General features: G+C 33.5%; 61 protein-coding genes and 1 tRNA gene (2 of these 62 running past the window's edge). 24 read left to right on the forward strand and 38 right to left on the reverse strand.

The window, feature by feature from the left end; translation table 11 throughout:
• Positions 1-1,146: the 3' portion of a multidrug effflux MFS transporter gene (locus tag ABS764_RS15225; protein WP_408082651.1), read on the forward strand. Its footprint begins 84 nt before the window's first position; 1,146 of the gene's 1,230 nt are visible here — the last part of the coding sequence; its start codon lies off the left edge, out of view; its stop codon occupies positions 1,144-1,146.
• A gap of 262 nt (positions 1,147-1,408) precedes the next feature.
• Here the strand turns inward: ABS764_RS15225 and ABS764_RS15230 are convergent, their stop codons facing one another.
• The 7 genes from ABS764_RS15230 to ABS764_RS15260 form a co-directional block, all read right to left on the reverse strand.
• Entirely contained in the window at positions 1,409-2,149 is a 741-nt protein-coding gene (locus ABS764_RS15230; RefSeq protein ID WP_408082652.1) for an SDR family oxidoreductase, read from the reverse strand.
• A gap of 125 nt (positions 2,150-2,274) precedes the next feature.
• Positions 2,275-3,171: an AraC family transcriptional regulator gene (locus ABS764_RS15235; RefSeq protein WP_408082653.1), complete on the reverse strand. Its 897-nt coding sequence runs from the start codon at positions 3,169-3,171 to the stop codon at positions 2,275-2,277.
• Between the two features lie 971 nt (positions 3,172-4,142).
• On the reverse strand, positions 4,143-4,847 hold the full coding sequence (locus ABS764_RS15240) for a hypothetical protein (protein WP_408082654.1): 705 nt from the start codon (positions 4,845-4,847) through the stop codon (positions 4,143-4,145).
• Positions 4,848-5,073: 226 nt separating this feature from the next.
• Positions 5,074-5,454 carry a nuclear transport factor 2 family protein gene (locus tag ABS764_RS15245; RefSeq protein ID WP_408082655.1) on the reverse strand — a complete coding sequence of 127 codons (381 nt, stop codon included), beginning with the start codon at positions 5,452-5,454 and terminating at the stop codon, positions 5,074-5,076.
• 16 nt (positions 5,455-5,470) lie between these two features.
• Positions 5,471-6,052 (reverse strand): O-methyltransferase, encoded by a 582-nt coding sequence (locus ABS764_RS15250; RefSeq protein WP_408082656.1) that lies wholly within the window; start codon positions 6,050-6,052, stop codon positions 5,471-5,473.
• An 83-nt stretch (positions 6,053-6,135) separates the two neighbouring features.
• Positions 6,136-6,957: a hypothetical protein gene (locus tag ABS764_RS15255; protein ID WP_408082657.1), complete on the reverse strand. Its 822-nt coding sequence runs from the start codon at positions 6,955-6,957 to the stop codon at positions 6,136-6,138.
• Between the two features lie 54 nt (positions 6,958-7,011).
• The gene (locus tag ABS764_RS15260; protein WP_408082658.1) at positions 7,012-7,680 is read right to left on the reverse strand and encodes a M23 family metallopeptidase; all 669 of its coding nucleotides are present in this window, start codon (positions 7,678-7,680) and stop codon (positions 7,012-7,014) included.
• Positions 7,681-8,200: 520 nt separating this feature from the next.
• Here ABS764_RS15260 and ABS764_RS15265 point away from each other — a divergent pair.
• A complete protein-coding gene (locus ABS764_RS15265) occupies positions 8,201-9,019 on the forward strand; it encodes an SDR family oxidoreductase (protein ID WP_408082659.1) in 819 nt (272 codons plus the stop codon).
• A gap of 165 nt (positions 9,020-9,184) precedes the next feature.
• Here the strand turns inward: ABS764_RS15265 and ABS764_RS15270 are convergent, their stop codons facing one another.
• From ABS764_RS15270 to prfB, 3 genes are all read right to left on the reverse strand, one after another.
• Positions 9,185-9,754 carry a pentapeptide repeat-containing protein gene (locus tag ABS764_RS15270; RefSeq protein WP_408082660.1) on the reverse strand — a complete coding sequence of 190 codons (570 nt, stop codon included), beginning with the start codon at positions 9,752-9,754 and terminating at the stop codon, positions 9,185-9,187.
• Positions 9,755-9,882: 128 nt separating this feature from the next.
• Positions 9,883-11,508, reverse strand: a complete 1,626-nt coding sequence (locus ABS764_RS15275) for a DUF4139 domain-containing protein (RefSeq protein ID WP_408082661.1) — start codon at positions 11,506-11,508, stop codon at positions 9,883-9,885.
• 190 nt (positions 11,509-11,698) lie between these two features.
• A protein-coding gene (gene prfB, locus ABS764_RS15280; RefSeq protein ID WP_408082662.1) for a peptide chain release factor 2 occupies positions 11,699-12,797 on the reverse strand; the annotation gives its coding sequence in 2 pieces (ribosomal slippage) (positions 11,699-12,733 and positions 12,735-12,797; 1,098 coding nt in all).
• Between the two features lie 84 nt (positions 12,798-12,881).
• Here prfB and ABS764_RS15285 point away from each other — a divergent pair.
• A complete protein-coding gene (locus tag ABS764_RS15285) occupies positions 12,882-13,901 on the forward strand; it encodes a threonine aldolase family protein (RefSeq protein WP_408082663.1) in 1,020 nt (339 codons plus the stop codon).
• A gap of 212 nt (positions 13,902-14,113) precedes the next feature.
• On the opposite strand, the gene ABS764_RS15290 is transcribed toward ABS764_RS15285, so the two are convergent.
• Both ABS764_RS15290 and ABS764_RS15295 read right to left on the reverse strand, forming a co-directional pair.
• On the reverse strand, positions 14,114-14,599 hold the full coding sequence (locus ABS764_RS15290) for a hypothetical protein (RefSeq protein WP_408082664.1): 486 nt from the start codon (positions 14,597-14,599) through the stop codon (positions 14,114-14,116).
• A gap of 23 nt (positions 14,600-14,622) precedes the next feature.
• Positions 14,623-14,943, reverse strand: coding sequence for a YbaB/EbfC family nucleoid-associated protein (locus ABS764_RS15295; protein ID WP_408082665.1), 321 nt, complete (start codon positions 14,941-14,943; stop codon positions 14,623-14,625).
• Between the two features lie 144 nt (positions 14,944-15,087).
• Between ABS764_RS15295 and ABS764_RS15300 the strand changes: the two genes are divergently transcribed.
• From ABS764_RS15300 to ABS764_RS15310, 3 genes are all read left to right on the forward strand, one after another.
• Positions 15,088-17,148, forward strand: coding sequence for a S9 family peptidase (locus ABS764_RS15300; RefSeq protein ID WP_408082666.1), 2,061 nt, complete (start codon positions 15,088-15,090; stop codon positions 17,146-17,148).
• 71 nt (positions 17,149-17,219) lie between these two features.
• The gene (locus ABS764_RS15305) at positions 17,220-18,260 is read left to right on the forward strand and encodes a PLP-dependent cysteine synthase family protein (RefSeq protein ID WP_408082667.1); all 1,041 of its coding nucleotides are present in this window, start codon (positions 17,220-17,222) and stop codon (positions 18,258-18,260) included.
• 341 nt (positions 18,261-18,601) lie between these two features.
• On the forward strand, positions 18,602-20,575 hold the full coding sequence (locus tag ABS764_RS15310; RefSeq protein WP_408082668.1) for a TonB-dependent receptor family protein: 1,974 nt from the start codon (positions 18,602-18,604) through the stop codon (positions 20,573-20,575).
• A 125-nt stretch (positions 20,576-20,700) separates the two neighbouring features.
• On the opposite strand, the gene ABS764_RS15315 is transcribed toward ABS764_RS15310, so the two are convergent.
• Positions 20,701-21,567, reverse strand: a complete 867-nt coding sequence (locus tag ABS764_RS15315; RefSeq protein ID WP_408082669.1) for an AraC family transcriptional regulator — start codon at positions 21,565-21,567, stop codon at positions 20,701-20,703.
• A 284-nt stretch (positions 21,568-21,851) separates the two neighbouring features.
• Between ABS764_RS15315 and ABS764_RS15320 the strand changes: the two genes are divergently transcribed.
• Both ABS764_RS15320 and ABS764_RS15325 read left to right on the forward strand, forming a co-directional pair.
• Complete coding sequence (locus ABS764_RS15320; protein WP_408082670.1) at positions 21,852-22,616, forward strand: SDR family NAD(P)-dependent oxidoreductase; 765 nt, start codon at positions 21,852-21,854, stop codon at positions 22,614-22,616.
• Positions 22,617-22,764: 148 nt separating this feature from the next.
• Complete coding sequence (locus ABS764_RS15325) at positions 22,765-23,619, forward strand: fumarylacetoacetate hydrolase family protein (RefSeq protein ID WP_408082671.1); 855 nt, start codon at positions 22,765-22,767, stop codon at positions 23,617-23,619.
• Between the two features lie 63 nt (positions 23,620-23,682).
• On the opposite strand, the gene ABS764_RS15330 is transcribed toward ABS764_RS15325, so the two are convergent.
• A complete protein-coding gene (locus ABS764_RS15330) occupies positions 23,683-23,994 on the reverse strand; it encodes a DUF3861 domain-containing protein (RefSeq protein ID WP_408082672.1) in 312 nt (103 codons plus the stop codon).
• Positions 23,995-24,111: 117 nt separating this feature from the next.
• On the opposite strand from ABS764_RS15330, the gene ABS764_RS15335 reads away from it, so the two are divergent.
• Together ABS764_RS15335 and ABS764_RS15340 are read left to right on the forward strand one after the other, a co-directional pair.
• Positions 24,112-24,390 (forward strand): putative quinol monooxygenase, encoded by a 279-nt coding sequence (locus ABS764_RS15335; protein WP_408082673.1) that lies wholly within the window; start codon positions 24,112-24,114, stop codon positions 24,388-24,390.
• 141 nt (positions 24,391-24,531) lie between these two features.
• Positions 24,532-25,113: a DUF4142 domain-containing protein gene (locus ABS764_RS15340; RefSeq protein WP_408082674.1), complete on the forward strand. Its 582-nt coding sequence runs from the start codon at positions 24,532-24,534 to the stop codon at positions 25,111-25,113.
• Positions 25,114-25,426: 313 nt separating this feature from the next.
• Here ABS764_RS15340 and ABS764_RS15345 read toward each other — a convergent pair whose 3' ends face one another.
• From ABS764_RS15345 to ABS764_RS15355, 3 genes are read right to left on the reverse strand one after another with little or no spacing between them, the layout of a single operon-like run.
• Entirely contained in the window at positions 25,427-26,110 is a 684-nt protein-coding gene (locus tag ABS764_RS15345) for an SRPBCC family protein (RefSeq protein WP_408082675.1), read from the reverse strand.
• Positions 26,111-26,166: 56 nt separating this feature from the next.
• Entirely contained in the window at positions 26,167-26,382 is a 216-nt protein-coding gene (locus ABS764_RS15350) for a hypothetical protein (RefSeq protein ID WP_408082676.1), read from the reverse strand.
• A 48-nt stretch (positions 26,383-26,430) separates the two neighbouring features.
• Positions 26,431-26,820, reverse strand: a complete 390-nt coding sequence (locus ABS764_RS15355; protein WP_408082677.1) for a hypothetical protein — start codon at positions 26,818-26,820, stop codon at positions 26,431-26,433.
• Between the two features lie 319 nt (positions 26,821-27,139).
• Between ABS764_RS15355 and ABS764_RS15360 the strand changes: the two genes are divergently transcribed.
• Positions 27,140-27,643 carry a CinA family protein gene (locus ABS764_RS15360; protein ID WP_408082678.1) on the forward strand — a complete coding sequence of 168 codons (504 nt, stop codon included), beginning with the start codon at positions 27,140-27,142 and terminating at the stop codon, positions 27,641-27,643.
• 18 nt (positions 27,644-27,661) lie between these two features.
• On the opposite strand, the gene ABS764_RS15365 is transcribed toward ABS764_RS15360, so the two are convergent.
• Both ABS764_RS15365 and ABS764_RS15370 read right to left on the reverse strand, forming a co-directional pair.
• Positions 27,662-28,042: a SpoIIAA family protein gene (locus ABS764_RS15365; protein WP_408082679.1), complete on the reverse strand. Its 381-nt coding sequence runs from the start codon at positions 28,040-28,042 to the stop codon at positions 27,662-27,664.
• A 157-nt stretch (positions 28,043-28,199) separates the two neighbouring features.
• Positions 28,200-28,273: transfer RNA gene (locus ABS764_RS15370), tRNA-Arg, on the reverse strand.
• Between the two features lie 92 nt (positions 28,274-28,365).
• On the opposite strand from ABS764_RS15370, the gene ABS764_RS15375 reads away from it, so the two are divergent.
• Entirely contained in the window at positions 28,366-28,878 is a 513-nt protein-coding gene (locus ABS764_RS15375; RefSeq protein WP_408082680.1) for an adenine phosphoribosyltransferase, read from the forward strand.
• On the opposite strand, the gene ABS764_RS15380 is transcribed toward ABS764_RS15375, so the two are convergent.
• The 3 genes from ABS764_RS15380 to ABS764_RS15390 form a co-directional block, all read right to left on the reverse strand.
• The gene (locus ABS764_RS15380; RefSeq protein WP_408082681.1) at positions 28,875-29,015 is read right to left on the reverse strand and encodes an SsrA-binding protein; all 141 of its coding nucleotides are present in this window, start codon (positions 29,013-29,015) and stop codon (positions 28,875-28,877) included. The genes ABS764_RS15375 and ABS764_RS15380 overlap by 4 nt on opposite strands.
• Before the next feature lie 132 nt (positions 29,016-29,147).
• Positions 29,148-30,953, reverse strand: coding sequence for a M56 family metallopeptidase (locus tag ABS764_RS15385; RefSeq protein WP_408082682.1), 1,806 nt, complete (start codon positions 30,951-30,953; stop codon positions 29,148-29,150).
• Between the two features lie 2 nt (positions 30,954-30,955).
• Entirely contained in the window at positions 30,956-31,315 is a 360-nt protein-coding gene (locus tag ABS764_RS15390; protein ID WP_408082683.1) for a BlaI/MecI/CopY family transcriptional regulator, read from the reverse strand.
• A gap of 169 nt (positions 31,316-31,484) precedes the next feature.
• Between ABS764_RS15390 and ABS764_RS15395 the strand changes: the two genes are divergently transcribed.
• The 5 genes from ABS764_RS15395 to ABS764_RS15415 are packed head-to-tail and all read left to right on the forward strand — an operon-like array spanning position 31,485 to position 35,093.
• On the forward strand, positions 31,485-32,087 hold the full coding sequence (locus tag ABS764_RS15395; RefSeq protein WP_408082684.1) for a DUF1684 domain-containing protein: 603 nt from the start codon (positions 31,485-31,487) through the stop codon (positions 32,085-32,087).
• The gene (locus tag ABS764_RS15400; protein WP_408082685.1) at positions 32,087-32,749 is read left to right on the forward strand and encodes a TatD family hydrolase; all 663 of its coding nucleotides are present in this window, start codon (positions 32,087-32,089) and stop codon (positions 32,747-32,749) included. The genes ABS764_RS15395 and ABS764_RS15400 overlap by 1 nt, the downstream gene beginning before the upstream one ends.
• An 18-nt stretch (positions 32,750-32,767) precedes the next feature.
• Positions 32,768-33,484, forward strand: a complete 717-nt coding sequence (locus ABS764_RS15405) for a tRNA threonylcarbamoyladenosine dehydratase (protein ID WP_408082686.1) — start codon at positions 32,768-32,770, stop codon at positions 33,482-33,484.
• A gap of 39 nt (positions 33,485-33,523) precedes the next feature.
• Positions 33,524-34,198 (forward strand): HAD family hydrolase, encoded by a 675-nt coding sequence (locus tag ABS764_RS15410; protein ID WP_408082687.1) that lies wholly within the window; start codon positions 33,524-33,526, stop codon positions 34,196-34,198.
• 52 nt (positions 34,199-34,250) lie between these two features.
• A complete protein-coding gene (locus tag ABS764_RS15415; RefSeq protein ID WP_408082688.1) occupies positions 34,251-35,093 on the forward strand; it encodes a DUF2911 domain-containing protein in 843 nt (280 codons plus the stop codon).
• Between the two features lie 62 nt (positions 35,094-35,155).
• Here ABS764_RS15415 and ABS764_RS15420 read toward each other — a convergent pair whose 3' ends face one another.
• The 12 genes from ABS764_RS15420 to ABS764_RS15475 form a co-directional block, all read right to left on the reverse strand.
• Complete coding sequence (locus tag ABS764_RS15420; RefSeq protein WP_408082689.1) at positions 35,156-36,877, reverse strand: sodium:solute symporter family transporter; 1,722 nt, start codon at positions 36,875-36,877, stop codon at positions 35,156-35,158.
• A 157-nt stretch (positions 36,878-37,034) separates the two neighbouring features.
• Positions 37,035-39,560, reverse strand: coding sequence for a PIG-L family deacetylase (locus ABS764_RS15425; protein WP_408082690.1), 2,526 nt, complete (start codon positions 39,558-39,560; stop codon positions 37,035-37,037).
• 134 nt (positions 39,561-39,694) lie between these two features.
• Complete coding sequence (locus ABS764_RS15430; RefSeq protein WP_408082691.1) at positions 39,695-40,159, reverse strand: hypothetical protein; 465 nt, start codon at positions 40,157-40,159, stop codon at positions 39,695-39,697.
• 356 nt (positions 40,160-40,515) lie between these two features.
• The gene (locus ABS764_RS15435; protein WP_408082692.1) at positions 40,516-40,989 is read right to left on the reverse strand and encodes a hypothetical protein; all 474 of its coding nucleotides are present in this window, start codon (positions 40,987-40,989) and stop codon (positions 40,516-40,518) included.
• A gap of 155 nt (positions 40,990-41,144) precedes the next feature.
• On the reverse strand, positions 41,145-41,453 hold the full coding sequence (locus ABS764_RS15440; RefSeq protein ID WP_408082693.1) for a hypothetical protein: 309 nt from the start codon (positions 41,451-41,453) through the stop codon (positions 41,145-41,147).
• Positions 41,454-41,530: 77 nt separating this feature from the next.
• Positions 41,531-43,342, reverse strand: coding sequence for a BamA/TamA family outer membrane protein (locus ABS764_RS15445; RefSeq protein ID WP_408082694.1), 1,812 nt, complete (start codon positions 43,340-43,342; stop codon positions 41,531-41,533).
• 84 nt (positions 43,343-43,426) lie between these two features.
• Positions 43,427-43,957, reverse strand: coding sequence for a mechanosensitive ion channel domain-containing protein (locus ABS764_RS15450; protein ID WP_408082695.1), 531 nt, complete (start codon positions 43,955-43,957; stop codon positions 43,427-43,429).
• Positions 43,958-43,967: 10 nt separating this feature from the next.
• On the reverse strand, positions 43,968-44,552 hold the full coding sequence (locus ABS764_RS15455; protein WP_408082696.1) for a Maf-like protein: 585 nt from the start codon (positions 44,550-44,552) through the stop codon (positions 43,968-43,970).
• The gene (locus tag ABS764_RS15460; protein ID WP_408082697.1) at positions 44,539-45,471 is read right to left on the reverse strand and encodes a geranylgeranylglycerol-phosphate geranylgeranyltransferase; all 933 of its coding nucleotides are present in this window, start codon (positions 45,469-45,471) and stop codon (positions 44,539-44,541) included. The genes ABS764_RS15455 and ABS764_RS15460 overlap by 14 nt, the downstream gene beginning before the upstream one ends.
• Before the next feature lie 62 nt (positions 45,472-45,533).
• Positions 45,534-46,061, reverse strand: a complete 528-nt coding sequence (locus tag ABS764_RS15465; protein WP_408082698.1) for a KdsC family phosphatase — start codon at positions 46,059-46,061, stop codon at positions 45,534-45,536.
• The gene (locus ABS764_RS15470; RefSeq protein WP_408082699.1) at positions 46,045-46,821 is read right to left on the reverse strand and encodes a Rossmann-like and DUF2520 domain-containing protein; all 777 of its coding nucleotides are present in this window, start codon (positions 46,819-46,821) and stop codon (positions 46,045-46,047) included. Before ABS764_RS15470 ends, ABS764_RS15465 begins: the two co-directional genes overlap by 17 nt.
• Positions 46,822-46,906: 85 nt before the next feature.
• Entirely contained in the window at positions 46,907-47,125 is a 219-nt protein-coding gene (locus ABS764_RS15475; RefSeq protein ID WP_408082700.1) for a DUF6500 family protein, read from the reverse strand.
• Between the two features lie 218 nt (positions 47,126-47,343).
• On the opposite strand from ABS764_RS15475, the gene ABS764_RS15480 reads away from it, so the two are divergent.
• The 7 genes from ABS764_RS15480 (at position 47,344) to ABS764_RS15510 (ending at position 53,672) form a co-directional block, all read left to right on the forward strand.
• Entirely contained in the window at positions 47,344-48,963 is a 1,620-nt protein-coding gene (locus tag ABS764_RS15480) for an ABC-F family ATP-binding cassette domain-containing protein (protein ID WP_408082701.1), read from the forward strand.
• 479 nt (positions 48,964-49,442) lie between these two features.
• Positions 49,443-49,982 carry a bifunctional pyr operon transcriptional regulator/uracil phosphoribosyltransferase PyrR gene (pyrR, locus tag ABS764_RS15485; protein ID WP_408082702.1) on the forward strand — a complete coding sequence of 180 codons (540 nt, stop codon included), beginning with the start codon at positions 49,443-49,445 and terminating at the stop codon, positions 49,980-49,982.
• Between the two features lie 51 nt (positions 49,983-50,033).
• Positions 50,034-50,960 (forward strand): aspartate carbamoyltransferase catalytic subunit, encoded by a 927-nt coding sequence (locus tag ABS764_RS15490; protein WP_408082703.1) that lies wholly within the window; start codon positions 50,034-50,036, stop codon positions 50,958-50,960.
• A 49-nt stretch (positions 50,961-51,009) separates the two neighbouring features.
• Complete coding sequence (locus ABS764_RS15495) at positions 51,010-51,345, forward strand: ribonuclease Z (RefSeq protein ID WP_408082704.1); 336 nt, start codon at positions 51,010-51,012, stop codon at positions 51,343-51,345.
• An 80-nt stretch (positions 51,346-51,425) separates the two neighbouring features.
• A complete protein-coding gene (locus ABS764_RS15500) occupies positions 51,426-52,331 on the forward strand; it encodes a ribonuclease Z (RefSeq protein WP_408082705.1) in 906 nt (301 codons plus the stop codon).
• 17 nt (positions 52,332-52,348) lie between these two features.
• Complete coding sequence (gene pdxH / locus ABS764_RS15505; RefSeq protein WP_408082706.1) at positions 52,349-53,005, forward strand: pyridoxamine 5'-phosphate oxidase; 657 nt, start codon at positions 52,349-52,351, stop codon at positions 53,003-53,005.
• 160 nt (positions 53,006-53,165) lie between these two features.
• Positions 53,166-53,672, forward strand: a complete 507-nt coding sequence (locus ABS764_RS15510; protein WP_408082707.1) for a CAP domain-containing protein — start codon at positions 53,166-53,168, stop codon at positions 53,670-53,672.
• Positions 53,673-53,795: 123 nt separating this feature from the next.
• Here ABS764_RS15510 and ABS764_RS15515 read toward each other — a convergent pair whose 3' ends face one another.
• The 4 genes from ABS764_RS15515 to ABS764_RS15530 form a co-directional block, all read right to left on the reverse strand.
• A complete protein-coding gene (locus ABS764_RS15515) occupies positions 53,796-54,170 on the reverse strand; it encodes a flagellar motor protein MotB (RefSeq protein WP_408082708.1) in 375 nt (124 codons plus the stop codon).
• Between the two features lie 348 nt (positions 54,171-54,518).
• Positions 54,519-55,547 (reverse strand): glycoside hydrolase family 43 protein, encoded by a 1,029-nt coding sequence (locus ABS764_RS15520; RefSeq protein WP_408082709.1) that lies wholly within the window; start codon positions 55,545-55,547, stop codon positions 54,519-54,521.
• Positions 55,548-55,577: 30 nt separating this feature from the next.
• The gene (locus ABS764_RS15525) at positions 55,578-57,011 is read right to left on the reverse strand and encodes an MFS transporter (protein WP_408082710.1); all 1,434 of its coding nucleotides are present in this window, start codon (positions 57,009-57,011) and stop codon (positions 55,578-55,580) included.
• A 19-nt stretch (positions 57,012-57,030) separates the two neighbouring features.
• Positions 57,031-57,042, reverse strand: the final stretch of a protein-coding gene (locus ABS764_RS15530; protein ID WP_408082711.1) for an endo-1,4-beta-xylanase. Its footprint extends 1,104 nt past the window's final position; only the last 12 of its 1,116 coding nucleotides appear in the window; its start codon lies beyond the right edge, outside the window; its stop codon occupies positions 57,031-57,033.

A 57,042-nucleotide genomic window follows, 5' to 3' on the forward strand; every position in this document is an offset into this window, starting at 1 on the left:
CCTGGATTTTCAGGGATTGCCTCCGATTTAAACACGACAGTCGCTAAAGTTTCGATGAGTTTGTCGAGTTATTTTATAGGGATATCTGCTGGACAGTTGTTGTATGGTCCTTTATTAGATCGTTTTGGACGAAAAAAACCTTTGTTTATAGGCTTACTGGTTTATATTCTGGCTTCATTGGGCTGTGTTTTTGTGACGGATATTAATACTTTTATCGGTTTGCGTTTTGTGCAGGCTGTGGGTAGTTGTGCCGCAACAGTAGCTTCATTAGCGATGGTCCGTGATTTGTTTCCTGCCAAAGAAACGCCTAATGTTTTGTCTAAATTAATGCTGGTAGTAGGGCTTTCGCCAATGCTGGCTCCTACAGCCGGTGGTTATGTAACGACTTATTACGGCTGGCATACCGTTTTTTTAATTCTGGCTGCTATGGGAGCTTTTGTACTGCTGGCTACTCAGTTGGGATTGCCTGATATACACAAACCAGATGCATCTATTTCACTGAAACCCAAACCGATTATTACTAATTTTATATCTATTTTGAAGATACCTCAGTTTCATACTTATGCCTTTACCGGTGCTATTGCTTTCTCGGGTTTGTTTACGTATGTGGCGGCATCGCCCATTATTTTTATGGATATTTTAAAAGTCAATGCTGAAACCTACGGTTGGATTTTTGCCATTATGTCTGTCAGTTTTATCGGTTCGAGTCAGTTGAATTCGGTTTTATTGAGACGTTTTACCAGTGAGCAAATGATTTTCACCGCTTTAATTTCACAGTCAGTGATTAGTTTTATCTTTTTACTTTTAGCCGTAAACAACCTTTTAGGCTTGTATGAAACGATTGGGATGTTGTTTTTATTTCTGGCCTGTCTGGGGATTTCTAATCCCAATACGGCAGGATTGTCTCTGGCACCTTTTACCAGAAATACCGGAAGTGCATCGGCATTGATGGGAGCCACACAATTAGGACTTGGGGCACTGGCTTCTTTTGGAGTAGGGCTTTTTGTAAAAGATTCCATTGCTCCTATGGTAATGATTATGACTTCAACTACTCTTATTGCGTTGTTTGTTTTGCTGATAGGCAAGCGTAAAATCAAAAAAATGGTTGTTAATAATGGAGATGATGCTGTAACGATGGTTCATTAACTATGCGGAAAGTATTCAAAACAAAAGCTCATTACAATAAAGTTTATGTGCGAATGATAGAAATTTTTGAAGCTAACCGAAGTATTTTTCACTATTCAGGTTAATGCTCCGGAATACTAACTTTGTAACAGCTATAAGATATAAAACTCCGCAATTTTGCGGAGTTTTTTTTGATTGCTTCTTATCTCTGATGGATGTTGTTTTAGTCAGGATATCAGTATTCCGGTGCTGTTAGAGAATAACCGAATCCTTTGTCAGTTTTTTAAACTTTTATCCAATCTTTAAAATAAATGTTACCTTTTGTATGAGCTCCTTCGGGTACTAAACCGCTTTTAGGAAAATCAAAAAACATATATTTATTATCATTGTCTGAAATCACAGTTTTATGCTGTCCTGTCAGTTTTATGTATCGGGAAACAAATTCATCCATTGGAGTAAGTTCAGGACCTGCGATTTCAACAGTACTATTTTTAGCTGATTCTAAAGCAAATTTTATAACCAACTGAGCAACATCTTCAGCGGCTATGGGCTGATAATCCAGTGTAGAAACATGCACTTTATCATCTGTTGACTGTATTGAGATAATAGTATTGGTGTGCTCATAAAACTGGGTAGCACGAATGATTGTATAAGGAATTCCAGAATTTTTGATAGTATCTTCCTGGATTTTCTTAGCCCGCATGTATCCTATATTCAGGACTTTGTCGATACCTACAATGGATAAAATGATATGATGTTTCACTCCTGCCTGTTTTTCTGCTTCAGCGAGGTTTTGTCCGGCTGTTTTAAAAAAACGGATGGCATTTTCTTCCTCCGGAGATGATGAATTAGAAAGATCGATTACAATTTCAGTGCCTTTTAAAGCTTCAGAAAGTCCTTCTCCCGTTATAATATTAATACCGTTTTTAGATGAGCCTATAACGACTTCATACCCTTCTTTTTTTAATTTTTCTGCGACATTTGCCCCAATCAGACCTGTTCCTCCAACTACTAGTATTTTCATGTTTTAAGTCTTTGCGTTAATAAAAAATTACTATACGTGCAAAGTTCTGTATTTTGTTACTAGCCAAAGATATACAAACCACTGTGTAAGGTGGACAAATCGCATTTGCTAAAAAAAATACAACTTTAAAATAGGTAATCCTCCGGAGGAGCATTGTGTTTTCGATATTCGGTGGGGGAAAATCCGGTTTTTTTTCTAAAAAGACGCATAAAGTATTTTTCATCTTCGTAGCCCAGCACATCTGATATTTCTTTTATGCTGGAATCGGTATAATAAAGCATTCGCTGGGCTTCTCTCAAAATTTCTTTCTGAATAATTAAAGAGGCTGATAAGCTGGTTATTTTTTTTACAGTATCGTTTAAATAACTAACGCTGATATGTAATTTTTCAGCGTAGTCAGCAGGTTTTTTCAGCTGATGGTAATTATGCCTGACGAGATTTATAAATTTCTTTGTAATTACAATAGGGCGGGATGCAAAGTTGGCGGTATTGACTTGTGGTTTGCTTTGATAGCTAAGTCCTGCCTGTGCAACAAATGCAGACAGCAACGGATGAGAAACTTCCTTGTAGGGTATCTGATTCAAATCATCCAGCGCTGTGATGGACAGCAATACCGATTTAAACCAATTGTATTCGGTGTCTGTGAGTTCTACAGAGATAATTTCCTCTAAGGACTTATCCAGAGTTGCTCTGACAGATTCTTCGATAAGATCATTTTCAAAAGAAAAATACCATCCGCTGGCTTGTGATGCTTTGTGAACCTGATGAATCTGCCATGGTGGCGAAATAAAAAGGGTTTTTGCAGGCATACGGAATGGTTCAAAATCTAAAAGGACTTCGACTTCTCCGTTTTCTATCAGCATACCGGTATAATGATCATGTCTGTGCGGATAAAGAGCGTCTTGAAAATCATCTGAAAATTCATCCCATGATTTTACGATAAACCCTTTGCTGCTTTCGAGTTTACGCAGTACGACCGGAGTACTTTTATTCATTTTTGCAGCTGTTTCAGGAGAAATCATCGTTTAAAAGTATTTAGAAGTAAGAAGCTTAAAAGTAAGAAATATTTTTTTAGTTTTTTAGCCGCCTTTCTTTAGTCAAACTATTGCTTTTTTTAAGCAGCCTACAGCATTTTTTTAAGTGTTGCCTGATTTTTTTCTTTTCGAATACTACTTTTTAGAAGCAGCGTCTCCTTTGTTGTTTCATCAAAAAAAAGTTGTTACAGCCGTATAGCTATAACAACTTTTAGCACTAGTTTTTTAATCCTGTATGAGGCATTTGTAATATGCTCAACGGTATTTGCAACTTTGCCAGAGGAATCTTACTAGTTGCTCAGGTTATTTGATTTCTCCTTCGTCGAAATGACACAAAATATGTTTAACTTAAAGACATTGCGTTTGTGTTAGCTGGGGATTACTCACTGTTATGGGCACGGAAAACATTTCCGCGCTATCCGTTGCGTTGATATATTAGCGCGGTCGGGGGATAAGGCTTTTTGTCATCTTCAAATTCACTATTATACGATCCAAAATTCATAAATTTATAGTAAATTGTCATTGCCTCAAAATGACTTTCTGCATAAAAAGTATATATCAATTTGCTTTTAGGTTCCATTAATTCTCGACAATTATTTCCACGAGTATCGGCCAAACATAAAGTTGTTAAGCCATTTTCATCAGCCCAAACTTCATGTAATATTTTTTTAATTCCATATACGTTTTTTGTTGTCAACACATAGCCTATAACGTCAGGCTGTGAAAAAACTAAAATCTGCCTCTTGAGAATCTCATATTTGAGATTTTTCTTTGGTAGCCCTCTGAATACTTTCTAAATTTGAAGAGGTTTTTTCACAGCCTGACGTCCCCTTGGTACAAGAGGTTTGGGGTTAAATTAAGCCTTGTTTTCGGATTTGCCTAAACTTCCTAAGTTCAAGATCATTTTTAAATTAAGCCAAAATGTCCAAATCTATTTTAGCAAGTGTTATACGGTGTTTTTATTTCACGATTTCGTTTGTTCTATCTTGTAATTCTTTTAATAATTCATTAAAAAAAGATTCAATTTTCAGAAATAAATTTTCAATAAATATTTCTTCAATATTTTCCAAATAGTACATTTTTTCAAATTCTTTAAATTTTAAACCTTCAATATGCAATAATTTATCATATTGTTCTTTTGTCGCAATTCCGTCTTGATGGTTGAAAATATTTCTAACTTCCATTTGATTAAAAATTGGAGTAAAATACTTTTCACTTTTGACATTTTTATCATTTAAAAAAAGTCTTAAGAATTTCCAATGACCTAAAAAAACGGAATTAGTTTTATTTAATTCAAAGTTTGGTTTAAAATCGTTTTGTATTTTGTCACGAATTACTTTTAATTTACTTTCCAAAACAGCAAAAATCGAAATTACTTTTGAAATATTTTGTATTCTTTTTAGTTCAGAAATTATCTCTTCATCAATGCCATATAAATGAGTTATATATTGGTCAAAATCTTGCTCATCCATTTGTGTATTTAGACTTCTAACTTCGGAAGTTTTACTATTTAAATCTTTATGAACTATTTCAAAGCCCTCGTTTTGAAGAATTACTAATTTCTTTAAAGCATCGATTGAAGTATAAATTTCAAATTTAATCCAATTGATTTCTGCCCATTTTATAATGTTATTTAAATCAAATGAAAGTTTTTTCTTTGTCATAATTTTTCGGTTCTGCAGTAAAATGCCGTATAACTTTTATATTGGTGCCACAAAACGGCTCTAATCTACTCAAAATCGGGTAGCTTTTGTAACATAAAAGGAGCTGTTGTTTATTTTTTAAATATATTAAAATATTCTTACAAAAAGTGTTTTAAAAATTAAACTAATAGAAAGCCCGGATATTATCGGTGTTAGTAGAATAAAATTCAAATGTGACTTATAAAATTTAAGGTAGTTGCATAAAACTTGCACCAATAATTTTTAAGGAGTTGTCAAAGCGTTTCCATACCCTGAAATAGCGAAATTTTCCTTCGAGCGGTGTGCCCATCATGGTGCCACGGGCAGTCATGGTTACAATAGCAAGTGCTGTATTGCCTGTTATTTTAATTTCGTTAATTTCGGTTGAGGCTTCTTCGATAATCATTGCTTTGGCTCTGTGAGCGTTCAGGTCCATTTCCTTAGTGAGCAGTTGTCCGTTAGGGGCAACAGCAATTAAGTCGTCGTGCAATAATTCATCAAGCACAGCTACATTGCTTGCCAGCTGTGCGGAGAAAAGCTGGTCTTCTGCTGCTATGATTTCTTCTCTGCTAATTGTTGTTGTATTCATAGTGGTATGTTTTTGCCTATTGTTTTTTGGTTGCTATAATGATACCGGTAGACCAATTCATTTTAGTCAAATTAAAATCGTTTCGGTTTTCTAAATAGTCGATTAGTTTTTCAACATTCTCCTGATGTCCCTGTGGCCAATTGGGCTGTGGTAACATATCATCAATAATGTACATTCCACCTACTTTTATCAAATCAAGAATTTCATTGATTTCACTATATTTTCCCGGCCAGGCATCAGCAAAGACTAAGTCAAAATTCTCTCCTTTGTAATTTTTAATCCATTCCGTTGCGTCAGCGTTTATGATGTTTACTCTTTTGTCATGACCAAAATAATTCTTCGCTATCTCAATAAGTTTAGGATCATTGTCAATACTGCTAAGTTTAGATGCAGTATCCATGCCGTCAATCATCCACGAAAGCGATAAACCTATTCCGGTTCCTAATTCTAATAGATTTGATTTTGGTTTTGATGTGATTAATGTTTTCAATAAAGTCCCGATATAAAGGTCAGAAGGCATTGTAAATCCAATTTCTTTGGATTTGTTTTCTATTTGAGAATGAATCTCAGGTTTGTCAAGGATATTTGAATCGTTCATGTTTTTATTACTTTTACTTATTTAAGGCGAGACAGTTTTTTTAGCAGGTATAACCGGAAAGTCTGCGCTGGCGGAGGTATGTTTTATTTCTCTGTTTTTTCAAACATTTTAGTGAATGCTTCTGCGGGCATTACGTTAAGTTCCTCCGTTTTACAATTCCATACAGACGCATAATTTTTAGAAAGTACAATATGGTTTTTCCAATTGGTGAATTTTCCGTAAAGCATTAATGTGCAGATATCTGTAGCAGTAATAAAATCTCCTGTTTCTGCCTGGTGGTTGTGTACAGTTTGTACTTCGGTCTCGTCTTTTTTGTATTGTATCGGAATTAAATTTTTATGTAATGCTTTCCGGCTGATGAAGTTATTGTTTTTGTCAAAGTTGAGTAAATAATCATTTCCCAGCAGCACAACTCCGTTAACATTAGGACCTGTGAGAATATATACTTTCTTCTCGTTATTAGAGATCAACGGAATCAGATTTAGTTTACTGTTGTTGTAACTCTTGATAAGTGTATCGTTTTCCAGTGCTTTTTTTGCATTTTCTCTTAAGGTATAATAATCCAGTTCATTTGGGGTAAATGTTCTTTCTTCTACCAGTGCTATTGCTTTACTGACTTCAAAAGTTCCATTAAAAATAATAGTTCCAATGACTTTAGGGTTTTCTTCTTTTGAAAAGAAAATACATTTTGATTTATCGTTTTCTGAATACGAAAAATACCCGCCAATTTTTTCGTGATCTTTATATTTTGCCAGAAAAATATCGGTTCCGTACCAGGACGCCATTTCTGATTGGTATAATTTTTTTCCTTCTTCAATAATAGGTTTGGTTAGCTTATCAGTTTTTGATTGGGCAATACAATGGATTGCAGTAAAAAGTAAAGCTAAGAGTGATAGTTTTTTCATGGTTTTATTTGAGTTGGTTAAAAAAAGATACAATTGAGACGGACATTAAAGATTTTAGTAATTTCTGTTATAGATACATTTCTCCTCTAAATATTCTGAGCATTCTCCATCTCCTGTTTTAAATTTTGTTTTCAGCGTTTTCCTGTTTTCTAATTTTTGTAAAAAGATCACAAGATGAAGATGGGGTCCCGTACTCCAGCCCACATTGCCGCTATAACCTATGATGTCTCCTTTTTTTACATTGCTGCCAATGTTTACAATTGAACCGTCTTTTTTAATATGAGTATATTCAGCAAAGGTTCCGTCGGGATGATAGATAATTATTTCGTTGTTGTACTTTTTGCAGTCTTCTTCGCCACAGTTTATTGAATTTGTATCTGTAACTTTTACAACAATGCCCTCTCTTACAGCTTTAATTTCTGTTCCTTCGGGCATATTAAAATCTAATGCGTTTTGATTTTGATGTGAACGATTACCATTATACCCCTGATTAATTTTAAATGTTTTTGCAGAAGAAAATGGTAAGTCATAAATGAATTCAGAATCATATTCATCCAGATTATGATTGCCTAAATTGGTTCTGTAGGTATAATTAAATTTATACGCCATTCTTTTATTCTTTACTGAAAGATTAGTTAATAATTGTCTTTCTTGTAAAGGATCAATTATGTAGAGTTGATCATTTTCACCTTGAATTTCAAGGTTGTTTAATTCAAAATGCATTTTTACAGTTATGGGGCAGTATTCTTTATTGTCAACAAATACGCTGTAGCCATTCTTGTTTTTCTCGTAGTAAATTTTAATATTATGGTTAGCAAAGCTAAAACAAGTATTCAGTAAGAATACGAAAAGAAAGTAACAACTCCGTTTTTTCATAATTAGATTTGATTAAAGTACTGATAAATATATATAAAATATTCTTACAAAAAAGTATTGTTAAAAAATAAACGGAATAACTAGCCCTGATAGCGCCGATATCCTCGTGTAGCGCAGCGAAACGAGATAAAGGCAATAGCAGGAGGGAAAGTAGTTGTAGAAAAGAGAGTTTGTGCTCCATAAAAGAAAAAAACGACTATTCATTTACCGATAGTTTAACGACAGCTTAACACAAATTATAATCAAAAGGCTGTTACTTTATAACTGGCTCATTAATAGCGGTTCACTAAAATGTTTTTTTATAAGTTTGGGAGTTTTAGTGCTTTGCCGGAAGCGAGCTTATTATTAATTTTAAAATGGAAGTAGTATGCAAAATCCAAATAACAGACTGGCGGGACAAACCGCGATAGTAACCGGAGCGAGTTCCGGAATAGGAGAAGCGGTGGCCACGGGATTAGGCCGTGATGGTGCTAATGTAGTGGTGAATTATGTTTCGCATCCTGAGGCTGCAGAAGAAATAGCGCATCGAATTTCGCTGGACAATTTATGTGGGGATGCGATAGCGATACGCTGTGATGTGAGCAAGGAAGATCAGGTTCAGGCGATGTTTAAGCAAACGGTTAACCATTTTGGGACGGTTGATATTTGTGTGCCTAATGCGGGACTGCAAAAGGATGCCGCCTTGCATGAAATGTCCCTTGCCGACTGGCAGTTAGTGATTGATGTGAACCTGACCGGGCAGTTTTTATGTGCCAGAGAAGCGATTAGGGAATTCCTGCGCCGTGGGATGCGTCCTGAGGTTTCAAAATCTATAGGAAAAATTATCCACATGAGTTCTGTTCATCAGATTATTCCGTGGGCAGGGCATGCCAATTATGCTGCTTCCAAAGGGGCTATTGTGATGCTGATGGAGAGTATTTGTCAGGAATATGCCCATTATAAAGTGCGCTGCAACAGTATTGCTCCCGGAGCGATCCAAACAGAGATTAACAGAGCGGCATGGGATACCGAGGATTCACTAAAGAAACTCAACGAACTGATTCCTTATAAGCGTATTGGGATTCCGGAGGATATAGGGAGCGCTGCGGTGTGGCTGGCTTCGGACGAGTCAGAATATATCAACGGGACTACTATTTTTGTTGATGGCGGAATGACCTGTTATCCGGGTTTTACGACTAATGGATAAAGAGTATTGTAAATGCTACGATTTGTTTTCTAATTTACTTTGGTGCCCGTTGCAAGCAGACAGCAGATTTGGGGCTTCGACAAGATCAGCCTGACAGAATAAAAAGGGAGAGTGGAAATTCGCAGGAAAATATTCTGAGAACAAAATGATCGTGCTCTAAAAAAATTACTCCACAATAATCCCATGTTTGTATAGCAATCCTTTTACGCCTTCGAGAGCAAATTGTGCTTTTTTGAGTTTGGTTTTTTCAGGGTCGATGGTATAGTTATAACTCGTTCTAAAATCGACTTTGTTGGCTATGGCTTTTTCAAATTCGGCGCGGTATAAATCGCAGTTGTAGAATTGTGCTCTGGTTAAATCGGCAGCCATAAAATCAACCGCAATGAGGCTGGAATTATTGAAACTAATGCCTTTTAGTTTCAGAGCGTAGAATTTAGAGAAATCTAAGCTGCAATAGTCAAAATGCATTTCGAAGATGAGTTTGTCGCTCATGGCAAAATTGACTTCTTTGATTTGGCAATCGTTAAAAAACACGGTTCTGAAAGCAGTATGGTTGATTTTAGCATGATTGAAAATACAATCGTTGAATTGGCAATCAATAAACGTAACTCCCATTAGATTGCAATCGGAAAAAACGCAATTGGTAAATGTGCAGGATTCAAATTCTTTAAGGTTCAGCGCTTCCTGACCATAGCGGATGTCGTTGTAATGTTGGTCAAAGAAATACTCGGTCATTTATAAGTTAGGAGTTAGGGGTTGTGAGTTGTGAGAAAAAAAGAAGAAAGAAAGACTGGCTGGCTGGCAAATTTAATAATTATGTTTTCAAAATAAAACCCGACAATAATAAAACTGTCGGGCTTAGCTTAATACAAATTGCTTATGTTTTTGTCTTTTGGATATTTGACTTTATAACTTATTCTGATTTTTTTGGTTTCATTGGGCGAAAGTTTTAAATCCCAGCTTAGTTTCCCGGTTTCTTCATTTACTCTGGCTCTTCCGTTATCGGTAAGTTCAACTGTAATTTCTTTGTCTGTGCTTAATGGATACTGGTCTTCCAGCGCTATAGCCACTTCTTCTTTTTTGTTGTTTTTGACTGTTATATCATAGGTAAAAGTTTGTTCTTTGTAAGCAGAGAGGAATTTTGTACCGGATTTATCCGCTATCTTTTCGCGTGTAATAGCTATTTTTTTATCTCTACCCATACTTAATTTTAAAGTATCGGCAGTCTGATTTGGGTTTACATTTGTTTTTCCAACATACATGCCTTCAAAAATAATATTGGCTTCTCCCTCTAATAAATTATAATTGGAGTAATCACTTATTTCGGCTAGTAAAAAGGCTTCTTTGTCTGCTTTTGGAGCCGCATAATAGGTGTAGGCAGCCGGTAGTTTTATTTCTTTTAATGAAACACTGTGTGCTTTCCAGTTGGATAATATGTCGTAAGGAATGTCAATATCAAAGGAAACATTCAGTTGGTTTTCATTAATGCTGGTGTATTGCGAAATATCGGATTTATTCAGTTTTTTGTCTGCTGTAACAACGACTTCTTTTAACCCTTCTTTAGGAGCTACTTGGATTCCAGAAACTTTTCCTTGTAAAGCATTTGAAATATATTCTGGTTGTGAATATCTTAAAAACCATGGCTGTAATTGTGGTGCCTGATTATTCTGGTTGGGGTTACCGCTTGATAAAGTCAGTTTTACTTTTTTCCAGTCCATTCCGGAATTTTGGAAAACCTGTGCTTTATACATCATGTTAATTGGATTTTTGATGTTTTCGGCACGCAGTTCGTAAAAGGGTTTCCAGGTTGCTGAATTAGTGATGTAACTAATATCGAAAGGGATGTTTCCGGCTATAGTATTCATCACCTGCAGAATGAGTTTTCCGCTTGCAGATTTTTCTTCATTTTTTGTGTTGAATGCTAACTTATTATTTAATTCGGTTAGTCTTTTATTCCAAAATTCTTCTTTTTCCTGTAAGTCAGTTATTGTATTGTCGAGTTCCGTTCTTTTGGCTTTTGAATAATCGACGAGTTTGATTAATTCGGCAACATTCAGTCCTGTATTCACTCCTGTAACCGACTGGTTATTGTCTAAAAGAGCAATGGTTTGTTTGTTAGCATTATTTAAAATCTGAATTCGTTTGATTTCTTTTTTTACCCAGCTGACACTGTCTCTCACTTTTTTTATCAGAGGATTACTTTCGTCAGGTTCAAATTCTGAAATATAATTATTAGTAAACTGTACCGACATAACAGTTACAGAAGCAGGAGCGGCAATTTGAATGGTGTTTTGATTGAGATGATTAGCAATATTTTTAATAACGACTTCAGTTGTTCCTGCCGGAAGATTTACCGAAGTATTTTGAGTGAGTTCTGCGGCATTCAAATAAACAGTAACGGCTTTAATTTTAGCAGTTGCAAAAACCGGTTTCTGGGCAAATGTCAGCATTGAACCGAATAATATAAGAAGGAGTAAAGTATTTTTCATCTAAAAACTAATTTTCTGGATTTTGTTAAACGTAAATGTAATTAAAAAACTACAACATTTACTAACGTACAAGATTTTATTTTTATAAAATAATAAACCCGACCAATCTGTTGACTGTCGGGTTTGATTATTTTAAGAATTTTAAATTTTGTCTAAAAAAGCAGTAGAACAGAAGATTTCGATTAAAAATCTATTCTTCTTCTTTTTGTCCCATCATCATCAGATAGGCTTTGAGGAATTCGTCGATTTCACCGTTCATTACGCCGTCAACGTTACTGGTTTCATAGCCTGTACGAACATCTTTAACCAGTTTATAAGGCTGCATCACGTAGTTTCGGATTTGCGAACCCCATTCGATTTTCATTTTCCCGGCTTCAATATCGGCGCGTTGTGCCTGTTTCTTTTTCAGTTCGATTTCATATAACTGAGAACGAAGCATTTGCATGGCACGCTGCCTGTTGTCCTGTTGGGAGCGGGTCTCCGAACACTGAATCTGGATTCCGGTAGGCTTGTGATACAACTGTACTTTAGTCTCTACCTTATTTACGTTTTGTCCTCCGGCACCACTGGAACGGGATGTGGTAATTTCAATATCGGCAGGATTAATATCAATTTCGATACTGTCATCTACTAACGGATAAACATAAACGGAAGCAAATGAAGTATGACGTTTGGCATTACTGTCAAACGGAGAAATACGCACCAGTCGGTGTACGCCGTTTTCACCTTTTAGGTAGCCAAAAGAATAATCGCCTTCAAATTCTAAAGTTACAGTTTTGATTCCCGCTACATCGCCTTCCTGATAGTTGAGTTCTTTTATTTTGAAACCGTATTTTTCGCCCCACATCATGTACATACGCATCAGCATGGAAGCCCAGTCGCAACTTTCGGTTCCACCGGCTCCGGCTGTAATTTGCAAAACAGCACTTAAAGTGTCTCCTTCATCTGAAAGCATGTTTTTGAATTCGATGCCTTCAATATGATTTTGAGTCAGTTGATATTGTTCGTCAAGCTCTTCGGCTGTGAGTTCACCTTCTTTGTAGAATTCATAAGCCAGTTGTAGCTCGTCCGTTAGCGCAACAGCTTTATCATAGTCTTCGATCCACTTTTTTTTGTTTCGGAGATTTTTTACAATAAGTTCCGCTTCCTTTGCGTTGTTCCAAAAATCGGGAGCAAAAGTTTTCTCTTCTTCGTTAGCAATTTCGATAAGTTTAGCATCGACGTCAAAGATACCTCCTCAACGCACCAAGGCGCTCCACAATACCTTTAATTTGTTCGGTAGTTGTCATAAATTATGTAATTTTGTTGCACAAAAATAATAAAAAAAATCACGTAGGGACTACAGTCCATGTATCTCTATAAAAAATATAAAAATGCAGATAAATTTAGTTAGTGACACAGTAACAAAACCTTCCTACGAAATGTTACAGTATATGTTTAATGCTGATGTAGGGGATGATGTTTACAAAGAAGATCCTACAGTTACAGAATTAGAGGACAGAGTAGCAGCGATTTTCGGGATGGAGGCAGGTTTGTTTTTTCCCACGGGTACAATGGCAAACCAAACGGCCATTAAACTGCATACTCAGCCCGGCGAACAGTTAATAGCTGATAAATATTCGCATATTTTTCATTTTGAGGGTGGTGGTGTTTCTTTCAATAGTGGTGTTTCCTGCTGTTTGCTGGAAGGAAACCGCGGGATGATTACTGCAAAACAAGTGGCGGGAGCTATTAATAAACCTGATTTTTATCACAGTCCGTTAACGAGTCTGGTGTGTATTGAGAATACTACTAATGTAGGTGGCGGAGCTTGCTACGAAATGGAAGAACTGCAAAAAATAAAAGCGGTTTGTGATGCCAATAATTTAAAGCTGCATTTAGACGGTGCCCGAATCTGGAATGCTTTGGTTGCTAAAAGGCAGAACCCAAAAGATTTCGGGAAAGTATTTGATACGATTTCGGTTTGTTTTTCTAAAGGACTGGGAGCGCCTGTAGGATCTGTTTTATTGGGTGATAAAAAGACTATTCAGCGTGCTTTGCGTATTAGAAAAATATTAGGAGGAGCAATGCGTCAGTCAGGTTATTTGGCTGCGGGAGCTATTTATGCTTTAGAAAATAACATTAAATTATTGACAGAAGATCACAGACGTGCAAAGGAACTTGCGAATGTTCTGAAGAAGAAACCATGGGTTGCTACAGTGGAGCATGTAGAAACGAATATTTTGATTTTTTCACTGGTTCCGGAATTTCAGGATGAGCTTTTAATAGAAAAACTGAAACAAAAAAATATTTCCATAAGTTCAGTAGGAAATAGAAAATTGCGCATCGTCACTCATTTAGATTATAGGGAAGTGATGCATACGTATGTGATTGAAACGTTGTCTAAATTATGAGTTATAAGTTGTGAGTTATGAGTTGTGAGTTATGAGTTAAGGTTCTTTGTGAAGTGCAAAACTTCTACTCCATAACTCATAACGTTTTCGGGCTTTGCGTTTGGGCGGGTTTCGGAGCACAAAACTGTCAACCTGCACTGAACTCGAATAGAAGCACAAAGCTCCAAGTTTGTACGTCACCCCGCCTGACGCAAAACCCGTGTTAGCGGTAGTTATTTTTCTCTTGTTGCTTTTGTTCCTGTATATTGTTCAAGTTTAGAAATGATTTCTTTGTCAAATCTTGCTTCTATTCTTTTCTTGTCTGATGAAGAAGTGTTGTCCTCAAGTGTCCAACCAGATGTAGCATTTTCAACTGCTCGGATAGAAATTCCAGTTTTTGTCGTGTCAAGCTGAATCGAGTCATTAGCGTCACCATAAAAAGTTACATAATACATTTCTTCTGGGTCAGATGGGAAATAAAATATTCTACTGTCTAAAAAGTCATAACCTCTCTCTTTCCAATCGTCACGAGATTTCCATTTGTCAGGAATTTTATAGTTGGGATATTTGGAAAATAATGTGTCAATTCCTTGAACAAGTTTTCGCTTTGAAGTCGGAAACATCCTTGTGTCAAAACCGCCAAGTGTTCCAGCACCCATAAAACAACTTGTCAAAAAGCAAGATGTCAAAAAAGCTATAATCAGTTTGGTCGTTTTCATAATTACCGCTAACACCTAACTTTTTACTTAAAAAGATTATCCATTCCCGGAATCATTGGCATATCCATTTTGGCCACAGCATCCAGTTCCGCTTCGTTTACTTTAGTTGCTTTTTCGATGGCTTTATTCATTACCAGAATCATATAATCTTCCAGTTGTTCTTTGTCTTCCAGTAATTCATCGGCAATCGTGATGGATTTTATTTTTCTGTTGGCAGTCATGGTAACTTTCAGTAAGCCATCTGTGCTTTGTTCATCAACAAGTACCGTATCCAGACGTTTTTTAGTCTCTTCAATTTTATTTTGGGTTTCTTTTAACTTACCCATCATTCCCATTAAATCCATTTTTATTTTTTTTAATTAAATTAGTTCACGAATTTACTATTTTTACGGGTATTACAATGTTAAAATTGATGAAAAAGGAGGGCGGATTAGTATTTGTTTCCCCTACTTTTGTGCCAACTATTATAAAAATGTCAATAAATACTAATGATAGAAAAATTACAACCTCCAGTTGCTAAAATTATACCTACTGAATTAGAAAAGTTTGGAGACCTTAGAATCGATAATTATTTCTGGCTGAAAGACCGGGAGAATCCGGAAGTTATTGATTATCTGAACAAAGAGAATGAATATTACCAGCAGATGACGGCTCATACGCAGGATTTTCAGAACATATTGTTTGAAGAAATGAAAGCGCGTATAAAAGAAGACGATCAGTCAGTTCCTTATTTATACAATGGCTATTATTATATTACCCGATATGAAACAGGTCAAAATTACCCTATATATTCCCGAAAAAAAGGCAGCCTTTCGGCAAAAGAAGAAATCCTTTTTGACTGTAACGTGATGGCACAAGGGCAGCCCTATTTTAAATTGGGAGGAATGAGTATAAGCCCTGATAATAAACTGGCTATTTTTAGTACGGATATTATTGGGAGACGTATTTACACTATTCAGGTAAAGAATTTAGTGACTAACGAAATTCTTGAAGATAAAATAGAAAGAGTAACGGGATCTGCAGTTTGGGCAAATGATAACAAAACCATTTTTTATTCCAGCCAGGACGAGGTGACTTTGCGTTCCGATAAAATTTTTAAACATAAATTGGGAACAACCCAAGTGGAAGATGTCTTAGTTTATTTTGAAAAAGACGACACTTTTAGTGTGGATATATCCAAATCAAAATCCAGAAAATATTTAGCAATAGAGTCGGGAAGTACCCTGACTACAGAGTATCGTATTTTGAATGCTGATAATCCCGATGGAAAATTTAAGATTTTTCAAAAGCGAAAAAGAGGGGTAGAATACAGTATCAATCATTATCAGGATAGTTTTTATATCTTAACCAATAAAGATGATGCTGAGAATTTTAAACTGATGAAAACTCATGAAGAAGCGACTTCGGCAGAAAACTGGGTTGAAATTATTGCACATCGTGAGGATGTTTTATTAGAAGATATTGAGATTTTTTCCAATTATTTAGTGCTTGAAGAGCGTACCGGAGGTTTGAATAAAATCAGAATTAGGAGTTGGGATGGCAGTGAAGAATATTATTTGCCTTTTGGCAGTGAAACATACACTGCATATACCTCGACCAATGTGGATTTTGAAACTGAAATTCTGCGTTATAGTTATCAGTCAATGGCAACTCCTTCATCAGTGATTGATTTTAATATGCGCACAAAAGAAAAGGAAATTAAAAAAGAGCAAGAGGTTTTAGGAGGTAAATTTGACAAGAATAATTACAAAGAAGAGCGTGTCTGGGCTACTGCTAAGGACGGAACCAAAGTTCCTGTTTCGATGGTTTATCGCAAAGGATTAAAAAAGGATGGTAAAAATCCTTTATTGCTTTATGCTTACGGTTCTTATGGGCATTCTATGGACGCCTATTTTTCATCTACGCGTTTATCCTTATTAGACAGAGGGTTTATTTATGCTATTGCACACATTCGTGGCGGAGAAGATTTAGGAAGGCAGTGGTATGAAGATGGAAAATTGCTTCAAAAGAAAAATACTTTCACCGACTTTATTGACTGTTCGAAATATTTGATTGAGCGAAAATACACATCACCGGAACATTTATATGCAGAAGGAGGATCTGCCGGCGGATTGTTAATGGGGGTGATTGTTAATGAAGCCCCTGAATTGTATAACGGGGTAATTGCTCAGGTTCCATTTGTAGATGTAATGACCACAATGTTAGACGATACTATTCCGTTAACTACAGGAGAGTATGACGAATGGGGGAATCCAAATGTTAAAAAATATTATCAGTACATGAGATCTTATTCTCCTTATGATAATATAAGAGAACAATATTACCCTAATATGTATGTTTCTACGGGTTTACATGATTCTCAGGTACAATATTGGGAGCCAGCGAAGTGGGTTGCAAAGCTGAGAGTAAATAAAAAAGAGGATACTGTTTTGTATCTGGATACCAACATGGATGCAGGGCATGGAGGGGCTTCAGGAAGGTTTGAAGCACTAAAAGAATTAGCAAAAGAATTTAGTTTTTTATTAGATTTGGAAAAAATTAAAAAGTAATTAGTTTTTTTTTGTTAAATTTGCTGCGTATCCAGGTTAAATAAAACTTAATCTTGATTAACTATTTTTTTATGAAAGAAGAAATAAATGCTTATAATAATGTTTTAGAACTGATAGGAAATACACCTCTTATCAAGATAAACAAAGTCACCGAAAATTTAGAAGGTAATTTCTATGCTAAGGTAGAAGCTTTTAATCCGGGACATTCCTCAAAAGATAGGATTGCTTTATACATTATTGAAGAAGCAGAAAAAAAAGGTATATTATCTCCGGGGGATACTATCATTGAGACTACATCAGGTAATACTGGTTTTAGTTTAGCAATGGTGAGTATTATAAAAGGATATAATTGCATATTAGCTGTAAGTTCTAAATCATCTAAAGATAAAATAGACATGCTCCGCAGTTTAGGTGCAAAAGTCTATGTTTGTCCGGCACACGTATCTGCCGATGACGAACGCTCCTATTACAGCGTAGCAAAAAGACTGCATGAAGAAACCAAAGGATCGGTTTATATTAATCAGTATTTCAATCAGCTAAACATTGATGCCCATTATAATACAACCGGACCTGAAATCTGGAAACAGACTAATGGTAAAATAACCCATTTAGTTGCCTGTAGCGGAACGGGAGGAACTATCTCCGGAACTGCTAAATATTTGAAAGAACAAAACCCGAATATTAAAGTTCTTGGTGTGGATGCTTTTGGTTCAGTATTGAAAAAATACCATGAAACCAGAGAGTTTCATACTGACGAAATTTACCCTTACCGAATTGAAGGTTTAGGTAAAAACCTGATTCCATCAGCTACCGATTTTGACATGATTGATAAATTCATGAAAGTAACTGATGAAGAGAGCGCCCATTCAGCCAGAGAAATTACCCGAAAAGAAGGATTATTTGTAGGGTATACTTCAGGAGCTGTTTTACAGGCGATAAAGCAATATGCAGATGAAGGTGAATTTGATAAAAATAGTAACGTAATTGCTATTTTTCCTGATCACGGTTCTCGTTATATGAGTAAAGTTTTCAGTGATGACTGGATGAATGAACAAGGATTCTTCGACAGTATAAATGAAGAAGAAGTACAAAAAATTGAAATGATAAAATAGATTTTTCTATTTTCGATATATTAAACTCCGGAGCAATCCGGAGTTTTTTTTTAGAACATAATTTTTAACATTGAGATTAAGAAATATAAAAATAAGGTTTTGAAATTTAACTTCTTATAGTTTTTAAATTTTATATAAAAATCAATTTTTTATTAAATATGATTGGGAATAAAACAATAAATTTGAAATCTTCTATCCAAATGATTAGAATTATCAATATACTAATGACACTAAACAGAAATACATTTTTTAAGCTTCTTTTTTTTCTAATGTTGTTTTTTTGTACAACCGTTTTTGGACAAGTAAAAAAAGATACTGTTTCTTTATCAGAATTGAAGGTAATGAATGCTCCTATACGGAATTCAATTCAGCATTCAGCAGCAGCTGTTTCCATTATTACTGAGAAAGAAATCAATCAGGCTGACGGTGTAATCCTGACTCCTGTTCTTAATAAAGTTCCGGGAGTTTTTATGCAGCAAGGAGCTTTGAATACCAACAGAATTACCATTAGAGGAATAGGAGCGAGAACACAATACGGAACAGCTAAAATTAAAGCTTATTTTGAAGGAATTCCTCTTTCTAATGCTGAAGGTGAAACTGCTTTAGAAGATATAGATTTAGAGGTTTTAGGCGGAGTTGAAATTATAAAAGGACCTAATTCAAGCAGTTTTGGCGCGGGATTAGGAGGGGTTATCAGTTTGAGGGCAAAGCCATTGGATACAGAAACTTCTTTTGCAAAAACAGCTACTACTTTTGGAAGTTTTGGTTTGGTAAAACAAATTGTATCCGCCGGTTACAGTGATTCACAATCCGGTATTTTTGCTAATTACAGTAATTTACAACAAAACGGTTATCGTGATAATAGTGATTATAACCGCCAATCTGTAAATCTATTTGGAAAACAAAAATTATCTGAAAAATCTATACTTTCATTTTTTGGAATTGCCACCCGCTTAAAAGCGTATATCCCGAGTTCGATAAGTGAAACCGCTTTTAATACCAAACCTGAGTCGGCTGCGTCCACCTGGCTGGCTGCACGGGGATTTGAATCTTATGATAAAGTGCTGGCAGGAGTTGGATTTGAACATCAGTTTTCAAAAAACTGGTCGGCTGACGTGAGTCTTTTTTCTAATTTTAAAGAAGCTTATGAGCCTCGTCCTTTTGATATATTGAAAGAAAAAACAAAAATGCTCGGCTTTAGAGCTAAAGTAAATTATGAAGCTTCTTTATTTTCTTTGCCTAACACCATAAGTCTGGGGACAGAATTGATGACCGAAAATTATGCTTTCTCCCTTTTTAGAAATTTATATCAGTCTTATCCGGGACAAGGCAGTATTCAGGGGGATCAATTTAGTGAAATGGAACAAAAAAGAGGATATTGGAATGGATTTATCCAAATGGAAACGAAACTTTCTGATAAGTTGAATTTAGAATCCGGTTTGGCTTTTAATACTACAAATTACAGTCAGCAGGATGTGTTTTTAAGCGGTGAAAATCCGAAAGAACAATACACTTTTGGTTCGGTTTGGTCTCCAAGATTGGCACTTTCATATAAAATTGGGGAAGCTAAAAATGTGTATGTTTCCTTTAGCAAAGGATTCTCAGTTCCTTCTGTGGCTGAAACATTAACTCCCGATGGGAATCTTAATACAGATTTACAATCGGAAAAAGGGGTTAATTATGAAGTGGGTTTTAAAGCAAATTTTTTAGAGAAAAAGCTTTATACGGAATTGGTTTTTTATTCCACTCAAATCAATGATTTATTAGTAGCACGCCGTATTGCGGAAGATCAGTACGTGGGGATTAATGCAGGAGAGAGTTCGCATAAAGGAATAGAGTTTTTACTGAACTATAAATTCAGGCCTTGTTCAGATATTCAATTGAATCCTTATTTTTCGGCAACTATCAACCGTTTTGAGTTTAAAGATTTTGTAGATAATGATATTGATTATTCGGGTAATTTATTGCCGGCCGTGCCTGATACGCAATTTAATTTCGGATTTGATTTTGTTAGTGACAAAGGATTCAATTTTAATGCTTCATACCGCCTAACAGGGAAGATGTATCTTGATGATGCCAATTCGAAAGAAACTACGGGATATGAACTTTTAGACATCAAAGCCGGATATGCTTTTTATATTCTTAAAAACGTAAAAATGGAACTCAATATGGGAATTCAAAATGCGCTGAATGAAAAATATGCAGCCAGTATTTTGCCAAATGCAGTAGGTTTTGGTACTGTTCCGGCCCGTTTCTATTATCCCGGAAATCCGGTTAATTATTATGGTGGTTTTAATGTAGTGTATGCGTTTTAAGTAAGAGGCTTTTTGAATTTTCTTCCCCAACCCTAAAGGGTGGAAAATTTCTTGAAAATTTATCAAAATTACATACTTTAGGGTTGGGGAAATTAATTTTGATAAATTTAAAACGGGATTTAAATTTAACGCGCTATTTTATTTTTGTATTCCTTAGGTGTATTTCCGGTGTTTTTTTTGAATAATTTATTGAAATTAGAAACGGTTTTATAACCGCATTCATAAGCGATTTCCGAAACGCTCATGTCACTTTCTATAAGATGTTTGCAGGCGTTAGAAATGCGTATTTCGTTGAGGTATTCAATGAAATTTTTCTTAGTCTTAGACTTAAACATTCTGCAGAATGAGGTAGGAGTTAAGCTGGCAATCTGAGCAACTTCATCTAATGAAATTTCTTTTTTGTAATTTTCTTTAATATATTGATAAACTTCACTAAGACGGTCTTTTTTAAAAGATTCATTAGCAGGAAAATAGCTTTCCGGATTTATAAATTCAATATCAGCAGATTCGGAAAGAACAGATAAAATTTCAAAAAGACCTATAATAACTTCGAAATCTTTTTTAAGTACTAATTGTTCTAACTTCTGAGCAATCAGCTGATTTGTTTTTCCTGTAACCGATAAGCCTTTTTTAGCTTTTTCAAACAGGGAATTGATTTTTTTAGCTTCATTCAGTTCATAAAAAGCAGGTCCAAAAATATCTTTGTTGAAATAAACTACAATAGATTTGGCTTTTAATTTGTTGAGATTATGATAGTAAATTTCATCATTCAGCCATACATGAGGTATGTCAGAACCCAGAAAAACCATATCTCCTGCTTCAAAATTGCTGACTGAATTTCCTATAATCCGTTTGCCAAAACTTTCTTTGACATAGACTAATTCCAATTCCGGATGAGAATGGAAAGGTGCCTGGAAAAAAGCTTCCTCTCTTGAGAGTACTGAAATGGCACTATTAAGATAAGATGATATTTTAGTTTTTTCAAGTTTCATAAGTGGTCAAAGATAAATAATAATTAGATAAGGATAAAATCGAATTATTATGTGGTAATATAGGATAGTACCTTTATTTCCTGAATTTTAAAACCTATTTTAAGGTGTAATCTGTTGATTAGCAAATTGTAATATTTGTTTCTTTGCAAAAAAGAAATTGTTTTTTATGTACAACAGAAAATAAAATTAATGCAATTTTATCTCTTAAAACGAGCGGTTTATTCATAAATTTGTCCTTTTGAAAATAAGATATTCATTTTTAATAATTAAATACTACAATTAAAATGTTCTCATTAAAAAATAAAAAAGCAGTCATTACCGGAGGAGGTAGTGGAATAGGGAAAGCAATCTCTGTTTTATTTGCAAAACAAGGCGCAGAAGTTCATATTTTAGAATTAACCGCCGAAAGTGCCCAATCTACTGTTGAAGAAATTGCGGCCGAAGGTGGAAAAGTTTTTGCTCACGCCTGTAATGTTGCTCAACACGATGAGGTGGTTGCTGCTTTTGAAAAAATTGGAAACATTCATATTTTAGTAAATAATGCAGGAATTGCGCATGTAGGTAAAGTAGATACGACTCCTGAAGCTGATTTTGACCGGATTATGGATGTGAATGTAAAAGGAGTTTACAACTGTTTGTTTGCGTCTATTCCACAGTTTCGTAAATCCGGCGGAGGATCAATTGTTAATTTAGCTTCGATTGCTTCGTGGGTTGGTATTCCTGACCGTTTTGCTTATTCAACTGCTAAAGGCGCGGTAATGTCGATGACTTTATCTGTTGCTAAGGATTATATTAATGAAAACATTCGTTGCAATTCTATTTCTCCTGCTCGTGTGCATACCCCATTTGTAGATGGATTTATTGCTAAAAATTATCCGGGCAAAGAAGCTGAAATATTTGATAAATTATCAAAATCACAGCCTATCGGGAGAATGGGAAAACCGGAAGAAATTGCTACTTTAGCCTTGTTTTTAGCCAGTGATGAAGCCGGATTTATTACCGGATCAGATTATCCGATTGATGGGGGATTTATCAAATTAAATAATTAAAAAAAGAGTTGCTAAGATTCTAAGCTGATCAGTTTCTAAGCTGGAAACTAAGAAAAGGCTAAGAATCTAAGCTATTAAGTAATAAGATAAAAGAACTTAGAAACTGAAAAACTCAATAACTTAGTAACTTTTAAAAAAATATAAAGAAATGAAATTAATACGTTTTGGAGCCGAGGGCAGCGAGAAACCAGGAATTTTAATTGGAGAAAAAAGATATGATGTTTCTTCTATTGTGAGTGATTATAACGAATCATTTTTTGAAAATAATGGTTTAGAAAAATTAAAAACAGCTATTGAAAGCGGAACTTCTTTTCCGGAAGTAGCTGCTGATATTCGTTTAGGTTCTCCGGTTGCAAGACCTTCAAAAATTATTTGTATTGGTTTAAATTATGTAGATCACTGCCATGAAACGGGTGCTCCAATTCCCACAGAGCCTATCATTTTCTTCAAATCAACGACTTCTTTGTGTGGACCAAATGACAATGTAATCATTCCTAAAGGAAGCGAAAAAACGGATTGGGAAGTAGAATTAGCTTTTGTAGTAGGTAAAAAAGCAAGTTATGTAGAAGAAGCGGAAGCTTTAGATTATGTAGCCGGATATGCTTTATTAAATGATTACAGCGAAAGAGCATTTCAAATTGAGATGGGCGGACAATGGGCTAAAGGAAAAGGTTGTGATACGTTTGCACCTCTCGGGCCTGTTTTGGCTACTCAGGATGAAATTGCCGATGTGAATAATTTATCGATGTGGCTAACTGTAAATGGTAAAAAATTCCAAGACAGTAACACTTCTAATCTGGTGTTTAAAATTCCATTTTTAGTACATTATTTAAGTCAGTTTATGACATTACTTCCTGGTGATATCATCAGTACAGGAACACCTCCGGGAGTTGGTTTAGGGATTAAACCGGAACCTGTTTATGTAAAAGGAGGGGATGTTATAGAATTAGGTATTGAAGGTTTAGGTTCAAGTAAACAAGTTGCGGTGGCTTATTCTAAATAAAATAATCATTCTCAAAATTTTAAAAAGAGTATTGAATCTTCGGGATTTAATACTCTTTTTTATTTATTCTGATTCGCTTTGAGGAATGCCTTTAAGTTTTTTCATAAATACGCTGAAAGCAGGACCTAATTCTTCAAACAAAGGATCTTTTCGGTTTTTAAGCATAACTTCGCTAAAGAGTTTTAATCCAATGGTAAATTCGGTAGCCTGTTGTTTATTTCCAAATAAATTTTTGTCTTTCTGTCTTTCGATAATAGAAAAAATATTATCGTGATTTTCAAATAAAAGTTCGATAGGGGTTTCTGAAACAGCTTCTCCTTTTGCATCTTTCAAATATTCCAGCGTAAGTTTGTATTGATGGGCTCTTTTTTCCATGAGTTTTTATTTTTAAATAATTAAAGCGATATTTATGGTAAAAATAAGGTTTAACTTCTGTTATTAGGAGTGTTAAATCAACTAAATTAGTTATTAGAATATTAAAATTATAACACTATGATTTCAATTACAGCTATTATAAAAAGCAAAATAGAAACTACAGAAACAGTTAAAGAAATGGTTCATAATCTTGTTGCCAATACAAGAAAAGAAGCAGCGTGTATCCGTTATGATTTGCATTATACCGATACTGTATTTATCATTTGGGAAGAATGGAAAGATCAGGCAGGACTGGATATACATAATGAGCAGTCCTATTTAAAAGATTTTATCACAGCTAGCGAAAATTTATTGGCTGCGCCTATACAAGTCTATAAAACTACTCAGGTTTTATAAGAATCCAAAATGTATATATCTTGTTTTTCATTCGCAAAATCTAGCTCAATCTACAAATAGTATAAAATTTATAAAAAATATTGTAAAATGTTATAGCGCATAAAAAAGTAGTTTTGAATTAAACTTTAAAAACATAATATTATGAAAAAGATTATATTAAGTAAAATTATTTTAGGTGCAGCCTTAGCATTATTTACATTGAATTCTTGTAAAAATGAATCAAAACAAGAAGATCCAAAAGAAGTGGCAGAAGAACAAAATGAAGCCAACATACAAAATGAAAATGTTGAAGATGATGCTGATCATTTAGTAGATGCAGCGGCTATAAATTTATGCGAAATTGAAATTGGAAAGCTGGCTCAGGAAAAAGGTATGAGTCAGGACGTTAAAAAATTTGGAAAAATGCTGGTTACTGACCATGAAAAAGCTTTGGAAGAAACAAAAACATTAGCGGATAAAAAAGCAATTATTTTACCTTCGTCAATTACTGAAGATGGTCGCGATAAATACAATAAACTGAAAGATGAATCAGCTGAAGATTTTGATAAAAAGTTTGCTGATATGATGGTAGACGGTCATCAGGATGCAATTGATAAAATGGAAAAAATTGCTGAAAAAGCTAATGATGCTGATATTAAAACCTGGGCTGCTAATCAGATTAGTCCTTTAACTGCTCATCTTACTGAAGCTAAAAGAATTCAAGAAATGCAGAAAAATAAATAGAAATTATTTTTTATGAAAATGAAAGCTGTTGAGATATTCAACAGCTTTTTCTTTTTTATTCAATATTTATTTGCTCAAACAGAAGTATTGGACATGACTTCTTCAGAATACTTGCTGATAATCCGTTTAAGATTTCTAAAAAAAAGAGGGTTTGATAAAATTTTATGGTTTTGAGGAATATTTAAATTATTAAACATGATTTAATTTAGGGTATAGTTTTTTTTGTTATTGCCCTGTAAATGATAATTATTTATAATAAAAAAAACCTGCTCATGGCAGGTTTTCTGTTTACAATTGAAAAAGTATATGCTAATTAATTATGTCCGGATTCCAAATAACATTTTAAATTCTGAACATCATCACGTACCATTTTCTCAAAAAACGGATTTAAAAGTCTGGCTGCTTTTTCGCCTGCTATGCCAAGAGGAGCATGATAAGAAATAGTAATATCCAGTTCTGTTCCTTTGCCTTTAGGCTTAAAAACCACTTTTCCCGCATTCTCAATTGAGGCGTCATGTAAGGAATGCCAACTTAAAAGCTTTTCTTTTTCATCTTTGATTATTTCGGCTTTCCAGCTTAGCGAACCAATTCCTGCCGGACCTTTAGCAGTCCATTCAGAAATAGTGGAATTAATAGTTTTAACAGATTCTAAATGATTCATGAATTTAGGCAGATTCTCTAAATTTCTCCAAAACGCATATACTTCACTAACGGGTTTATTGATAGTGCTGCTCAATCGGATATTAACATTATGAGCTTTGTCATTTTTTAAATGATCTACTGCATCATAAACCGGACAGTAGCCACTAATTCCTCTTAGCAACATACTGCCTCCAAGGCTGCTTTTCGTCAGGTTTTTTTCTTTTTGTGCAAGACCGTTATATAGGAGGTAAGCACCGCTGGTAACCATTATTATACGTTCCAGAGTTGAAACATTATTTTTAATCATTGGTTTATGCGCTTTCATTGACGCTGAAGATTGTGTTCTTGTTTCCATAATTTTAATTTTTTTTGCAAATAATTTATTTACAATGTCTGTGTATGTGAAAAAATTTATAAAGGAGGATTAGATGTGTGTGATGTATCTGAATCAGAAACATTTCCTGTAAATTCACTGATGAGATCTTTTATGGTGTTAAAGCCATCCGATTCCAGTTCTACAATTTTTTTTATTAAATCTTTTCCTTTTTCAGAAGTTAGTAAAGCTCCTAAAACTGCGCCTACAGCTACTCCTGTTAGTAATGCACCTACTACTTTGCCTGATTCCATAATTATTACTTTTTAGTTTTTATATTATTTGTTGTCTTTTTTTTAATTTTATTTTAATCTTGAATCATCACGCTTTTGAACTCCAAGATCAGCATCATATCCTGATTCGCTTAAATTATCTGTGTCTTCTTCTTCATTAAAATCAGGATCCGCTATGTCGTCTTCTTTTTCATCGCCAAATTCTTCAAATTCATCAATCTTTTCAGGGTTTATTTCTTCGTCCAATTCAGTATTATCAGGATTGAAAGTATGGTTTGTTTCGTTAAATTCAGAATTCTCAAGCATTTTGTTATCTCTGTTGGCGAGTGTATTTGGATTGCTGTCCGCATTGAAATTTGGCTGATTTTTGCTAAATTCTTCAAATTGCTGTTTGTTAGAATTTAAGTCGCTGTCGGTATAGTTGGCAGGTTTGTCTTCCCGTTTTTTATCATCTTCCATGGTATTGATTTTAAGTATTGTTAATTGTTTATTTGGGGAATTTTCTGTGTCAATTACTAAATGTATAATTGATTATCTTCAAAATTACAATTTCACCTTGCTTACAACTTATACAATTAAAGTCAATCATTATATAATTCTAAGATGCTAATTATTGGATTATAAGTGAATTAAAGAAATACAACTTGAGTATTTATAAGTGTTAGCTATAATTATATAAAACAGCAGTACTTATAGCGTCTTATTTTTGTATAAGACATTTAATAAAAAATGACATCAAATAGGTTTCAGTTGTTATTCACAAATAATTCTAAAAAAAATGATATCTCAAAAAGTTATAGAATGCAGTAATGCACTTGTAAAAAGAAATTGGAGCATAGCATTTGTAGAAAGTATGTCGGCAGGGAAGATGTGCTATGAGTTCTCCAGAGTTCCACAATCAGGTAAGATACTTATTGGTGGATTGGTTTGTTATGATGGGGGAATGAAAGAAGATTTACTGGCTGTTCCGCACTATTTGTTAGAGAAATTTACTCCTGAATCGGCCGAAGTAACAGAAGCAATGGCACAGAACTTTTGCAGAACAGTACCTTCTGATATTTGTGTTGCTATAACCGGGCTTAGTACTTCCGGTGGTAGTGAGACCCCGGAGAAACCTGTGGGAACTATTTTTTTGTATTTTATTTTTCCTCATAAACAAATATCGAAACGATGTCAGTTTAAAGGAAATGCAGAAGATATTGTAAATCAGACGATAGATATGGCTGCTTCGGTGATTATTGAAGAATTGGACCAGTTTGACAAACAAAAAAAAGATAATTAATAAATAATAGGATTATTTTCACTCGTTTAAGAGTAATTCTTCTGAAACCCAAAGTACTGCATGATCATATTCTTCCTTTTTAAAGCCTTTAAATTCACCGGAAACCAGATTACAGAATCCGTTTGTGAAAGTAATTATGGTTTCTGAGTTAGTAACAATAGCACCTCTATTCCATCTGCCCATATTTTGTAAACCCAGCATTGCATCCTGTGCCCAGGCACATGTTGCGAAATTCTCTAAGTCGGTCTCTAAAACCAATAGCAAATTAATGTAATTAATCTGTTTGATTAGGTTTTCTACTTCCGGTATAACGATAGCCTTATAGTCTTCCTGACAAACTTCTCCGGTGATTCTAAATGCAGCAATAGTGTTTGGTACCGTTTTTATCAATTCTATCATGATGCAGTTATTTTATTAAGAAATAAATATAAGGATAAGAACTGATTTTATTTTTACAACTAATTTATAAAATCTTATAGAATTTTAATATGGTATTAAAGGGGTAAAAGTCACAATCAGGCATAAAAAACCCCTGATAAAAATATCAGGGGTTTTGTGACCTCGACTGGATTCAAACCAGTAACCTTCTGAGCCGTAATCAGATGCGCTATTCAGTTGCGCCACGAGGCCTTTTGCAGACGTTTTGTATACGTGATTGCGGGTGCAAATATAGGGATAAATGTGTAACTTGCAAGCATAAATTTCAATAAATACTAAAAAAAATGCAGTTAGAAAATTATATCCGTGATATTCAAGGTTTTCCAAAAGAAGGAATTCTTTTCAAAGATATTACTCCGCTATTGAATGATGCTCAGGCAACTCAGGAATGTTTAAAAACTTTAGCAGCATCCTTAAAAGGACAGAAAATTAATAAAGTGGTTGGTGCTGAAAGTAGGGGATTTTTATTTGGAATATTGCTGGCACAGGAACTAAATGCCGGTTTTGTTCCTGTACGTAAACCTGGGAAACTGCCTTATGATACGGTTTCGGTATCTTATGATTTAGAATACGGAACGGATATTTTAGAAATTCATAAAGATGCTATTCAAAAAGGGGATAAAGTATTGATTCACGATGATGTGCTGGCAACCGGAGGAACGGCTAAAGCAGTTTGCGAACTGGTTGAAAAACTAGGTGGTGAAATTGTACAGCTCAATTTCCTCATGGAATTGACTTTTTTAAATGGTCGCGAAAAATTAAATGGTTACGATATTTTTGCGGCTGTAACGTATTAGTCTACTGCTCTTGAAGTAACATAATAGCGATATCCAATAATAGCCAGCTGCCATTTTTTGGCTTTTGATAAATCTAGTCCCTGTTTTGTAAAACTGGGTAAAAGTAGTTTGTTGATTTTGGCTAAAATTTTAAACATAATTTCAGGGTTTTTCTCAAAGATACAAAAAAGACGGTTTCGTGATGAACCGTCTTTTTTTAATTTTTTAAAATGTTTTTGGAGATAGACTGTCTTTAGATAATTTTCGTTTTATAGTAGTGAAACAAGACCTTAAAACCTAATTGATATATCTGTCAAATAATTTTTAGTTTCTACTGCTATTAGAATTCCATATAAAGCTTTCTCTCCATATAGTTCAAAATATTTTTTGTTTTCTGGCCATCTACTATTAATGTCTTTTGTGATTACCTGTTTAACATCTTTTGGATTTAATTTTTCTAAAGTTTGATAATCGCTCTGTTCTCCATCAATTAAAATAACTGCTTTTTTGTAATCAATTCGTTTGTCATCTATTATACGACTTATAGAATTACTGAGTGTTTCGTATCCTGATGTAAATCCTCCGTTGGTCTTTTTCTCATAAAAGAATTTAAATGTTTCGATAGGGTTGTTAGATTGTTTATAGGATCTAGGAAAAACATCATTCGTACTTTCTATATTTGTGATTTCTCCAATGCTGTTTCTTTTTATATTAAAAAAAGTTAAATTAATGTCATGTAAGTTTTTTATCTGTTCGCGTTTTTCCTTAATTTCTTCGTTAGAAGTATTTTTGGTAATTATAAATTCAAACTTATGATTCTCTATTTTTTGTGAAGAATTAGTGGTGGTAATGTAATAGGTTTTGTTTTTCTTACCCTCAACAATTTTTACATCTTTTACATTTCTAAATACAAAGTTGTTTTCTAATTCTGATTGACTAATTTTTTCTCCATCTATATAAACTACATCATAAGGTTTTGGAGAGATGTCTTTATTTTCTTTTTTTGTTTTTGTAGTAACCAGAATCGTCTTTTTACCCGAAATCGTAGCAACATCAATTTTCTCAATTTCGTTAGGATCTAATTTACCTAGTTCTTCTTGGGTTGATTTTTCGCCATTGATATAAATTTCTTTGTTTTTTGATATATTGCTTAAATCTTTTTCAATTTTGAATGATTTCAAATCAACAGATTCAGATTTGGTTTCGTTTTCTTGTTTCGGAACTTCTTTCTCCTGTGCAACTATTTCAATTTGAAATAAAAATACAAAGGCAACTAATACGGGAAATACTAAAGCATACTTCCACGAATTTGATTTTTTAGATTGGTTTTGGTTCAACATAATAATTCGTTTTTTGATTAAGGATTGATAGAAATGATTGGTAATGGAAACACAATTTTCCTGTGTGGTTATTTTTAAAAGAGTTAATTGATAGGCTTTTTTGTCAGATATGTTTTTAGAAGCTTCACTATCAGCAATAAACTCTAAGTTTTGAACCATGACTTTTTTATACAACCAAATCAACGGATTAAACCAAAAAGCAATACAAAACATTCGTGCTACTAATACGTCAACGCTGTGATTCTGGCTGCTGTGTACTTTTTCGTGTTCTAAAATATTTTCCAATTCGGTTGGTGTATATAAAGCCGAATTGTAGACAATAGCTTTAAAAAAGGAAAAAGGAGCAATGTTTTCATTTATATCAATTAGTTTAAAGTTTCCTTGTTGTTTGCTATTTTGACCTTTAAATACTTTGGTTAAACTATAAAAATCAAAGAGGAGTTTGAGTAGAAAAATTACTGTCCCTATTAGATAAATGTAACTAGCAATTAAGTACCAATCGATTTGAGGTTCCGGATTAATGTTCATGGTCGTTGTTGGAATATTAGACCAATCAAATGAATCTGTAGTTGGTTCTACCCAAATTATTTTAGTGATAAAGTAAAGTGGAAGTAGTGCTGAGATAAATAATCCCGAAAGTAAAAACCATCTGTTGGCGGTAAAGAAAGTTTCTTTTCTTAAAAGTAGCATGTAGGCTAAATAAAATAGCCCAATTAAGCCACTTACTTTGATGAAGTAAAGGAATAAATTTTCCATAGTTATTCTTTTCTCTCAATCATGGCTAAAATTTCTCTTAATTCATCAGCTGATATTTTTTCTTCTTTCGCAAAAAATGAAACCATGTTTTTATACGAATTATTAAAATAAGTTTCGATAGCAGTGTTCATAAACTTTTTGCGATAGTCTTCCATTTTCACAATAGGGAAGTACTGATGCGTTTTGCCAAAAGCATTATACGACACATATCCTTTTTCTTCCAGATTTCTAATAATAGTAGAAAGCGTGTTATAGTGCGGCTTTTCGTCTTTAATTTCGGCCATGACTTCTTTTACAAAAGCTTTTTCCAGCTTCCATAATATTTGCATGATTTCTTCTTCTTTGTTAGTTAGCTTTTCCATAGTGATTTAATTTGAATACAATTATATAACTATATTTTTAGTTTGACAACTATTTTTGTAGTTGTTTAACTAAAATTTTAGTTTTAAAGCTTGTTGTATATTTCATTTTATCTGTTTCAGACTTTGTGGCTTTCTAACTTTTAAGCTATTTTTGCATAAAAATTTGAAGATGAGGTGTATTCTAATGGCATTTATTTTGTTGCAAAGTATTTTTGGCTTTAGCCAGAAGCAATTTGATAGGACTGAGGCCAAAAAATATCAGGAAGAATTAAATAAAGAATATGCTGATTCAAAAACAAGTCCGTTAGAAGCGGAAGATTTAGCAGTTTTTAAATCTCTGGATTTTTATCCTTTAAACGAAAAGTATTTTGTAGTGGCTAAATTGGTGAGAACGCCTAAAGAGAAGCCTTTTAAAATGGTAACTTCAACCAGCAGACTCCCGCTTTTTAAGAAATACGGAGAACTATATTTTGAAATTGATGGGAAAAAATGCAAGTTGAATGTGTATCAGAGTCTGGAAACTATTAAAAATCCTAAGTATAAAAACGATTTATTTTTGCCTTTCTTTGATGAAACTTCGGGTAAAGAAAGTTATGTAGGAGGTAAATATATAGATTTAAAAATTCCCAAAGGAAATACAATAGCTATCGATTTTAACAGGTCATACAATCCGTATTGTGCTTATAGTTATCGATATTCCTGCCCGCGAGTGCCATTAGAAAATGATTTAAAAGTGGCTATTCGTGCCGGTGTTAAAAAATTTCATGACTAATGCAGTACTTTAATTTACATACCCACGTTTATACCCATCAGGAAGATATATTGGAATTAGTCAATCAGTATCCACAGGAATTTGAAGCTGATTTACCCCAATATTCCATTGGGATTCATCCGTTGTTTATTGATGAAAACCGATTAGAAAGTGATTTTGAAATTATCAGACAAAAAATAAGTTTGCCTGAATGTTTAGCAATAGGCGAATGTGGTTTAGACAAACGCAGCGAAACTCCTTTTGAAATTCAATTAGAAGTTTTAGAAAGACAATTTGTATTGGCAGAAAAACATCAGAAAGCAATTGTAATTCATTGTGTGCATGCTTTTCAGGAATTGGTAGAATTAAAAAAGAAATTAAAACTTACAGTTCCCGTTGTGATTCATGGTTTTTCTAAAAAAGAACAATTGGCAAAACAACTTTTAGATAATGGTTTTTATCTTTCTTTTGGTAAAAATTTATTGCAAAATCCCGAATTAGAATCTGTTTTTATACTTACCCCGGATAGTAGATTTTTTTTAGAAACCGATATGATTGAAGAGGGAATTCAGGAAATCTATGCTTTGGCAGCAAAATATAAAAAGATAACAGTAGCAGAATTACAACAAATTATTTCGAATAATTTTGATGCTGTTTTTACCAACAAACAAATTACCAAATAAACGAATACATTTTTAATTATGGCTGAATGGACTGAAAGAGCTGAATTGTTATTTAGAAAAGAAGGATTAGAAAAACTGCAAAATGCCCATGTACTTGTAGTAGGTTTGGGTGGTGTAGGTTCTTTTGCAGCAGAATTTCTTGCAAGAGCAGGAGTAGGAAAAATGACAATTGTAGATGGTGATGTGGTGGATATAACTAATATTAACAGACAATTACCGGCATTGCATTCTACCGTGGGGCAGCCCAAAATTACCGTTGTAGGTGACAGATTGATGGATATTAACCCGGAATTAAAATTAACCCGTGTACAGGAATTTCTTTCTCCGGAACGTGCTTTCGAAATTGTCGATTCTCAATTTGATTATGTTTTGGATTGTATTGACAGCATTACACCTAAAATTAATCTGATTGTTGCTGCTAAACGCAAAAGAGTGAAAATCATTTCCAGTATGGGAGCAGGTGGAAAGATGGAAGCTTCGAAAGTAAAAGTAGCCGACATTGGAAAAACCATCAACTGTTATTTTTCAAAAGCAATTAGAAAGCGACTGAAAAAGATGAAAATAAATAAATTGAAAGTAGTTTTTTCTTCAGAAATTCAGGATGAAGGCAGTTTAAAATTAACGGATGGTTCTAACTTTAAAAAATCGTTTTACGGTACCAATAGTTATATGCCGGGATTATTTGGTTTATACGCTGCCGAAACGGTGATTCGTTATATTATTAAAAAAGAGTAAAAAAAGATACTAAGAATCTTAGCAACTAAAAAAAACAAAATGATACAAACAGTAATTTTTGACATGGACGGAGTAATCGTAGATACGGAACCCGTACATCGTTATTCCTATTATAAACAATTTGAAGAACTAAATATTGAAGTAAGCGAAGAATTATACACTTCTTTTACAGGGAATTCTACCCGGAATACTTTTCAAAAAATAAAAGATATTTTTAATTTAGATCAGGAAGTTGAAGATTTGATTCAAAGAAAACGCAGCATTTTTAATGATGCTTTTGATACTAAAAAAGATTTAGAATTACTGGATGGTGTTCGAAATTTAATAGTTGAGCTGTATCAAAATAAAGTACAGTTAATTTTAGCTTCTTCGGCATCCAAAGTTACTATTGAACGTGTCTTTGACCGCTTTGAATTACACCAGTATTTTACACATAAAGTAAGCGGGGAAGATTTTCCACAATCAAAACCACATCCGGCAATTTTTGAGCATGCTGCCAGTTTATCCGTTGCACCAAAAGAGGAATGCGTTGTAATAGAAGACAGCACAAATGGACTTATAGCTTCAAAAGCGGCAGGGATTTTGTGTATAGGATACAACAGTGCGCATTCAAAGAATCAGGATTTATCAATTGCAGACCATGTGATAAATCATTTTGATGAATTGAATTATGTTTTAATTAAAGATATGGATTCTAAATTATGCAATTATTAACAGCATAATACAGAAGAAATTGTAAATTTAAATGCTTAAAAATATTCAGATTATGAAAAAGATAGTTATTGTTTTATCACTCATTATATCTCATTTTGCCGTTGAAGCTCAGGTCAGAATTCCTGAGACAAGTCCAAAAGCTATTGTAAAGCAGGTTGTAGGTCTGACTGATGTTGAAATTGTGTATTCCCGTCCATCTGCAAGAGGAAGAGCTGTTTATGGAAATTTAGTACCTTTTGGTCAGCTATGGAGAACGGGCGCCAATGATAATTCTACAATTTCTTTTAGTGATGATGTTGTCATTAACGGTAAAACGCTGAAAAAAGGAAAATATGCTTTGTATACCATTCCGAATATTCAAAGTTGGGAAGTTCTTTTTTATACAAAGACTGATAACTGGGGAACCCCAAAAGAGTTTGACGAATCTAAAGTGGCATTGAAAACAACCGTAAAGGAAGAAGCTTTACCAAAACCGGTAGAAACTTTTACATTAGCAATTAATAACTTAGAGAGTAGTGCAGCTACTTTAGATATTTCATGGGAGAACTCTTATGTGTCTTTAAAATTTGAAGTTCCTACAAAGAAATTAGCTATAGCCAGTATCGAAAAAACATTGGCCGGACCAGCACCGGAAGAATTTTATACTGCAGCTCAATATTACTATCAGTCCAATAGTGATATCGATAAAGGAAGAGAATATATTGACAAAGCTGTAGAAATGTCTAAAAATGTTCCGTTTTACTACTTGAGATTAAAATCTTTAATTCAGGCGAAACAAGGAGATAAAAAAGGCGCAATAGAAACAGCAAAATGGTCCATTTCTGCCTCGGAAGCAGCCGGAAATAAAGAATATGTAGAGATGAATAAAGCCAGTATTGAAGAATGGAGCAGATAAAAAATCTGTTTTTGTATAAATTTGAAAAATCCGTTTGCATTTCTTATACAAACGGATTTTTTTTATTCTAATGTTTTTACTTTCTTAAATATAGTAACTTCTAATAGCGAAGACAGTAAAATTGTCATCATTGCTCCAATAAAATTCAGCCATAGATAACCCAGTTTTTCTTCGCCACTAGGATAGATGAAAATGGCGAAATAGTAAATAATCAAAATAGTCAACTGAGTAATAAATGCACTATAGAAAATGGCTTTGGCTTTGACAAACTTAAAATAAAAGCCTACCAGAAATATTCCTAAAACAGTACCGTAAAAGATAGAGCCGATAATGTTTACCAATTGGATTAAATTTTCAAAAAGCGTGCCTATACAAGCAAAAAGGATAGCTATAATTCCCCAAAAAAGAGTAAAGAATTTAGTAGCATTCAAATAATGTTTTTCGGTTTTCGGCTCTTTTAAATTTCGCTTGTAAATATCGATAGCTGTTGTAGAAGCAAGGGCATTAAGTCCGGAAGCGGTAGAAGACATCGCTGCAGAAATAATTACAGCCAGCAATAGTCCTATTAATCCTTTTGGTAAATAATGGAGAATAAAATGGAAGAATACATAATCTTTATCGTTTGTTTCACTGCCACTATCTGCCTGATGGATGAGTTCTTTAGCGTGATCTCTTAAGTCTTTTTCTTTGGTCGAAATGGCAACTAATTCTTTTCTCAGGATAGGATTGTCATAATCCTGATTCAATTGATCGATGTATAAAAGATTGATTACCTTTTTGTCTTCGGAAAGGGTTTCCAAATCTTTTTCTAAAGTGTGGTATTCCTCTTTGTATTGCGATTTTTCAACGGTTATTTTATTGTTAGGATTAAAATTTAAAGGCACAGGATTGAATTGGAAAAAAACGAAAACCATAACTCCTGTTAGTAAAATAAAAAACTGCATAGGGACTTTTAATAAACCATTCATGATTAATCCCATTTGACTTTCCCGTACTGATTTTCCGGATAAGTACCTTCCTACCTGTGACTGATCAGTTCCAAAATAGGCTAGCGCTAAAAAAAAACCACCGGTGATGCCACTCCAAAAAGTATATTTCTCTTCCGGGTCAGTAGAAAAATCTACAATATTCATTTTGCCATTTGCCCCGGCAATGTGTAAGGCATTACTAAAAGTCATGTCATTGGGTAAGAAACGAAGAATAAGAAAGAAAGTGATAAACATTCCGGACATAATCACAAACATCTGCTGTTTCTGAGTTACATTTACCGCTTTAGTTCCTCCGGTAACAGTGTAAATAATTACCAGAATCCCTATTACAATATTCATATAAGTCAGATTCCAACCCAGTAATGCCGACAAAATAATGGCGGGAGCATAAATAGTTAATCCTGTTCCCAAACCTCTTTGAAATAAAAAAAGAATCGCCGCCAGCGAACGTGTTTTTATGTCAAAACGTTTTTCTAAATATTCATAAGCGGTAAAAACTTTGTATTTATGGTAGATAGGGATGAAAGTCAGACAAATTACAATCATTGCTATAGGCAGTCCAAAATAAAATTGAACAAAACCCATTCCGTCATGATAAGCCTGACCCGGTGTAGAAAGAAACGTAATAGCACTTGCCTGTGTAGCCATAACCGAAAGTCCTACCATATGCCAGGGGGTTTCATTGCTTCCCAGTATGAAATCCTCTACATTTTTGCTTCCTTTAGTTTTCCAGGCACCATAAATTACAATAAATAATAAGGTGATAACAAGTACAATCCAGTCGAATAATTGCATGGCTTTAAGAGTATAATTTCATTATTAAGTAAAAAAACAGAATATAAATAGCGTTTGCAATTAATACCCAGGTATAATTTGTTTTCCAGTTTTTTTCTTTTTTTAATCCCATTTTATTGTTTTAGATTGATTCAAAATATACAGTTATTCTCGCTTCTTATTCTGGTGTTTCTGTTATGTCTTCATTTGTTTTTAATGAAATCATATTAGCCAGCAGACGGTACGCACCCGAAACTCCCATTGGTAGCTCTCTGAACAAACTTAAACCAGTATAAATATAGTGTCCTTTTCCATAGTTGGCTATTAATAAAGCTCCCTTTTTGTCGGTTTCTCCTTGGTCATGCGAAGACAATATAGGAGTAAAAGCAGCATCAAATTCATTGGGATAATACAAACCCTGCTCCTGAGTCCAGCCTTGAAAATCTTTTGCTGTTATTTTATTCGGATAATTCAGAACAGGATGATCTGGTACTAAAAATTGGATAGCTGCATTCTCATCCGTAACTCTGTCATTAGAAATAGACAGGGGATAGGGGGCTATATTGCCAGGTATATTTTTATCAGGTGTATTGTATTGTACGATTAGAGTTTTTCCTTTTTTTACAAATTCAAGTAATAAATGTTGTCTGTTTTTTATCGAAGGAAGTACATTGTAAGTCCGGATTCCGGTAATAATGACATCAAAATTGTTTAAATTTCTGGAGTTAATATCATCAATACTTAACAATGTAACGGAGTATCCCATTTGACTAAGACATTTTGCAACGTCATCACCGGCACCCATTATGTATCCAATTCGTTCATTATTGATTTTTAAATCCAGTTTTTTAAATTTAGATTCGGCTGTCAATAAAACCTGCTGTTTTGAGATGTGATCATAATCAATGATGATTTGTTCCTGATCCGTTTTTTTAGAATCAAGAATAACAACACTTCGGGCTATGATTTCGGAAGGGATTTCCGGAGGTGTAACATCAAAATGAAAGGTTTTTTCAAAGCCTTTTTTTTCCAGATTAAAAGAAAAAGACTGGGGTTCCACATTCCAGTCCGGAGCTGCTTCTAATTGAACATTTCCATCAATATTATCTTTTCCTGCTTTTATATGAACTGCTATTTTTTTTGTTTTTCCATCATTAAAAAATGAAACCTGATCTGCAATACGGGTACTTACTTCCGGAATGATATCAAGATAATTGTACATTTCGCCTTTTACTTTATCATTATATTTATAAACAACAGTACGTTCAACGGGAATCTTGATTTCGTTTATTTTTAAAGTAAAAAGTAATTTTACTTCTCTGATGATATCAGGAATACCAATATTTTTTTGTTCGGAAACCTGATACATTCCTGTTGTTCCTTTTTCTTTCAGCCAGTAAGGCTGTGTGTATTCAATATTTTCAGGAAGTTCTAAATCGATATAGAAGTTTTCTAAATCATTATTATACAGAATCTTATTGAGAATAGTGTTTTTCTGAAAGGGTAATGTGGTAATACTACTCAGTTCTATTGGAGTAGTACTTCTGTTAATGGCTTCGATTTTTAATTTAACAGTGCTTCCGGGAGTTGTTTGCTGTACATTAGAAACTGCTTCAAGGTACAATCCGGAACAGGCAGTAATAATGTTTGTTATTTCAGTCAGTTTTATTGGCTTCCAGTGATTGTCATCTAAATTATAAATCAGTGTATAAACCTTAACCAAATCAGGAACGGAAGCGGCAGGTTCTGAAAAATTGAAACCGGCTTCAATTTTATCCAGTAATTCGCCAATTTCTTTTCCGTTTTTCACACGATTCCAACTGGTATCAATGCCGTCAAAAAGATTCGTTTTATCGTTTACTTTTTTTCCTTTAATAAGTTCTAAATATTCCGGTTCTTTTCCTCTTGAGCCTGTGCTTCCAAAACCCTGTGATCTATGGCTGCTTCTGCTTAATGCAGCAATTTCCTGATTTGATTTTCCTAATCCTGCATAGTAAACTCCTGTTTCAATAGCCATAAAATTAGATTTATCGGCGGCATCAAATTTTTCCTGATTGCCATAAAACCAAACGGAAGGATTGAAAAAAAGACGCTTGGCCTGCCATGGATCATAATACTTTAACTGATCAGGAAAACTTTTAGGATTGTTGCTGAGATCAAAACTCTCCACACTTAAAATTGCTGATGCCGTATGATGTCCATGTGTTGTTCCAGGTGAGCGGTGGTCAAAACGGTTGATGATGACATCAGGGCGAAATTTTCGGATAGTCCAGACAACATCAGCCAATACTTTTTCTCTGTCCCAGATTCCAAATGTTTCATCAGGATTTTTTGAAAAACCAAAATCATTGGCACGGGAAAAAAACTGTTCTCCACCATCAGTTTTTCGCGCTTCGATGAGCTCCTGAGTTCTAATTACACCCAGTAATTCTCTTAATTCAGAACCAATTAAGTTCTGGCCTCCATCACCACGGGTTAGCGACAAATAGGCGGTTCTTGCTTTTTTTTCATTTGACAAATAGGAAATAAGCCGGGTATTTTCATCGTCAGGATGTGCAGCAATATAAAGCACACTTCCCAGAAAATTTAATTTTTGGATTTGGTTGTAAATTTCGACAGCATTCCATTTTTGCGGTTTTTGTGCTGATGAAAATTGAAATATAAAAAAGGATATAAAAATAAATAGCTGCTTGTTATTGAGCATTTTGGTTCGATTTAATTGCAATAAGTTCAAATGTAGTAATTATTTTTATGGAATGAAATGCCTTTTGTACATAAATAAATACAAAGTAAAAAGGCGAATTCCATTAGAAATTCGCCTTTTTTATATACAGAACTTTAGTGTTTTCTATGTCCGTGATTATTGTTTTTATAATGTTTGCTGTTTGATTTACGGTTATCAGCGTAGTAATGATTCTTACTGTAACGGCGTCCATCAGTATATCTGGTATTATAATGTTTTACTTTGTGATTAGTGAAATGCGAATAAGGACGGATTCCGTGGTATCCTCTTAAAGCAACTCTGTGTGCACGACTTAAATCATAATTTCTGTAAGCTACCGGAACATATCTTGTACGTACCCAGTTTCCCCGGTTTAAATAAACGTACATTGAAGCGTTTACATCATAGTAAGACTGAATCTCTGGGATGTAGTAATAATCAATACCCACATGATTGTGAGGAACCCAAGCTGGTCTTACTACTACTGGTGTGCCTACATTTACATTAATGGAAACTTGTGCCTGGGATGTACTTGCGGCAAATAAAAACATAGCTGCTGTAATTAATTTTAATGTTTTCATGATTTCTATATTTTAAAGTTATTTTGGGGTTTATATTTTTTTTTCTTCTGTTTAACTAAATCCAATTAGCGTGCCAAAAGCTGTTTTATTAACTTTTTATTAACTCTTTTTGCAGGTTAAAAAAAGGAATACTTCGAATTTTAAATATAGCTTCTAAACGGTTCTGATAGGTAATATGCTTTATTTAGGTCAGGGAAAATCAGGGAAAGTACTCTTTATCTAAAAAAATGTTATTTATCTTTTAATTTAAATTTCAGGTCAATGTTAGCTTGTATTAACTTATTTTTAATATTTGGGAATTATAAAAAAAAAGAAACGCAAATCGCGTTTCTTTAGTATTTAGATTTTTGAAAAAATTAATGTTTTCCGTTACCATTTCCTTTTCCATTCCCACGATTGGACTTGTGTTTTCCCGGATTGTGTTTATAGTCACGTTTATCATTGGTTTTATAACCAATTGTTTTTTGTGGTTTGCCTTTATATCCTTTGTAATATTTTGTTTTATGAGTTTGATAATAAACATAAGGAGATTTTCCATGATAATCATGCAATACAACTTTGTAACCATTGTATAAGTCATAATTACGATATTGTTTAGGCAGGTTTCTTGAACGTATCCATTTTCCATTTCCAAAATAAATAAACTGAGAAAGGCGAATGTCATAATAACTTTGGATATCAGGAAGATAGTAATAATCAATATTTGAATATCCGGCTGGTCCCCAGGCAGGTGGCGTACCTATGTTTACATTTACGGATACCTGAGCCTGAGTTGTTGTTGTAGCTGTTAATAATACAATAGCTGCAACTAATAATTTTAATGTTCTCATGATTTCTATTCTTTTAATGTGTTTTTAAAATTCGCTGTTATTTGTCCAAAGCCAATTATTGTGCCAAAAAAAGAATTTAAAATTTAATTGTTACTAAAAAAAGCGGCTCATTTAAAAAAAAAATGAGCCGCTTTTTCAAGCTATTTTATTGATTTTTAAAGCAATAAAATCAATAAAAGAATAATTATAATAATTGCACCCACAGACAAATAAATACCATGTCCTGTAGCTTTTAAATTTTTCTTAATCGTTTTAACTTCGGTGCGCAGCTCTTTTTTTTCAGAAGAAGATAAGTCTGATTTATCCATTTCTTTGATTTCTTCGAGTCGGTTAAGCATTGTCTGGACTTCGGCAGGAATTTCTTTAGGAGTTTCTGTTGGATTTTTTTCTGCCGCATAAGTGCCCGTTGGCAGCACTGCTAATGATAGTATCATGACCATCAAATAAAAGCTTAGTTTTTTCATACGTAAAAAGGTTTAATTAAAAATCAGATTCTTTGTATAAATATACTTAATATTTTTTAGAAAGCATGGAATACTTTTTATTTAAATGGAATAATTTCAGGCTGCTCTAATTCAAAATTCTGGAATCCAAAATCTGTAGTTTCAAAAGCATTCGTTTTAAAAATACTATTGCCCTGAAACGGAATTTTTGGATAATAAGACAAGGAAAGCTGAAAGGAACTAAAGACTAAATAATCATTGCTAATAAGAATTCCAATTCCAATTTTAGAATAGGTCTGATTCTTTTGCATTGGATTGTTTTTATTGCCTATCATCGCTAAACTGTAGTTGATGTAAGGATTGAGTCTGAAACCCCATATTTCTCTGGGAGCATACGATTGAGTCTGGAGCGTTAACAGCATTTTCTGCGTACCGTATACCGGACTATTGAATCCCTGAATTCCATAACTTTCATTAATTGTTAGTAAATCACCTAAGCTATTTTGTCGGTTGACACCGATGATTACCTGAGGTTTTATAAATTGTCTGATTTTCCATTTGCCAATTTCTAAAAGATTGGTAAAATAATTGGCCTGAAACGCTATAGTCGTTTGTTCAGTTTTGGATTTTTCAAAATAACTGCCTATTTCAAAATTTGTACTTAAAAAACCCCATGAATGGTAGTTTCCAAAAGAAATCTGTGCCCCAAGATATCTTCGCCACTGCTTGTTTTTATATTGATAACCACCGGTTATACCGTAAATCCGTCCTACAGGTACATCTTCTATCTGCCCATTTTTAAAAATATAACGATCCTGTATAAATTGACGGGTATTAATTCCTATTCCGCTAAGCAGTAGTTTTTCAGAGGTATAAAAATTAATGGGGTCTAAGGCTGCTGATGGATCAATAGTGTAATCTGTGTTTGAAAACCGGGCACTTACAATCAAATTTGTCGTTCGGTCAGTAACCGAATCGGCTTTAAAGATGTTAAAAGCTTTTCCTGCCCATACATTTTGATTATTATATTTAAAATCCTGAGAAATATAACTGTTATTGATATCCTGAATACTGTCTTTTAAATAATTTTGGCTAATTGAAATTCCGCCTGCCCATTTTGTCAGAGGAGAGTAAAAAGGGCGTTCTATGATAATTCCTTTAGAATAGTAATTTTCAAAATCATTATTGTATTTTATTTCTGTACTTACAAAGGAGTTTTTGATATTGGGTATTAGGTAACTCACATTATTAGCATCTTTTTTGTCTCCGGTACGATGTGAGTAATAATAATCTAACTGATGCCCTATACCAAAAAAATTACGTTCCTTGAGCCCAATTTTCATTTTGGAACTTGAAACAGAAAACCGGGGAATTGAACTCCAGGAATCTAAAACCCGTACGTAGACATCTACGGAATCTGATTGTGGTGTGGCTAATTTTTCAGTAATTTTTACTCTGTTTATAAATTTCTGACTTCTTAATAAACGTTCTGATTCCTCAATTTCCAGTAAATTGTAAGCATCATTTTTTGAAAAAAGTAAGATGTTTTTAATGGCGATTTGTTTTGATTTTAAATGCAGAAAATTTCCTGTTTTTTCCCAATAATTAGGAGTTTTTGTAGAGTCAATTTCTGAATATCCAAAAGGATCTAATGTAACAATGTGTATGTTTCGTATAATTTTACCCTCGACATTTAAATGTTTGGAAGCAACTGTTTTTTCTTTTGCTTTTTTAGATTTTGTAGGTTTAAATACTAAGCGATGGAAGAATTTAGCAGTTTTATTTTTAGGCTGTACTAAAATAGCAGGAAGCTTTATACTGTCTTTGTGCTTTGTTTTATTTTGCGAATGCAAAACCTGAAAACAAAAGAACAGTATACAAACAGCTGTTATCTTAGAATAGATGGACATGAAAAAATCGATTTATAGATTTTAATAAATAAAATTCTTTTATAAAGTTATTATAAAATAGCAAAAATGTGATTTTTTTTACAATTAATCCATGAATTCTTTGTCTTCATAATGATTATTAATTATTGAAATGCCTTTTTGAAACAATAGATTATTAGGGTAAATCACCTGTTCTCCTTCCTCTGTGTTTAAAACAATGTGAAAAGCTGTAATATCTTCTATTTCGCCTACAATTGGGAAATCTTTATCATGAATTCTGATGCTGTCACCTATTTTAAAGGGAAAAGAAAAAAACAAAATAACTCCTGAAGTAATATTACTCAGTATCGACCATTGTGCTACCATAGCAACACCTACAACTGTAGCAGCACCTGAAACGGCTAAAACTATATCTTTAGCCTGTACTCCCCAAATTATAATTAACGCAATAAATGATAAAATATTGATTAATAAATGAAGGTATTTAATAACCAGATTAGTACGGTACTCAATTTTGTGTGATCTTTTGGCATAACTATGTACCACTTTTGTCGAAATCACACGCAATATCATGAGTACAATAAGCACTATACCACTTATAATTATTTCGTTTGTATAATCTTTAAAAAAAGTCATTTTTTCTGTTTTAAGCTAAATTATTCAAATATTGGTACACTTTATCCACTGGAAGCCCAATAACATTGGCATAAGAACCTTCAATTTTTGATACACCAATAAACCCAATCCATTCCTGAATTCCATAAGCTCCCGCTTTGTCAAAAGGTTTATAATTTTCAATGTAATAATGGATGACTTCGTCACTCAATTCGTTAAAAGTAACTTTAGTAATTTCAAACAACACTTCAGTTTTTAGTTTGCTTTTAAAACAAACAGAAGTAATTACTTCATGAGTAGCATTAGACAAGGATTTTAAAATAGCAAAAGCATCCTGAGCATCTTTTGGTTTTCCCAATGCTTTCTGATTGTGCCAGACTAAGGTGTCGCTGGTTACCAGAATTTCATTGCTGTTTAATTCTCCCTCAAAAGCAGCTGCTTTTAATTCGGCCAGATAATTAGTGATTTCTTCTCTTCTTAGTTCCGGCGGAAAGACTTCTTCAATTTCTTTTAAGCGGATTTCAAAATCCAAATCCAAGTCTTTAAAGAACTGCTGTCTTCTGGGAGATCCCGAAGCTAATATGATTTTGTGATTTTTTAATTTATTTCGAAGCATTCCATTTTATATTTAAAGTGATAATTAATACAGATACAATTCCGAAAAAAAGGATCCATTTCAGGACTTTACTCAAATGAATAAATTCCGTTTTTGATTGTGCAGTTGCTATTTTAATACTAAAATAAAGCATTGGGCCTAAAATAAAAAGCAAGCTGTAAATAACGGCAGTAATCAGATTATTCACAATCAGATAGGTGTTCATGTAATTCAGTAAACACAGTATTGGGATGATACTTAAAACACAAACTAGTTTTGATGTTTTTTTTATTCCTAAATAAATAGCTAATGTTTTCATTTCCTGCTTGTAATCTCCATCAAAATCTTCTAAATCCTTTACAATTTCACGCAGCAGATTAATCATAAAAGCAAAAATAGCATAGTCTAAAAGAATGGAAAACAGGTTGGCCATAATTTGCTGATTGCTCAAATCAGTTGCCGGAAAAACGTCAAAAATACCAATAATAAGAACACTTACGGATAACAATAAAGCAATAATAATATTGCCTATGAGGAGCATTTGTTTCAAACTCGAAGCATAGATGTAAAGGGTTGCGGCAACTAAAACAAAAATAGCAGCAAAATTAGGACGCAAAATCACATTAGACAAATAAAACCCTATCGCTACTCCGCTTATATTTAAAAGAGCATACATATTATAAGCCCTATTTTCAGAAATGCTTTTGCCTACAATGACTTTATGTGGTTTGTTTACAATATCGGTTTGCTGATCGAAAATATCATTGATTACATACCCCGCTGCAGCAATAAGCACCGTACTCAAAACTAACAAACCGTATTGCCAATCAGTCAGTGCCAAACCGATATTTTGTAGTTTCAAAAATCCATACCTGAAAATAAGCTGCATTAAAGCGAGCATCAAAAGGTTTTTGTATCGAATGAGTTTTAGAAAGTTCATTTATCTGAATGATGGGTTATGAGTTTACGGAAACTGCTTTGTAAATTCTGCTTCTGAATTAATCAATCATACTTGGCATCAAAACTTTTCATCCACTTTCCCTGTACTTTCAGGACTTGTTCTATAACATCTCTTACAGCACCTTTTCCGCCTTTTTTATGCGAAATGTACTTACTGATACTCTTAATTTCAGGACAGGCATCCTGCGGACAAGTTGGTAAGGCTACTAATTTCATGACATGGTAATCAGGAATGTCATCACCCATGTATAAAATTTGTTCCTGTTTAATTTGATGGATATCAATATATTCATCAAAAGTTTCTACCTTGTCAGGTGTTCCCAGATGAATATTGGTAATTCCCAAGTTACGCAAACGCACTCTTACACCTTCGTTACTTCCTCCCGAAATTACACAAACATTATAACCGTTTTCTACAGCTGTTTTCAGCGCATAACCATCGCGGATATTCATGGTTCTTGACATTTCGCCATCATTGTTTACAAATACAGAGCCATCGGTAAGTACGCCATCAACATCAAAAATAAAGGTAGTGATGTCGTTCATTATTTCTTTATAACTTTTTGCCATTATGCTGAATCGATTGTGTTAGAGTTTTATATAGTTTTAATTGATTTTCATTGTTTATTAAAAAAGCCTCGTGAGCGGCAATTGTTTTTTTATCATTGCGAACAGCCGGACCGGTTTGGGCTTCATTAGGCAAAATAGTCATTACTTTATCTGCCGTTTCCTGCATCAAAGGCTTTAAAATGTCAAACGGAATTTGGTTTTCAATGCAAATTTCGTTTCCAATAGCGTAGAGGTGATTGGTAAAATTATTGACAAAAACAGCTGCTACATGCAAAGCTTTTCTTTGTTCTGAATTGATTGCATATACTTTATCTGAAATCAGTCTGGCTACTTTGTTTAATACCTGATAATCGAAAGTGTTTTCTGCTTCAAGGCAAATAGGAATGTTTCTGAAACTGATGGTTTTTCCTTTGGTGAAAGTTTGCAAAGGATAAAATACCCCTCTTCGGTTATTACTATTTAACTGTGTCACAGGAACGCTCCCTGAAGTATGCACGACCAGACGATTCCTGAATGGAAGCTGGGCAGAAACATTTTCAATTGCGTCATCAGAAACTGCAATAATGTATAAATCAGCTTCGAGTAAATTATTGAATTCGGTAACTATTTTTTGTGGACTAAGCAACTGAGAGAGATTTTCTTTTTTTCGGGAGAATACCTGTATCAACGCAACATCATTACTCAGTTCTTCAAGATGCAGAAAGGTAGTAATAAGATGTTGTGCCACATTTCCGGAGCCAATAATACTTATTTTAATCATAACGCAAAATTAACAAAAAAACTCATTTTTAAGGATAATATAAATAGAGAATTAAGCCGGATTGAATTCATGAAAGAGGAAATGATTACAATTCTTTTTGAACCATATCCCTTATTTTTGTGGCTTTTTCAAAATGATCGAGTTGATGTTTCATTATCCACCATTGGGCTACTTCCATCAAAAGAGCGGGATTGTCATTTTTGTTAGTAAAAAAAGCATAAAATGACAGACCAACATTTTCTCCCTTTTTTGCAATTTTTTCATTGCATACCGTAATTATTTTTTGACTTATTATGGTGTTCATTGTATTTAATTTAGATTGATTTTTATGATTTAGAAAAAATATTCGGACGATGAGAATATTTAATCCAAATGTATATCTTTTTCTTTGGTCATGTATGTTTTTCTACTTACGCTGTTAAACAATCATAATTAAGACTTTTGTTGTAAAACCTTTAGAGCTACATTCGCAGGTATAGGGATTTTTTTGTACTTTTGCAGCAAATTTTATAAAAAATATTCATGTTAACAGTAAATAATTTATCAGTTCAGTTTGGCAAGCGAATTTTATTCGACGAAGTAAATACCACTTTTACTCACGGTAATATCTATGGCGTTATTGGTGCTAATGGTGCTGGAAAATCAACTTTTCTAAAAATAATTTCCGGTGAAATGGATCCTACTTCGGGACACATACATCTTGAGCCTGGAAAACGTATGTCGGTTTTAAACCAAAATCACAACATGTTTGATGAGCATACGGTTTTAGAAACAGTATTGATGGGGAATAAAATATTGTATGCTGTTAAGAAAGAAATGGATGAATTGTATTTAGATTACAATGATAAAAATGCAGACAGAATAGGGGAATTGCAAGTGCAGTTTGAAGAAATGAATGGATGGAATGCCGATTCAGATGCTGCATCAATGTTATCTAATTTAGGGATTAATGAGGAGCATCATTACACATTAATGGCTGATATGGAAGGAAAAATGAAAGTTCGTGTGCTTTTAGCACAGGCACTTTTTGGAAATCCTGATGTGTTGATTATGGATGAGCCTACTAACGACCTGGATTTTGAAACGATTGCCTGGTTAGAGAATTTTTTAGCCAATTATGAAAATACAGTAATTGTGGTTTCTCACGACCGTCACTTTTTAGATGCAGTTTGTACACATATTTCGGATATTGATTTTGGAAAAATCAATCACTACTCCGGAAACTATACTTTTTGGTACGAGTCCAGCCAATTAGCGGCGAAACAAAGAGCACAACAAAATAAGAAAGCTGAAGAAAAGAAACAGGAACTGGAAGAATTTATTCGTCGTTTTTCTGCGAACGTTGCAAAATCTAAACAAGCGACTTCCCGTAAAAAAATGATTTCCAAATTAAATATTTCTGAAATCAAACCTTCCAGCCGTCGTTATCCAGCTATTATTTTTGATCAGGATCGTGAAGCCGGAGATCAGATTTTGAATATCGAAGGTTTAAGTGCTTCTGTTGATGGAGAATTATTGTTTAAAGATGTTCACCTGAATATGGCTAAAGGAGATAAAATTGTGCTGTTTTCGAAAGATTCCCGTGCAACTACTGCTTTCTACGAAATTTTAAATGGAAACCAAAATGCTGATTCAGGAACTTTTGACTGGGGAATTACTACAAATCAGGCTTATTTACCGGCAGAAAATCATGAATATTTTGAGAATGATTTGTCATTAGTAGACTGGCTGCGTCAATATGCAAAAACAGAAGAAGAGCGCGATGAGGTTTTTATCAGAGGGTTTTTAGGAAAAATGATTTTTTCAGGCGAAGAAGCTTTAAAAACAAGTCGTGTATTATCAGGAGGAGAAAAAGTACGCTGTATGTTATCCAGAATGATGATGGAACGCGCTAATATTTTAATGCTGGACGAGCCTACTAATCACCTGGATCTGGAATCGATCACGGCTTTTAATAACTCATTGAAAAACTTTAAGGGGTCAGTTATTTTTACCACCCATGATCACGAGTTTGCACAAACCGTGGGTAACAGAGTAGTAGAATTAACACCAAACGGAGCTATTGACCGCTACATGACTTTTGATGAATATCTTGATGATGAAAAGATTCAGGAACAACGAAAAAAGATGTACAACTTGTAAAAGTTATATCTTATATAAAGATATCCCGTATTGTTTTTTTAGAACGATACGGGATTTTTTTTATGTTATTTTCGGAAAACTTTAGCGAAAATCCAAAGAATTATGGCAATTACAAATATCACAAGAAATATTCCGACTCCCATTCCGGCTTGAAAAATGTCTCCAATAAGTTCGCAACTTGTAAATGAAAATAGTATTACGAATACCATTAACAAACGGGTAATGTTACTTTGCATGATTTTGATGTTTTAATTAATTTCTATGAAGTAAAATTAGCTGGAAACCCTAAAAAAAAGTTTACAGAATTTTTGGGAAAAGTTCTAATATTTAAGGATTTGTATAATACCGATTGTTTATGCCGATTTATTTTAAGAAAATCATTTGTATAAATTGACTCAAAGTTGGTATCAAACCTTCTTTTAATAAGAAATCATTAAGGGGAATTTGTATATTTGCACTACCCAACATAATATTTTACTATGACTCAAAAAGTTTTGCTCAATTCCAAAGAAGTCAATATCATTCTTCATCGTTTAGCCTGTCAGCTAATTGAAAAACACCTTGATTTTAGCGACACTATTTTAATTGGTATTCAGCCCAGAGGAACTTTTTTAGCAGAACGACTTAAAGAAGTATTAGAAAAAGAATATAAAACCCCTGAAATTAAACTAGGATATTTAGATATTACTTTTTTCAGAGATGATTTTCGAAGAACCGAAAAACCGCTTGAAGCTAATAAAACCAATATCAATTTTATTGTAGAAAATAAAAAAGTCATTTTTATTGATGATGTATTGTATACCGGAAGAAGTATCAGAGCTGCTTTAACAGCAGTTCAGTCTTTTGGAAGACCGTCAGAAATAGAATTACTGGTTTTAATTGACAGACGTTTTAGCCGTAATTTACCCATTCAGCCTGATTACAGAGGACGACAAGTAGATGCTATTAATAATGAAAAGGTAAAAGTGAGTTGGAAAGAAAATGATGGAGAGGATGCCGTTTATTTAGTTACTAATTAATAAGCAATTAAATTACTGAAGCCTCTATAATATAATAATAATCGTAAAAGAATGAAAGAGTTAAGCGTAAATCATTTATTAGGTATCAAATATATTAACAAGAATGATATAGACCTTATTTTTGAAACAGCCGATCATTTTAAAGAAGTCATTAATCGTCCTATTAAAAAAGTGCCTTCGTTACGAGATATTACCATTGCCAATATTTTTTTCGAAAACAGTACCAGAACCAAACTTTCATTTGAATTAGCTCAAAAAAGATTATCAGCCGATGTAATTAGTTTTTCGGCAGCTCAGTCTTCTGTTAAAAAAGGGGAAACGCTTATTGATACGGTAAATAATATTCTTTCGATGAAAGTGGATATGGTAGTGATGCGACATTCTAATCCGGGAGCTGCTCATTTTTTATCACAAAATGTAAAAGCAAGTATTGTAAATGCCGGTGATGGAGCTCATGAACATCCTACTCAGGCTTTGCTGGATAGTTATTCCATAAGAGAGAAACTGGGCGAGGTAGCAGGGAAAAAAGTGGTTATTGTGGGGGATATTCTACATTCAAGAGTGGCTTTGTCTAATATATATGCTTTGCAAATGCAGGGAGCTGAAGTGAAAGTTTGTGGTCCTAAAACGTTGATCCCAAAATATATTGAATCATTAGGTGTTAAAGTTGAGTCTAATTTAAGAAAAGCTTTAGAATGGTGTGATGTGGCTAATATGCTGCGTGTTCAGAATGAAAGAATGGATGTGAATTATTTTCCGTCAACCAGAGAATATGCGCAACAATACGGTGTTGACAAGACATTATTAGAATCATTAAATAAAGAAATTGTAATCATGCACCCGGGACCTATAAACAGGGGAGTAGAGATTACATCTGAAGTAGCTGATTCCGGGCAATCAGTGATTTTAAATCAGGTTGAAAACGGAGTAGCAATCAGAATGGCTGTAATATATCTTTTGGCTTCAAAAATTAAGTAAGTCAAAAAATCTTAGTAACTTTAGATTTTGTAATCTTAAAAATAACATTATGAAAGTAGATCAAAAAGACCATACAATTACTATAAAAGATACGCAGGGTGATTTTACAGCTTTTTTGATGAAAGTTACACATCAATATAAAAGTTATGAAAAACATAATATTATTATTGATCTTTTAGGATACAAAGAAGCATTAGAAGTAAGTGATTTAAAACTTCTTTTGCCATTATCTAAAAAACATAAAAAATCAAAAAAATCATTTATTGTTGTAGTATCTGATTTTGATTATAATGCTTTACCGGAAAAATTTACAGTTGTTCCATCCTTATTAGAAGCTCATGATATTATTGAGATGGAAGAAATAGAAAGAGACTTAGGATTTTAAATCGTTTAATTGTTTATTCGTTTAAAAGTTTAATCGAATGATATGCATAACGATTAGGCAACCCGTTAACTAAATAAACTTTGAAATTAACCATTCTTGGCTGTTATGCAGCTACTCCGCGTACTTTTACAAACCCTACTTCACAGGTACTTGAAATTAAAAATCGATGTTTCCTTATTGACTGTGGTGAAGGAACTCAGGTACAATTGAGAAAAAACAAAATCAAATTTTCTAAAATTAACCAAATCTTCATTTCGCATTTGCATGGAGATCACTTTTATGGTCTAATCGGTTTGATATCTACTTTTTCTTTACTAAATCGCAATAATGATTTGTATATATACGGTCCGAAAGGAGTGAAAGAAATTATCCTGCTTCAATTGCGATTGTCAAATTCATGGCCCAATTTTGGTCTTCACTTTTATGAATTAGAAAATAAAGAAAGTGAACTTATTTATGAAGATGAAAAATTAAAGGTAAAAACCATTCCTTTAAAACATCGTATATATACCAATGGATTTCTGTTTGAAGAAAAACCAGATAAAAGAAAGTTAAATGTTGAGGCTGTTCGTGAATATCAGATTGAAAAATGTTATTTTCAGAACATAAAAAACGGAAAAGATATTGTTCTCGATGATGGAACAGTTGTTTTAAACAGCCAACTTACTTTTGACCCCGAAAAGCCTAAGAGTTATGCTTTTTGTTCTGATACAGTCTACAATGAAGCTATTCTGCCTATTATTGAAGGAGTAGATGTTTTGTATCATGAAGCTACTTTTTTGCAGTCTGAAGAAAAATTAGCTGCTAAAACAATGCATACAACTGCCGTAGAAGCTGCTACAATTGCAAAAAAAGCTCAGGTGGGTAAACTTATTTTAGGGCATTACTCCACACGCTACAGTACTATTGATTTGTTTAAAACAGAAGCAGAAACTATTTTTTCCAATGTCCTGTTAGCGGATGACGGCCTGAGTTTTGATTTATAATTTATAATAAAAAAATAATGGAAGATTTAAGTAATTACAGAAGATCTTATGAGAAAAGCGAATTATTAGAAACTAATATTCCGGAAGATCCGATTAATCTTTTTCATCGTTGGTTTCATGAAGTAGAAGATTTTGAAGGTCAGAGTACATCAGGGGCTGAGGTCAACGCTATGACAGTTTCGACATTTGGGCTGGATGGTTTCCCTAAAGCAAGAGTCGTATTATTAAAAAAATACAACGAAGAAGGTTTTGTTTTTTACACCAATTATAATTCGGAAAAAGGAAGAGCTATTGAGAAAAATCCAAATGTATGTCTTTCTTTTTTCTGGCATACTGCCGAACGTCAGGTTATTATAAAAGGAATTGCAGAAAAAACTTCGGATATTATATCAGATAATTATTTTGATTCCAGACCAGAAGGAAGTAAACTGGGGGCTGTTGTTTCTAATCAGAGTCAAGTAATTCCCTCTCGTGAATTTTTAGAAAATAATTTAAAGGAATTAGAAATTATTTATGATAATAAAACTGTTGAAAGACCTAAGCATTGGGGAGGATATATTGTTCGTCCGGTAGAAGTTGAATTCTGGCAGGGGAGAGCCAATAGATTGCATGACAGAATCCGCTATTCGTTACAGGAGAATTATGTATGGAAAACAGAACGATTATCTCCTTGATGTAGGTAAAAACTTTGTTTTTTTAAAAAATGATGTATTTCATCGATTTTTTTTGTAGTTTATCGATAAAGTGTCGTATGTTTGAGTAAGTAATAAAAACAAAAACTAATACTTTAAAGAGTTTGCCCCCCAATCTACTTTAAACTTAAACTACTAGCTTATGAAAGTAAAATTACTCCCTTTGATGTTACTAAGTGCGGTGATGTTTACAATGAATTCCTGCTCTTCTGATTCTGCAGAAACAACAGCTGATTTAACAACAGCTGTAATTGTAGAAAATTATGATTATAATGATGGAGAGTTAGAAACAATGAAGTTAATTAATGATTACAGGGTAAGTATAGGTTTAAATCCGTTACAGAAAATTAATCATATCTCATATAAATCTGAGGAGCATGATTATTACATGATAGATAATAAAGTGGTAAGTCATGATGGTTTTGTGGAACGTTCCAATAATATTATGAAATTGTTAGGTGCTACTACAGTTGGAGAGAATATTGCTTTTAATTATAATAGTGCACAGGCTGCATTAACAGCATGGTTAAACAGCCCGGCACATAAGAAAAATATAGAAGGTAACTATACACATTTCGGAATATCAATAAGACAGGATGCTGCTACAGGAAAAAAATATTACACTAATATTTTTGCAAGAATAGACTAATTGTTTTGGTTTTTTTTATAAAAAAAGAAAGGTATTTGTCCCAAATCTATCTCTCTTAAATTAGAAAGAGTTTATAATATTATATAAACTCTTTTTTTATTTTTTTAAAGTTTAAAAGTGAGGCTATTTGTGGTTTAATTTATTATTTAATTTTGCTACAATAGTATTGGCTTTTTCGTTTTCACCAATAGCAAATAATGATTTTGCATATTGATCATAATATACCGGATCCAGATCAGTTGTCATGGCAAATAATTCGCCATACCATTTTGCTGCTTTAGGCATATTTAAATCACTATAAAACGCATTTCCCAGTTTCTGAAATAAATCAATTGATTTATATCCTTTTTCAGCAATTCTTTCATAAGTTTTGGTCACATTTACAAAAGCATATTTTTCTGCTGCTTTATCAACAGTAGGAACTTTTGAATTTTGGGAATAACCATTATAGCATAAAAAGCTTGCTATAATGAATGAAAAGACTGGGGTTACTTTCATTTATAAAATAATCTTAGTTGGTTTTTGATAAAAATAAGTCGATATATTTATGTAAATAAAAAATTATCTGCTAAATTTAATAGAAATATGTATATGTTTAACAGTTTTAGGTCTTTTTTTTGATGAAATATAGTATTTAATAATATAATTATAGTTTTTTGTAGCTTTTTTAGCTGGAAAAATAACCGTTTTTGAGCAGAAAAACCTCGAATAAATCTGTATTTGAGGTTTTTTGATTTTATCTTTTAGAATAGAAAAAACCGCCTCAGTTTTGAGACGGCTTCGTCTAAAAAGCATAATATATTTTTATCTATCTACTGAAACATTTTCGGAATCATTTATTAGTATTCAATCGATATTTTTTTCATAGGGATTAATAGTTTTTATGCTTCCGTCTTCATTGTAAGTAATCTCAGTAACTTTAATAGATCTTAAATGTGTTATTCCTTCAGATAGGGAGGAGTCATGATAGAATAAATACCATTTTCCGTTTACTTCGCAAATAGAATGGTGGGTTGTCCATCCAATAACAGGTTCTAAAATAATTCCCTGATAGGTAAATGGTCCATAAGGACTGTCGCCCGTTGCATAACAAATATAATGAGTATCTCCTGTAGAGTAGGAAAAATAATATTTTCCATTGTATTTATGAAGCCATGGTCCTTCAAAAAAACGACGATTATGATCTCCGGCTAAGAGTATATTACCTTCCTGGTCTAAAATTTTAATCTCTTTTGGAGTTTCTGCAAATTCTTTCATATCATCTGAAAGCATCGCTACAATAGGTCCTAAAGCGACTTCTTTTGCTGTTGGTTCTTCATTTTCTTCCGCATAAGTATTGTTACGGTATTTTTGTAATTGTCCGCCCCATATACCGCCAAAATACATATAGTATTTCCCATCCTCATCCTCAAAAACGGCTGGGTCAATACTATAACTTCCTTTGATGGGTTCTTTTTCAGGAATGAAAGGACCAGTTGGAGAATTACCAATGGCGACACCTATTTGGAAAATACCATCTGCTCGTTTAGCAGGGAAATAAAAGTAGTATTTTCCGTTTTTATAAGCAGCATCAGGAGCCCACATTTGGCGTTCAGCCCAAGAAACATCTTTTACATGTAGCGCAACTCCATTGTCTTTTGCTTCAGCGTTAATAGTATCCATAGAAATAACATGATAATCTTCCATCCCAAAATGATCTCCATTATCATTAAAAGGAATTCCGGCATCTATATCATGTGAAGGATAAATATATATTTTTCCATTAAATACATGAGCGGATGGATCGGCTGTATATATGTGAGATACTAGTGGTTTTGATATAGATTTTTGTACTAATTCTTTAAAATCTATATGTTCTATACTTTCTTCAGGCATATTCTTGTTTTTAGTATTTGTATAATGTAATTATGATCTTCTTTGTTTTAAATCGGATTCTATTTGGACTTCCATTTTTTTGTTAATCTCATAGAAAAACAATAAACCAACCCCAATAAGGAAAGGTGTTGCAGGAAAAATGCTTACTAATAATTTAATTCCGTTTATAGCACTTTCAGGTTGTTGTAATGAATTAGGTATGTAATTAAAAAGTCCTAATAGGGAAGTGGTCAATGCACCACCTATACTTAATCCTGCTTTTAATCCCACCATCATAGCTGAAAAGATGATAGCTGTTGCACGACGGTTGTTTTTCCATTCAGAATAATCAGCAACATCAGCAATCATAGCCCATAAAATAGGAATAGTGATGCCATAGAAGAAACCATGTAAAATTTGAGAGAAAAACATCAAAGAAACCGATTGCGGAGAATAAAAATAAAAAGCGATAATAAACAGTGTTGAAATGAATAAGAAAAGACCAAAAATGTCTCGTTTCCCATATTTGTCTGCTAAATTTTTAGACAATGTAATCCCCACAATCATGAAGATAATTCCACCGGCATTAAATAAACCAAATCCAGCCGAAATAGGATCTTCACCAAAATAGTTCAAACCCAGCGAGGAAAGAATGTCTAAAATTGGCTTGATAATTAAAGCTAACTGTTCTTTGTCTACATAATTTTCAAAATAATACACATAAGAACCTCCTTTTAAAGCTAATGTGATAAATACTAATGTGGTAAGTGTCAACATAATTACCCAGGGTTTATTTTTAACCAAATCTTCTAAATCTTCTTTAACACTTGATTTTTGTTCCGGTTTAGGAACAATTCGTTCTTTGGTAGTGAAAAAGGTTATCAATAGCATAATAGTACCTACAATAGCCAAAATTGTCATTACTTTTTCAATACCAATGGCTTTGTCTCCATTTCCGGCACTCTTGATAATTCCTAACATAAATACCTGCACAAAAAATTGAGCAAACATTACAGCAACAAACCGGTACGAGGATAAACTATTTCTCTCCGCCATATCTCCGGTAATTACTCCGCTCAAAGCAGAATAAGGCAGGTTGTTAGCTGCATAAAGCAATAACAAAAAGGAATAGGTTATTACAGCATAAATTACTTTTCCTTCATAGGAGAAATTTGGAGTACTAAAAGCTAATAAGGCTACTATTCCCAAAGGAACTGAAGTCCATAAAATCCATGGACGAAATTTCCCCCATTTACTAGTGGTTCTATCAGCAATTGCTCCAATAATTGGGTTGAAAATAAAAGCAGCAATTAATCCTACCACTAACATTATTATGGACGAATGCGTAGGCGATAATCCGTAAATATCTGTATAAAAATAGGCTAGGTAGGTCATTAAGGTTTGAAAAACCAAATTGGCGGCAAGATCTCCCAGGCTGTATCCAATTTTTTCTTGAATAGATAATTTTTGTGAAGTCGTGTTCATGGAGTTAATTATTTGCTTTTTACTTTAAATT

Source organism: Flavobacterium plantiphilum, assembly GCF_046000495.1.
GTDB classification, from domain to species: domain Bacteria; phylum Bacteroidota; class Bacteroidia; order Flavobacteriales; family Flavobacteriaceae; genus Flavobacterium; species Flavobacterium plantiphilum.

What these genes read in the sequence shown, in the direction of transcription:
- ABS764_RS15375 (WP_408082680.1), top strand. Translation starts at nt 28,366, where the DNA reads ATGCAGTTAGAAAATTATATCCGTGATATTCAAGGTTTTCCAAAAGAA.
- ABS764_RS15360 (WP_408082678.1), top strand. Translation starts at nt 27,140, where the DNA reads ATGATATCTCAAAAAGTTATAGAATGCAGTAATGCACTTGTAAAAAGA.
- ABS764_RS15325 (WP_408082671.1), top strand. Translation starts at nt 22,765, where the DNA reads ATGAAATTAATACGTTTTGGAGCCGAGGGCAGCGAGAAACCAGGAATT.
- ABS764_RS15445 (WP_408082694.1), bottom strand. Translation starts at nt 43,342, where the DNA reads ATGTCCATCTATTCTAAGATAACAGCTGTTTGTATACTGTTCTTTTGT.
- ABS764_RS15340 (WP_408082674.1), top strand. Translation starts at nt 24,532, where the DNA reads ATGAAAAAGATTATATTAAGTAAAATTATTTTAGGTGCAGCCTTAGCA.
- ABS764_RS15410 (WP_408082687.1), top strand. Translation starts at nt 33,524, where the DNA reads ATGATACAAACAGTAATTTTTGACATGGACGGAGTAATCGTAGATACG.
- ABS764_RS15475 (WP_408082700.1), bottom strand. Translation starts at nt 47,125, where the DNA reads ATGAACACCATAATAAGTCAAAAAATAATTACGGTATGCAATGAAAAA.
- ABS764_RS15230 (WP_408082652.1), bottom strand. Translation starts at nt 2,149, where the DNA reads ATGAAAATACTAGTAGTTGGAGGAACAGGTCTGATTGGGGCAAATGTC.
- ABS764_RS15350 (WP_408082676.1), bottom strand. Translation starts at nt 26,382, where the DNA reads ATGGAATCAGGCAAAGTAGTAGGTGCATTACTAACAGGAGTAGCTGTA.
- ABS764_RS15465 (WP_408082698.1), bottom strand. Translation starts at nt 46,061, where the DNA reads ATGGCAAAAAGTTATAAAGAAATAATGAACGACATCACTACCTTTATT.
- ABS764_RS15420 (WP_408082689.1), bottom strand. Translation starts at nt 36,877, where the DNA reads ATGCAATTATTCGACTGGATTGTACTTGTTATCACCTTATTATTTATT.
- ABS764_RS15275 (WP_408082661.1), bottom strand. Translation starts at nt 11,508, where the DNA reads ATGAAAAATACTTTACTCCTTCTTATATTATTCGGTTCAATGCTGACA.
- ABS764_RS15440 (WP_408082693.1), bottom strand. Translation starts at nt 41,453, where the DNA reads ATGAAAAAACTAAGCTTTTATTTGATGGTCATGATACTATCATTAGCA.
- ABS764_RS15525 (WP_408082710.1), bottom strand. Translation starts at nt 57,011, where the DNA reads ATGAACACGACTTCACAAAAATTATCTATTCAAGAAAAAATTGGATAC.
- ABS764_RS15355 (WP_408082677.1), bottom strand. Translation starts at nt 26,820, where the DNA reads ATGGAAGATGATAAAAAACGGGAAGACAAACCTGCCAACTATACCGAC.
- ABS764_RS15400 (WP_408082685.1), top strand. Translation starts at nt 32,087, where the DNA reads ATGCAGTACTTTAATTTACATACCCACGTTTATACCCATCAGGAAGAT.
- ABS764_RS15470 (WP_408082699.1), bottom strand. Translation starts at nt 46,821, where the DNA reads ATGATTAAAATAAGTATTATTGGCTCCGGAAATGTGGCACAACATCTT.
- ABS764_RS15450 (WP_408082695.1), bottom strand. Translation starts at nt 43,957, where the DNA reads ATGACTTTTTTTAAAGATTATACAAACGAAATAATTATAAGTGGTATA.
- ABS764_RS15345 (WP_408082675.1), bottom strand. Translation starts at nt 26,110, where the DNA reads ATGGAAACAAGAACACAATCTTCAGCGTCAATGAAAGCGCATAAACCA.
- ABS764_RS15240 (WP_408082654.1), bottom strand. Translation starts at nt 4,847, where the DNA reads ATGACAAAGAAAAAACTTTCATTTGATTTAAATAACATTATAAAATGG.
- pyrR (WP_408082702.1), top strand. Translation starts at nt 49,443, where the DNA reads ATGACTCAAAAAGTTTTGCTCAATTCCAAAGAAGTCAATATCATTCTT.
- ABS764_RS15490 (WP_408082703.1), top strand. Translation starts at nt 50,034, where the DNA reads ATGAAAGAGTTAAGCGTAAATCATTTATTAGGTATCAAATATATTAAC.
- ABS764_RS15255 (WP_408082657.1), bottom strand. Translation starts at nt 6,957, where the DNA reads ATGAAAAAACTATCACTCTTAGCTTTACTTTTTACTGCAATCCATTGT.
- ABS764_RS15435 (WP_408082692.1), bottom strand. Translation starts at nt 40,989, where the DNA reads ATGAGAACATTAAAATTATTAGTTGCAGCTATTGTATTATTAACAGCT.
- ABS764_RS15310 (WP_408082668.1), top strand. Translation starts at nt 18,602, where the DNA reads ATGAATGCTCCTATACGGAATTCAATTCAGCATTCAGCAGCAGCTGTT.
- ABS764_RS15455 (WP_408082696.1), bottom strand. Translation starts at nt 44,552, where the DNA reads ATGCTTCGAAATAAATTAAAAAATCACAAAATCATATTAGCTTCGGGA.
- ABS764_RS15460 (WP_408082697.1), bottom strand. Translation starts at nt 45,471, where the DNA reads ATGAACTTTCTAAAACTCATTCGATACAAAAACCTTTTGATGCTCGCT.
- ABS764_RS15335 (WP_408082673.1), top strand. Translation starts at nt 24,112, where the DNA reads ATGATTTCAATTACAGCTATTATAAAAAGCAAAATAGAAACTACAGAA.
- ABS764_RS15285 (WP_408082663.1), top strand. Translation starts at nt 12,882, where the DNA reads ATGCAGATAAATTTAGTTAGTGACACAGTAACAAAACCTTCCTACGAA.
- ABS764_RS15390 (WP_408082683.1), bottom strand. Translation starts at nt 31,315, where the DNA reads ATGGAAAAGCTAACTAACAAAGAAGAAGAAATCATGCAAATATTATGG.
- ABS764_RS15260 (WP_408082658.1), bottom strand. Translation starts at nt 7,680, where the DNA reads ATGCATTTTGAATTAAACAACCTTGAAATTCAAGGTGAAAATGATCAA.
- ABS764_RS15290 (WP_408082664.1), bottom strand. Translation starts at nt 14,599, where the DNA reads ATGAAAACGACCAAACTGATTATAGCTTTTTTGACATCTTGCTTTTTG.
- ABS764_RS15395 (WP_408082684.1), top strand. Translation starts at nt 31,485, where the DNA reads ATGAGGTGTATTCTAATGGCATTTATTTTGTTGCAAAGTATTTTTGGC.
- ABS764_RS15520 (WP_408082709.1), bottom strand. Translation starts at nt 55,547, where the DNA reads ATGCCTGAAGAAAGTATAGAACATATAGATTTTAAAGAATTAGTACAA.
- ABS764_RS15245 (WP_408082655.1), bottom strand. Translation starts at nt 5,454, where the DNA reads ATGAATACAACAACAATTAGCAGAGAAGAAATCATAGCAGCAGAAGAC.
- ABS764_RS15430 (WP_408082691.1), bottom strand. Translation starts at nt 40,159, where the DNA reads ATGAAAACATTAAAATTAATTACAGCAGCTATGTTTTTATTTGCCGCA.
- ABS764_RS15295 (WP_408082665.1), bottom strand. Translation starts at nt 14,943, where the DNA reads ATGGATTTAATGGGAATGATGGGTAAGTTAAAAGAAACCCAAAATAAA.
- ABS764_RS15480 (WP_408082701.1), top strand. Translation starts at nt 47,344, where the DNA reads ATGTTAACAGTAAATAATTTATCAGTTCAGTTTGGCAAGCGAATTTTA.
- ABS764_RS15515 (WP_408082708.1), bottom strand. Translation starts at nt 54,170, where the DNA reads ATGAAAGTAACCCCAGTCTTTTCATTCATTATAGCAAGCTTTTTATGC.
- ABS764_RS15250 (WP_408082656.1), bottom strand. Translation starts at nt 6,052, where the DNA reads ATGAACGATTCAAATATCCTTGACAAACCTGAGATTCATTCTCAAATA.
- ABS764_RS15510 (WP_408082707.1), top strand. Translation starts at nt 53,166, where the DNA reads ATGAAAGTAAAATTACTCCCTTTGATGTTACTAAGTGCGGTGATGTTT.
- pdxH (WP_408082706.1), top strand. Translation starts at nt 52,349, where the DNA reads ATGGAAGATTTAAGTAATTACAGAAGATCTTATGAGAAAAGCGAATTA.
- ABS764_RS15425 (WP_408082690.1), bottom strand. Translation starts at nt 39,560, where the DNA reads ATGCTCAATAACAAGCAGCTATTTATTTTTATATCCTTTTTTATATTT.
- ABS764_RS15405 (WP_408082686.1), top strand. Translation starts at nt 32,768, where the DNA reads ATGGCTGAATGGACTGAAAGAGCTGAATTGTTATTTAGAAAAGAAGGA.
- ABS764_RS15300 (WP_408082666.1), top strand. Translation starts at nt 15,088, where the DNA reads ATGATAGAAAAATTACAACCTCCAGTTGCTAAAATTATACCTACTGAA.
- ABS764_RS15495 (WP_408082704.1), top strand. Translation starts at nt 51,010, where the DNA reads ATGAAAGTAGATCAAAAAGACCATACAATTACTATAAAAGATACGCAG.
- ABS764_RS15385 (WP_408082682.1), bottom strand. Translation starts at nt 30,953, where the DNA reads ATGGAAAATTTATTCCTTTACTTCATCAAAGTAAGTGGCTTAATTGGG.
- ABS764_RS15365 (WP_408082679.1), bottom strand. Translation starts at nt 28,042, where the DNA reads ATGATAGAATTGATAAAAACGGTACCAAACACTATTGCTGCATTTAGA.
- ABS764_RS15265 (WP_408082659.1), top strand. Translation starts at nt 8,201, where the DNA reads ATGCAAAATCCAAATAACAGACTGGCGGGACAAACCGCGATAGTAACC.
- ABS764_RS15305 (WP_408082667.1), top strand. Translation starts at nt 17,220, where the DNA reads ATGAAAGAAGAAATAAATGCTTATAATAATGTTTTAGAACTGATAGGA.
- ABS764_RS15315 (WP_408082669.1), bottom strand. Translation starts at nt 21,567, where the DNA reads ATGAAACTTGAAAAAACTAAAATATCATCTTATCTTAATAGTGCCATT.
- ABS764_RS15330 (WP_408082672.1), bottom strand. Translation starts at nt 23,994, where the DNA reads ATGGAAAAAAGAGCCCATCAATACAAACTTACGCTGGAATATTTGAAA.
- ABS764_RS15415 (WP_408082688.1), top strand. Translation starts at nt 34,251, where the DNA reads ATGAAAAAGATAGTTATTGTTTTATCACTCATTATATCTCATTTTGCC.
- ABS764_RS15270 (WP_408082660.1), bottom strand. Translation starts at nt 9,754, where the DNA reads ATGACCGAGTATTTCTTTGACCAACATTACAACGACATCCGCTATGGT.
- ABS764_RS15380 (WP_408082681.1), bottom strand. Translation starts at nt 29,015, where the DNA reads ATGTTTAAAATTTTAGCCAAAATCAACAAACTACTTTTACCCAGTTTT.
- ABS764_RS15320 (WP_408082670.1), top strand. Translation starts at nt 21,852, where the DNA reads ATGTTCTCATTAAAAAATAAAAAAGCAGTCATTACCGGAGGAGGTAGT.
- ABS764_RS15235 (WP_408082653.1), bottom strand. Translation starts at nt 3,171, where the DNA reads ATGATTTCTCCTGAAACAGCTGCAAAAATGAATAAAAGTACTCCGGTC.